The organism is Proteus hauseri (assembly GCF_004116975.1).
Lineage (GTDB): Bacteria > Pseudomonadota > Gammaproteobacteria > Enterobacterales > Enterobacteriaceae > Proteus > Proteus hauseri.
This window is the reverse complement of record NZ_CP026364.1, coordinates 1-57,671: the sequence shown is the minus strand read 5'-3', so window position 1 is coordinate 57,671 and position 57,671 is coordinate 1. Positions and strand designations below refer to the sequence as shown.

The following is a 57,671-nucleotide window of genomic DNA, read 5'->3' as shown; positions in this document are numbered from 1 at the left end:
ACAAGTCAGTACGGTAAATCTTTGTAGCATTATTATAAAATGCAAAAAATTATTAAATATAAAAATTAATTATGGTGTTCAATAATCATAACCGCAGTTGTATCGCTTTCCAGAGCGCGCAAAACGTGAGTAATATCACCGGGATAACAAATATAATCACCAGGATGTAATTCCTGTTGATTTTCTAATGTACCAACAATTGCGCTGCCACTAATTATTATAATGTGTTCAGTGACGTTTTTACTATGAGGCTCCGATACTCTATCTTTACCTGGCTGTGCAATTACTGTGTAAATATCGCGTTTGGCGCCATTAGGACAAGACGAAAGTAAAAAAGCATGATAGTAAGCTTTTTCTGCACTGATTTTAAATCCATCTCCTTTACGAATAACTTTAACTTCGGATTCTGGTGATGAAATAAGCTGAGAAAAAGGAATATTGAGAGCAACGCAAATTGCCCAAAGTGTTTCAATACTCGGATTTCCTTGTCCTGCTTCTAATTGTGATAGCGTAGATTTTGCAACACCTGCTCGCCTTGCTATTTCAGCAAGAGAAAGACCCGCTTTTTTTCTTTCTCTTGCAAAAGCTTGGGAGATAATTTCAATAGGTGTACAAGGTGATGACATCATAATTTCCTTTAAAAAATCAGCTTGCAAAAAAAACGGTCGTTCAACATAATGAACGAATCGTTCAATAAAATACACATTCTTTATGCAAATTAACAATCGCCTTGATAATAACGTACTTAGAGACATTCTGCTTGTTTCATTAGCTGATGGCATTGTTGGCATCTCTTATGGTGCATTGGCTCATACGCAAGGTTTTGATTTTTGGGTGCCATTAGCATTATCTATTTTTGTATTAGCAGGAGCATCTGAGTTTTTATTTATTGGTGTTGTTGCTATGGGAGGTAGTGCAATATACGCAGCTGTGGCTGGGCTAATGGTTAATGCTCGGCATATTCCATTTAGTATGGCGGTTAAAGATCTTCCTGGTAAAGGATTTAAATCATTACTCGGTTTTCATATTTTAAATGATGAAAGTGTTGTTTTTGGGTTATCACAACCAACAGCAGAGCAAAATAAACGGGCTTTTTGGGCTTGTGGATTAGGAATTTTAATTGCCTGGCCTTTAGGCACAATGCTCGGTGTGTATTTAGGCTCATTTATTCTTGATATAAAAATGCTGGGGCTCGATGCCATGTTTCCAGCAGTTATTCTAGCTCTTAGTTTACCTGCATTAAAAAATAAATTAACACGTAAAGCAGCGATTATTGGTAGCTTGATTGCACTAATAACAACGTTATTTTTACCTGTTGGCATACCTGTTTTACTTTCATTATTTGGTGTTTTATTTGTTGTGAGGAAAATGTGATGTCTACCACTTCTATTATTACGGGAATTGTTATTTTAGCAGTGGGAACTTATGCGATGCGAATGTCAGGAGTATTACTAAATAATAAAGCAGATATTTCTGAACGTGTAAAAGAAATTTTCTCTCTCTCTGCTATTGTTATTCTGTTTTCTGTTGCTATAACTTCCACTTTTTTTGATGGTGAGCAACTTGCCGATTTATCAAAGGTAATTGGTGTTGGAGTGGCGGGTATTTTAACATGGAAAAAGAAACCTTTTATTTTGATTGTATTAAGTGCTGCAATTGTAACGGCGGCTCTTCGGTGGTTACTCAGTTTGTTTGGAATAAATTAGAGAAATAGTAAAAACAGACTAGTACCTTGGTCTATTAATACTACCTATTGAAAGGGTTTATTAAAGTTAAAGGAGAGTTATATCCCCCTTAACTTTAATCATTATCAGTTAATATTGTTTTTAATGGTAGAGAAATAATAAAACCAATACCTTTATTATCTAGTCCTTGGGTAACCATAATTGAAGCATGAATTTTATTTGCTAAATTTTGAGCAATAGATAAGCCTAATCCACTTCCTGTCTCTTCTGTTCCAGGAACTCGATAAAAACGAGAGAAGAGCGCTGCTATATGCTCTTTCGCAACACCTGGGCCATTGTCACGTAAAATAATATTTATACCATTTTTCCATCTATTTTCGATGGTCACTTCAACTTGACTACCTTTAGGGCAATATTTAATCGCGTTATCAATTAGATTATTAAAAATAGACAACAATGCTTGTTTATCTGTTTCTATTTCAAGAGAACAACCTTCATTTAATGATAATTCAATATTTTTTGTTAGTGCATAAGGCACTCTTTGAGCAATAGCATTACCGATAACATTGTAAATATCGATTTTTTCTACTTTAAGAGGAAAATCGTCACATTCTAATCGTGCTAAATCAATTAATTGATGTGATAGTGCCGCCGCTCTATCTAGCGATTGTTTCATATCTTCAATAATTTCTTCGCGCTCTTGTATATTATCTACCAAGGAAAGTAGATGTAGTTGTGCTATAACTGCGGCTATCGGTGTTCTTAATTCATGAGCGGCATCCGCCATAAATTGCTTTTCTCTAATATTTGCAGCATCAATCCTCTCCATAAGTTGGTTCAGCTCTTTAAATATAGGGCGGATCTCTTTAAATTGTTGCCCTACATTAATTGGGGTGAGGTTACGAGGTTTGCGATTAGAGATAAGTTCTGCAGCTTGTCTGAGAGGACGCAAACTAAAATAAGCCGTTATTAAAATAGCGAAGATGACTGTGGCAAGAATAAATAAGAATGGAACAAATGTCCCTTCAATAGGATTACCAATAACATGGCCTCTGTCTTCGACAGACTCACCAATAAACACTTTTATTTTGTGTTTTTCACCCCAACTATAAGAAAGGATCCATTTTTCACCTGCAACAGATATTCGTTCAGAAGCTAGTGAAAGCACTCTTGGAATAGGTAATTCGGGTCTATTGGTATAAATAATATTGTTGTTTTGATCGAGGGCTATAATCCAAGGAAGATAGGGCATGTCATCATCTTCTCCATTGAGCATGGCATCGATATACATACCTTGTAAATTATGTGCTATTTCTTTTACCACTTCAGGTTGATCAGCGACAATTTCTAAAGTATTAGCAAAACCTTGAGCTATGATTTCTTGCTGCTTATTATATATTTTTTCGAAATCCGCAAGATAATCAAACTGTATCCACGCTAACCAAACTCCCCATAACATAATAATAGAGATAATCTGGAGAACGATAGTATAGATAAAAAAGGAGCGGATTTTCATTTAATTAACTTCTTTTTTTAATAAATAACCTACACCACGAACAGTAATTATTCGTTCTTTTCCTATTTTTCTACGTAAATTATGCATATGAACTTCAAGAGAGTTACTTTCAATTCTATCATCTAAACCAAATAAGCGTTGTTCTAACTCAGACTTACGAACCACATTATCGGTATTACGCATAAGTTCATACAGTAATTGATATTCTTTACCTGATAATAAAAGTAATTCATTATTTAATGTGACTTGATGATTAGACGGATTCAGTTGTAAGTCACCAATTGACCATATTTGTGATGAAAATCCAGCCATTCTTCGGCTTACTGCTTTTACTCTGGAAATAAGTTCAGGCATTGCAAATGGTTTTGGTAAAAAATCATCAGCGCCTGAATCTAATGTTTGTACTAAATTATCGATTTGTGTACGCGCTGTAAGAATAATGATAGGGATTTTTTCTCCACTTTTTCTTAGTGCGATAAGTTCATCTTGGCCATCACCATCCGGTAACCCTAAATCTAATAACATTAAATCAAATGCCCGTTGACTTAACTGAGTTCGCGCATCGGCGAGTAATCTTACCCAGCATGGATGAAAGCCCGCAATTTCAAGTCCTCGGCATAGTGCTTTGCCAAGTTGTAAATCGTCTTCCACTAATAAAATATTCATAATAATACCTATTTAAATCTGATTTAAGAAAGTATATGTGGCAAATAAAAATTGAGCAATATAATAAAATGTAATGTTAAATACGATTAATCAAATCTTAATGTAAGATGGATTTTTATTTAATATATGCTCTAAGTATAAATAACATTAAATGAGTAAAACAGCTTGGCAAGATTTATTATATAATTTGAAAAGATATTTTCATTAGTGAGGTGTGATGTAATTTATATTTTAATTAAAGTTATAAGCTGAAAAATAATTATGTTGAAGTATTCATAATTCTATTTATCAGAAAGAATAACTATATTAATTTGTTTTTTTATAAAATAAAATGATGTAAGTTAACTTTAGTGCTAGATTAATAATTTTATTTTAAAATAAAATTAAATAGAAAAAATATTTTATCCTTAGATTTATCAATAAATTATTATGTTTATCTTGTCATTGTTTTTGATAGAATGAAGTATGATTATTTTGTTGTGCAACGGGCTTTTTATTTAGTTACTCTATTTTATCTATACTATACTCGGCAATAAAAACCATTGGTTTAAAATGGAATAAACAATAGCACTAAAAGGAATTAATATGGGATTAAAAGGTATTTTTTAGTATTAACTAATTTATTCTGTGTCAGAAATGCTCCCAACCCTCTGGGAGCATTTCAATAGTAAAATTAATTATTACAAGGTACTTTATCCCATAGGATAAGATCAAAAGGTAGATTTAATGGTGCGGCTAATTCATTAGCTATTTTTTGCATTTGTGTTTTTGCTTCGTTAGTTCTTTCTTTATCAATATCAGGGATTATTTTATCTTTTCCTGGCAAATCATCTAATATGCGTTCTTCTATTATTTTTCCTTGTGACCAGCGCTGAAAAATCCAGTTCCCATTTTCTATCAGTTGATATTTAGTGCCTTCAATTAACGATATTCTATCTTTATCATAGTGAACGGGAATAAGTTGATTTGCTAAATTATCCCAAATCCATCCACGATATGTACCATCATTTAAACGAGTTGCCCACCAATGCATGTCATCAGGCTGATACAAATAAAGTTCAATAAATGAAATATAAGGATAAACATTATTTTTTAGTGATGCTTGAATGAGATCATCATTAAAATAATCAATAGAAAGAATTTTATTTTCTACCTTTAATTCCATAGAGCAATTATTCCATTTAGTTAACTTTAAACCGTCAATAGTTGGAACTTCTGGAATGGAAATAATTTCATTCGTTGCACTATCTTGCTCTGGTGGGTAGTAATATCCTGTAATATATTCACCATTTTTACCATAGAATTGCCATGATGCGAGTGGTCGGGTATTTAAATAGTACTTAACTATGATAAAAAAGAGAAAAGTTACGCCAACTAATAAAGTAGTAATAAATATTTTTTTTGTCATTTTTTGCTAACTTATAAATGATAGGTTATATAATAAAAATAGTGTATTTTAGTGTAATGGATACTAGTAATTTAATTATGAATCGTTAATATACGTTATATTAAGAATAATAAACAAGTATTCTTAATAAAAATGATAAATTTTAATTCAGGATTTTTTATGATAATTAAAAACAAGGTGTTAGCGCAATATCACTTCTTAAGTGAGATGGACAATGATAAATATTATCCCATTTATTTAGTGAAAAAAGGTCAAGAGATCCTTAAAGAGCTTTGCATTAATATTGAAGGATCTCAACCCAAAACACTAAATGAACTTTATGCTTTAAGTCATAAGGCGACAGATAAATTTAATCAGTTAGCTGAAGAATTTGAAAAAGAAAATAGTGAGATAGAAACAGTAGCAAGAGAGTGTATTGCTGAGAATATTTATATTATTGCCAAAGAATATGGATTTGAAAAAGCTGATACTGAAGAATTAATTGCAACTAGAGATTGGTAAGATCTATAGTAAGAAAACCTTATATTTATAAGGTTTTCTTATTGAAAAGTAATTCAATATTAGTTATTTAACTATAAAGATTAATAGAGAAACTTGGTTGTTTAGTTTATTTAAACGTAAATATTTTCTAATGTATTTATATTAAAACACCATTTTTTATATTGTTTTAATAGAAAAATAATTAGTTGACAAAAAAAGATTTATTTATAAACTGTATTATCCAGTTGGTCTAAGAAGACTCGTAAGCGTTTACGTTAATCAACGCATATAACTAATTTATTGGCCTGTTGTATTGGCAGTTATGTGCTGTTGTACATCGTATTATTGGAGTCTTTATCTATGTCTTCTCAAGACAAAAACATTATTTTAGGCATCCCCAAATTTCCTGTTAGAGCCATGATTTTTTTGGTTCCTTTCTTCTTATCTTTTGTAATGTGTGGCATCGTATCCTTTATTAGTACAGTCAAGACTATAGGAGTTGGGCTATTTATTATATCTCCTTGGTTAAGTTCTTGGGGGGTATCTTGGTTAATTGCTTTTCCAACTGTTTTATTTGTATTACCGGTTGCAAGAAAATTATCATTATTATTAGTCAAGCCGCATTAATTATAAAATTAGAAAAGACTTACTTAATTAAGTGGGTCTTTTTAAGTTTAAGAATTAAATTTTCATTTAATTCCTTTTGTTTTTCGCTGTTTTTACCATTTTTAATCTTAATTTTATGAGACGGAATTATTTAAAACTGTATAAAGCAATTGCTCCTTACTTTAAGAAAATAGTGGTAACTTAGATGTATGTTTTCAGATATTTTAACTAATGAATAGTTTAAATAAGATAATGTATTAACATTGTTTTTTACTGTTTGATAAATAAGGAATTGCATGAAAATAATAAAACTATTATTACTTGGCTTCTCATTTTTCCTTGTTGCATGTACCACAACCCATGATCTCGATAAAAAAGAGAATGAAAAAATAACAGCATTATTGCTGAGTAATGACAAACTTTATGCCGTTGGTGAAGTAAATGATTATGAGTTTTCTGGTGAGATAGTCAAAGAATTATATCTCTTTAGCTTGAGCCCTTATGCAGATAAATTAATTTATTCTACAGCAAATCTAACCGTTACAGATAAGAAATCTGTTAATGGCACTTATCGAGTTTATATTGCAGTTGCAGGGCTTTCAGATATTGAAAAAAAAGAGCTGATAGATAAATATCACTTTAATGTTACGCAATATCTACCTAAAGCGGCGACAACCCTGCCTAGTAATGCAGAAAAACCAGAGTTTTTAATGCACAGTTTTAGATCTAATGGAAATATTGTTGCATTGGAAAATAAACACGCATTAACGGAGAAGTATGCGCTAAGAAAGCCTTTAATTGCAGACGTAAATTATTTTATTTCAAGTAAAGATATTGCTGGGGATATGGGCGCTGTTTTAATGGCACCCGTTGCTATTATTATGGTTATACCTGTTATGCTAGTATGGGGTGTTGCTTGTGCTGGCAGTAGTGATGGATGTTAAAAATAGGGAACTGAAAAGTTTTTTAAAAGCAAATAACATAAAGAACTAATAAACAGCATACTATTATTTTTCAGCACAGGTTGTGGGTTGCTAGTGTGAAGGAAAATATTGCCTTTTTCTTATTACAATGTGAAGCAGGGCATCGCGTAAATAGAGGCGATCCGTTAGCCTAGTTACATTGCATTAAAATTGTCGCAAATTTAAAATTAAATAGTAGGCAAAAAGTTATTTTCTGAATATGGATACAGTAAAAATAATTTCTTTGCCTCGATGCTTATTAATAGCAGGAGGCTTTATATGAGTTTGTTATTTTCCCCTAAAAAATTAGGCCCCCATCAATTAGAAAATCGCATAATTGTTGCCCCTATGTGTCAATATTCCGCTGAAAATGGACTTCCAACTTCTTGGCATACTATCCACTATGGGCAATTAGCATTATCAGGTGCTGCATTAGTTATTATGGAAGCGACAGCTGTAGAGCCAAGTGGACGAATAAGCTATAAAGATTTAGGTTTATGGTCAGATGAACACGCAAGCTCATTAAAAATGCTTGTTGATAATATTAAAACCTACTCAACAGCTAAAATTGGTATTCAACTTGCACATGCGGGAAGAAAAGCATCGACTGATTTACCCTGGAATGGTGGTAAATCTTTAGCATCAACAGAAATGAATGGATGGCAAAAAGTTGCACCATCTCCTATTGCATTTGGGCAATATCATACTCCCCACGCATTAACTATTGATGAAATTGAAGAGATAAAAACAGCCTTTATTCAGGCAGCAAAACGAGCAGAATCTGCGGGTATTGATGTTATTGAAATACATGGTGCACATGGCTATTTATTGCATGAATTCTTATCTCCTTTATCAAATCATCGTACTGACCAATATGGTGGTGATTTTAATAATCGCTGTCGGTTATTGGTGGATGTATTTACTGCGGTGAAAGATGTTGTATCAGATAATATTTGTGTTGGTATAAGAATATCAGCAACAGATTGGGTTGAAGGTGGTTGGGATCTTGAAAGTTCAATTGCATTAACTCAACATTTAGAAGAATTAGGTTGTCATTATATTCATGTATCTTCTGGCGGATTATCTGATAAGCAAGCCATTAAGTTGGGGCCTAATTACCAAGTTCCTTTTGCTCAGGCCATTTATAATGAAACACAATTACCTGTTATTGCAGTGGGTTTAATTACTCAGCCGGAACAAGCAGAGGCTATTTTACTGACAGAACAGGCTGATTTTATTGCACTTGGTCGAGGTATTCTTTACGATCCTCGTTGGCCTTGGCATGCAGCAGAAAAATTGAAGCAGACTATTAAAGTTGCACCTCAATATTTACGCTGTGCGCCTCATGGCAGTAAAGATTTCTTTAAATAAAATAGAATGTTTTGCCACTTGTTATCCACTTAGTGGTTAATAAGTGGCTTTTATCTTTATTCTGCTGATATAAATTATCTGTAAAAATAAGCAGCATTATTCTCTATCTCAAAAGATAAAAAGTGATACGAATGATAAAAAATCCATTATTACTACAGCCCAGAATAGCTTAAGGCGGTGTGTTTTTGAATGCGAACACATCATCAGAGAATTAAGCATTCTTTGATGGCTCATCAATTTGTAGAGAGTCATTTTATGAAAAATAAACATTGGTCGCATGTAGAGTATCTACATGAAACAGTAAAGAATAAGAATATTATTATCAAAGGCCAGCATAGCTATTATAGTGATTGTTGGGATAATGGTTTTGAGGCTTCAGTTGTACGTTATCTTTATGGTGATGAGATTAGTTTACAGTGGGAACCATTATGGGAAATTGATAAATTATATATTGGCGATTATGTCTGTATTGGTGCTGAAGCCGTTATTTTAATGGGAGGAAATCATACCCATCGAATGGATTGGTTTTCTCTCTACCCTTTTATGGACAAAATAGAAGAGGCTTATATTGGCAAAGGCGATACCCATATTCATGATGGTGCTTGGATAGGAATGCGTGCAATGATAATGCCTGGTGTTACTGTTGGTGAAGGTGCCATTATTGCGGCGAACAGTGTGGTATCAAAAGATGTTGAGCCATATAGTATTGTCGGTGGAACACCAGCAAAGCATTTAAAATATCGTTTTGAGCCAAAAATAATAGAGCAACTTTTATCGTTGTGTATTTATGAGTGGCCTGACAAAAAATTTACAGCATTAAGGCCTTATTTATGTCAATCATCGATAGATACACTGTTAAAAGCTGAACGCCAATTTATTGAATAGAGTGATGCCCTTGCTAGTGAATGCTATCAAGGGTTTTTTCGCAGTAATATCAATGAAAAATATCTTTTTTATATTGGTTGTTATTTTTCACCATTATAAATATCTGGAGAGAATAAAAGTATTGATTCTTTTATTATTAATAATAATGAAACTAGCAATATATTGTCTTTTTCTACCGATTTAGCCATGTTATTGTTATCTAACAAATATAGTGGTTCAGTTATTCCTGTATCAAATCATACAGAAATGCGTGAAACAGAGGAAGTTCTTAGTATTACTTTAACTAAACTGTGTGATAATATGTTTGTCACTTACACGGAAAGTAATATAGGACATGAAATGCCATTAAGTATAAATAACAAACCGGTAGTTTCTGCAAATGTGGTAAGTGAAATTTCATCATCATTCCATACTATCTGTTGATAGAAATAAGTTCTCACAAGATATTAATGTTCTATTGAAAAATTCTTACGAAAATAATGTTAATTTCTTGTTTTTATAATTATTAAAATAAACAGTTTTAATTGAAGTTTTTATTTGATCTTTGTCGCAAATATAAAAAAATATTTTAACAATAAAAATACATATAATTTTATTATTTTATTTTTTATTATTTTTATTTTTAAATTCAATAATTAATTAATCTTGTTACTTGTTGATTTTGTTTGATATATGAAAATTATATTTTTATTTTTTATAACTTAAATATAATAGTCACTATCTGTCATTATTGTTATTTAATTAAGTTTACTTTATTCATTAAATTATTTTATAAAATATATAATGTGTAAAAATAAAAACATGCATTACTCTCTATGTGGGTAAAATATTTATGGAGAATAGTGTGGATATGAATAAGATTATTTTTTTCAAAGCAAATATATTATTAATTTTATTATTTTCAACTTCACTTTCATATGCGCTAAATACCACGAAATTAGGGCCAGAAAGTAAAGCTGATGGTAATGAATCTACGGCACTGGGATATAACACTTGGGCACATTCTGACCAATCTACAGCTATTGGAGCTACCGCTGGGGCGGAAGGAAAGAGTGCAACAGCCATTGGGCATAGTAGCACTGCAATTGGTGATAATTCATTATCTATAGGTAGTGGTGCAATGGCTATTGGAGAAGGATCTATCTCTATTGGTGATAAGGCATATAGTGAAAATAATAATTCTATTAGTATAGGTAAAGGTGCAACAAATAATTCTGAAAATGGTGTTATTTTAGGTGGTGGTAGCTATTTGGCAGACAGTGCAAATAATACAGTTATTGTCGGTAGCCAATCATCAGGTACTGCAAGTAACTCAATTATCTTAGGAGATAAGAGTAAGAATAATCGTAATAATACGTTATCTGTAGGAAGTGATAGTAATACAAGACAGATAATTTATGTTGCAGCTGGTACTGCGGATACCGATGCTGTGAATGTTTCACAATTAAAAGAAACCAAAGATAATATATTCAAAGAAACAGACAAACGTATTACTGACAATAATCACGCTATTTATAATAAGGTTAATGAGGAAAAAAACTTCATATTAAAAGAAACCAATAATAAAATAGCCGAAAATAACAAGAAAATTGAATCTGATATAGCTAATTCAAATAAGGTTGTATTATTGACAAGTGAAACAAAAGCTACTGAATTAGCAACTGAAGCAGAAAAAAATGCTAATCGCTATACTGATAGTAAAGTAAAGACACATCAAAAGGATACAATTAACTATATTACTGAAGCAAAAAATGAGCTTTATATTTATAATGATAATAAGCTTGCTGAAATGAAAAATAGCGTTGAGGATTATACTAATAAAAAGACTGATGAAATAAAAAAAGGAGCAGAGGATTATACAGATAAAAAAATAGATGGTATGAAAAGAGGAATAGAAGAATACACTGAGAATAGGATTATTGAATCAGAGATAATTATTAAAGAACATACTAATAATAGAGTGACGGAGATCGAGAGTAATAGTAAAGAATACACCGATTTTAAAGTAAGTGAGCATAATGATAAAGTTATCGAGCATGTTAATAATGCAAAACGAGAAACTGAAATACTTACAGATAGCCGAGTAAGAAAGACGAAAAAAGATGCCAATGAGTATACTGATATTGAAGTTGGTAAAATTACAACGGGTATCCAAGATATTTTAGGGAAAAATAATGAAAAAATAATAAGGGATAATCAGAAATATATTACTCAAAAGGGCAATGAATTTATCAAAGAGACAAATGTTATTCTTAAAGAAAGAGATGTGTCGTTAAAAGAATATATTGACGGATCTAAGAATGAGTCTATATTTATTGCAAATGAGTATACCAATAATAAGATTAAGGCCGCTTTTATTGATAACGATGCATCTTTAAAAGCGATGGATAATAAAATAGATAAAGCAGATAAGCGAGCAAGTGCAGGTATTTCTTCTGTTGCTGCTATGGCAAATATTCCTTACGTCACTAATCATACATTTAGTCTAGGTATTGGTGTTGGTAATTACCGTGACGCTAATGCGTTTGCGACGGGTGTACAATACCAAATAAATGAAAGTACTTTATTTCGTGTTTCAGCATCATGGAATACTGAAGATAGAGCGGTTGTTGGCGGTGGTATTTCTTATGGTTGGTAGCCAAATTTAATAAATACTCGCTAAGTGTAAGGTTGTAGCTTTTTATCTAAAGATTGGCTTTGGTTTATAATACGAGGATAATAAGTAATACAACCTTTGTTTAGTTTGGAAAAAATAATGATTTATCTTTATTCTGGTGGTGGTGATTTAATAAAGCAAGTGAGAGTAAATAAAGCCGCAGCAGATAAGGTATTAGAAATAGCTCAAAATAACCCTATTTTTACTATTGATTCAGAATACTACGATATTCCAGAGCTTGATAGGATAAGTGCGATATTATTAATCGAGCCTTCTATTGAATTAGCACTGGATATATGCCGAAACTATTCCCATCATACGGATATTGTTATTGCAGAAAGTGCTTTGGTAGGTATGAAGTTAACTGTTTGCCAGATTGAATTTGAAGTAATAAAAATCTGTGTATTGTGATTATTTTCTGGCGCTAGTTATCCACATTAACTGTGGATAACTCTTGTCTTATATGTTAGTAATTATCTTGTTTGTTGATTTTGTTAGATATTTTTTATTGAGTGAAAAGTGCACATGATGTCTTGCAGCTCTGATTTAGTATTATTACGTAAATATCTATATGGTTAATATAAAGCAACTCTTTTTTAAGATAATTTAATTTAAAAGAAAATTTATCGCCTTTATTGAAGGTTATTTATCGATTAATGGTGTTGGTTTACCATTATTGTCAACAGCAACAAAATTAAACTGTCCGTGAATGACTTCTTCGCGTCCTTCAGCGTACATATCTTCAAGAAAGATAGAAACATTAACCGTTAAACTTGTTCTACCAACGCGTATAACCTCACCAACAAGTTCAATAATAGTGCCTGATGGAATAGGGTGGTTAAAGTTTATTTTTTCGGTGGATACTGTAACTAAACGCTTGCGGCTAAAACGTGTTGCTGTAATAAAAGAAACCTCATCCATCCATGCTAATGCAGTGCCACCAAAAAGTGTAGAGTGATGATTAGTCGTTGTCGGGAAAATAACTTTAGAAACACGTGTTACTGAATTTTTGATTTTATTTTGTAACTCAGGTGATAAATCAGCAATGGACATAACGATAAAACCTTATTTTGATACCGTAGGGAATAATATCCCCACAGTATAAAATAGAGAAAAATGAAAGCAAAGTAGATGAAGGGATGATAATGGTGTTTGTAATTAAAAAGTAATACTGCCTTGTAAAAAGAGTACTGCTTCTCCAGTAAGCAAGATACGTTTATTCTTTAGTTCACAAAATATATTTCCACCTCTTTTTGAAACTTGTCGAGCATTTAGTTGTGTTTTATTCAGTTTTTCTCCCCAAATAGGTGCTAATACACAATGAGATGTACCAGTAACGGGATCCTCATTAACACCCTTTTTAGGGGCAAAAAAGCGTGAAATAAAATCAAAGGGTGCATAGCCTTTCGCCGTTAATATGACTCCAGGTAAAGGTAATTGAATTATTTTGTCAAAATTAGGCTGATAGTTAATAACTGTTTCTGGATCAGAAACAAAACAAGTGTATCTATCATGAGAGATCCACACTTCATCTATTTTAATTGCTAAATCTGATTCAAGCTGTGCTTTTATATGTTCATTTTTAGTTGCTGATACTTGTGGAAAATCAAGCGTGAAGCTTGATGAGTGACAAGAAACAGAGAGCTCACCAGAAAGAGAATTAAATTTAAATAAAGATGCTGGTGATTGTTTTATTGTCTTTAACACAAAAGCGGTAGCGATAGTCGCATGTCCACATAATGGCACTTCGATTTTAGGTGTAAACCAACGAATATGGTCACCAACTAAAAAAGCGGTTTCTGGTAAATTAATTTCATTGGCTAAGGCTAATAATGTGGAGTCAGGAAGCCATGTATCTAAAAGAATAACGGCTGCGGGGTTTCCTGAAAAAGAGGTAGAAGAAAAGGCATTGACATAATAGATAGGAAGAACAGCCATAAAATTACCTTAGTCATAAACAATAAATAATAAGGTAATGAGATTAAGTGTTTTATAGAGAAGCCGCAATCAAAACAAAAAGCCATGCCTAATAATAAGGCATGGCTTAAGAGGTTAATTAAGCGTCTGCTTTTTCTTTATTATCTGCACTTTGTAATAATTTGCGTACAGGAATAATTAGCGCAGACAGAGCAACTGCACAAATTACCAGCGCAATAGAAACGTGAGAGAAGAAGTCTGGCATAACATCAAGTTTATCTGGGCGAATATTACCCCCCATCAGACCCGCTGCTAAGTTACCTAGTGCACTTGCGCAGAACCATAAGCCCATTACCTGACCACGCATTTTAGCCGGCGCTAAAATAGTCATAGTAGCAAGACCAATAGGGCTTAAGCATAGTTCACCTAAAGTCAGCAAAAATATACTAGAGATTAACCACAGTGGTGATACACCTTCACCTGTGGCAATAACACTTTCAGATGCATACATCATGACGGTAAATCCGCCAGCAGCAAATAAAATACCAATGACAAACTTAGTCATGCTGCTTAAATTCAGATTTCTACGCGCCATCATCGGCCATAACCAACTGAATATTGGTGCTAGAATAATAATAAACAGCGCGTTCACAGACTGGAACCAAACAGCAGGGATCTCAAATCCCATAAAGTTTAAATTGGTGTAGTCATTAGCGAACAAGTTAAATGATGTTGGCTTTTGCTCAAATGCAGACCAGAAAAGTGCTGCTGAAACCAATAATAGGAAACAGACAAATAAGCGTGAACGGTCACTGCTACTTAATCCAGCAAATAGGAATAAATAGATAAAATAAGCAATCACACTGCCTGAAATGACATAAACCATAAAGTTTGCGACTAATACCGGATTAAACGGAATAACGCCAGATATGATTAATGCCACAATGCCAATAAGTACCACAGATAATGCCATTACCCATTGAGCAACATTACGGCGGACAACAGTAGGGCGATCCCAGCTTGAATCTAAGCCTACTTCACTATCGAAACGGCGCATTGTCGGTACTGCATAGAAGCGGAAAATCAGTAATGCGACAAGCATACCAATACCACCAATACCAAAGCCCCAATGCCAGCCATAATCGCGAACTAACCAGCCCGTGATAAGAGGTGCAATAAAGGAGCCCATATTAATACCCATGTAAAATAAAGAGAAACCACCATCTCGGCGTGTATCATCTTTTTTATACAGGGTTCCGACCATTACGGTGACACAAGTTTTAAATAACCCGGTTCCTAATACGATAAATAATAAACCGATAAAGAACAGGTCTTGTGACCAAAACGCAGACAGCGCGATAGAAAGATGCCCTAAGGCAATAAAAATTGAGCCGTACCAAACAGCTAAACGCTGTCCTAACCAGTTATCAGCCAACCAACCACCAGGTAGTGATGTTAAGTAAACACCACCAGCGAAAATCCCGACAATAGCAGAAGCCTGCTCTCTGGGGATATTCATGCCTCCATCATAAACAGTTGCCGCCATAAATAAGATTAATAATGGGCGAATACCGTAGAATGAAAAACGTTCCCACATTTCGGTAAAGAAGAGGGAGCTAAGCGGATAAGGATGGCCAAAGAAAGTTCGGCTTGATTTTGAGTGAGTAGATTGCATCTTAAAATCCCAAATAAAACCTCTACAGGTTGTTTGCAAGTAAAAAGAACAAAATAACAGCAGGTGGCAAAACAAAACGATTTCATTCTGTTATCAATTGCTACTGCATTTAATTAATATATTTTTAACATACTTTTAGTGCGAGTAAGTGACTAAAAGCATATTTAATACTTTATAAACCATTTTTTGGTGCAAAAGTCGATAAAAATCTCATTTTACAATAGTTAAACTTGCAATTTTTTGAAAAAAAAGGGCAAGAAAAATTTATAAGAGGGAATAAATTGTGCTTAGGAATTTTCTTAATAAACAATAATTTATAAAATACATAAGAAAAAAAATAACAATTAGGGCTTTAAGCGCAAAAGTGTAATTTTTTGTAGTAAAAAAACTATTAACTTGTCTTATTTGTGGTTTTTTTGACTACTTGTTTGAAGGCTTGCTAAAGCTAATCCAGGAATAAATAAGATTAAAAAATACAACAGCAGCGGTGAAATAAAAAACAGCTCTAAAACCATAGCTGGCCGCGACAAATGCACCCATTAACGGTCCAGTAACATTTCCTACATCTCTTAACGCCTGATTGTAGCTGAAAATTCGACCAGCAATCGCTGGTGTAATGTTATAAAGAATAAGTGTTTGTACCGCAGGTAACATTGCTGCATTAACCGCGCCTAATAAGAATCTTAATGCACCTAATTCCCAGTAATTTTGTACTAAAGCCATGGGAATGAGCATAAAAATAGAGAGCCCTAAAGTAAAAATAAGCACTTTATCTGGGCCAATTCTATCGCCTAATTTACCAAATCGGGGGGCGCTAATTAATGCGGCGATACCAGGAACAGAGGCAACAACGCCACTAATAAAAGCAAGATTAGCGACAGAACCACTCAAATCACGAATATAGAGCGTTAATATGGGGGTTACTGAGCCAGTAGCGACTTGAATAATCATTGTAGTGAAAAATAAACAGATAACGAGTCGTTTATTTTTAAGTGATGAAAAAACTTGTTGTGTTGATAAGGCGTCTTTTTTAGATACAGGCGTGAAATTTTCGCTAACAAAAAAGAGAGTGACTAAAAAGCAAATAAATAAAACAGCAGAAGTAATAAAGAAGACGGGACGTAAGCCATAAAGGTCGGCAAGCATTCCGCCAATTAATGGCCCAATTAATGCACCGCTAACCGCACCTGTTGAAAGAGTTCCTAATGCCCAACCACTTTTCTTAACAGGAACTTGCGTTGCAATTAATGCATTAGCATTAGGAACAAAGCCACCTAATACACCGAGTAAGGCTCGTAAAATAAGTAAATGCCAAATATTTTGTGCAAAACCAATTAGTACCATTACTATCGCCATACCAAGAGCCGAGCGTAGTAGCATTAATTTTCTGCCTTTTCTATCGGATAATTTTCCCCAAAAAGGCGCGGCAATAGCAGAAAATAAAAATGTAATACTAAAAGCAACACCGGTCCAAAGGTTTAACTCTTCATGATCAGTAATACCTAGTTCTTCTACATAAAGAGGTAAAAAAGGCATGATTAAACTAAAACCGGCACCAGTTAGAAAACAACCGAACCAGACAACATAAAGATTGCGTTTCCAAGAGTTATTTCGAGGTTTTAGATTCATGTCACTCCTTTAGCCAAGAAAATGAAGGATAAATTGAGAACATAGGCCAAAATAGCAGCAATCACATTGTTGTGGCTGTTATTTATCTGTTTTCTTATGCATAAGAATATAGCCATGATACAGAATAAGGGCGATAGGTCTTGCTCTTATAATGTGTTTTGCAGGAGTTTATGTTTGTGCTGTTAGTACTTTTATTATTGTTGTATTTAAATAATGGTTATATTTTTAAGTGGCTGCTTTTTTTATTAAAAACAGCCACTTTGCGTATTAGTGTACTTTTTTTATCTCATTATATAAAGAGGGTTCACCTTCTGGGCGTGTTTTAAAGCGACGATGTAACCACATGTATTGATCGGGTGCTCGTAAAATTTCTTGCTCAATCACCTTATTCATTGCTATAGCACTGCTTTCTTCACTATCAAGAGGGAAATCAGCAATAGCGGGCGAAATGATAAGTTCATAGCCTTTAGCTTCAGGTAAGCGCTTGGGTGTGAAGGGAACAATTGCTGGATTACTAACTCGTGCCAAAATATATGTTCCTGTGATTGTTGCTGCTTTTTCCACTGCAAATAAAGGGACAAAAACACTTTTACGAGGGCCGTAATCGTGGTCTGGTGCATACCAGATAATTTCTCCCGCTTTTAAACCACGCAGCATACCTTTGATATCTTTTCTATCAATCATATATTTATTGGAACGAATACGACCCCATGTTTGTAGCCAATCCATTACTGGGTTGTCGTTAGGGCGATAAACGCCAACACCAGGGTTATATATACCAAAAATACGAGCGCCAAGTTCAAGAGTAAGGAAGTGGATCCCAATAAGTAAGATCCCTTGTCCTGTTTCTTTAACGTTGTAAATATTCTCTACACCACTAACTTTAAACCAGCGTTTAACGCGCCAGTCGGGCCAGAACCAAGCCATTCCAGTTTCAAATAGACCCATACCAACAGATTCAAAGTTTTTATTTAATAACGCTTCGCGCTCATTTTTGGGCATTTGTGGAAAACAAAGCTCAATATTGCGTTCTGCGATTTGTACACGTTTTTTTAAAAAAACTTTAGATAAACGGCCTAGTCGGGTGCCTAACCAATAAATTACAGGATAGGGTAACAAAACCAGAAGGTAGAGTACGCCAATCCCAAACCAAGTCAGCCAATATTTTGGCTGTAGAAATGATGCTTTAAATGGGGGTGACTTTATCATGAGCCTATCTATTTACTATTTTCCAATGAATATTCTATATTGTGACACTTTTTACTGCGGATCAGAAATTTTGTTATAAATTAGGTGCGAAAATATCGATACCTTGCAGTGCAGTCACTAATTCAGCAATATTTTTTGCCGCCATTTTTTCCATGACTTTTGCTCTATGAACTTCAACAGTACGAATAGAAACACAAGCGACTTGAGCAATTTCTCTATTCATTAATCCTTGAATAACGTAATGAGCAATATCTTTTTCTCTAGGGGTTAAAGAGGCATAACGACGACGAATTTCATGTGCGCTAAAGCGTAATTTTGTATCATTAAATGCAGCATCAAGCGCTGAAAGCAGAGCATTACTATCAACAGGTTTTTGTAAAAAATCGATAGCACCTTTTTTTATTTCTTCAACAGCCATTGGAATATCCCCATGGCCTGTCAGGAATATCACTGAAAGTGTGCTGTGTTTATCAATAAGATATTGATGTACTTGTCTGCCATCAGGCTTAGGCATTCTCATATCTAATAGCACGATACCGGGTTGGTATAGATTGATATTGTTAATAAAGAATTCGCTATCATTCCAAACATGCGCAGCATGACCTAAGCTTTCTAATAAAAACTGGCAAGCATCAGTAACAGCTAGATCATCATCAACAAGATGAATTGTTGGCATTTTTCCTCCGTTATTAATTTTTTTTCGGGAAAATTAAGGTAATTTTTAATCCAATTTTATTATTTTCATTTGTCTGATTATCAATATGAATATCAGCTCCTTGCGAGAGTAATAAACGCTGGCAAATCACTAAACCTAATCCAAGTCCTTCTGCTTTTGTGGTTTGAAAAGGTGAAAATGGTTGTTCAAGTTGGCTGTGGCTCATTCCACCCGCATCATCTTCAATCACAATTAATAATCTGTCAGGCGCTTTATGTGTACTTACTTTCAGTGTGTTGGTGCCAGCTTGCAGACTATTAGTAATTAAATTAGATAATATTTGTTCTAATAATGTCTCAGGTAGATATAGGGTATCATGCTCATCAACATGGATGATCAGTGATACCTGAGGATATTTTTCTTCTACTCGTAATAATGTCCAAATATGTTGAATACACGTGGCTATATTTTGTTCTACTAAGGGAATGTTTTCCATATTAGACGATTGTTTTCCAACCCATAAACGGAGGTTTCTAATAATATCTGCACCGCGTTGAGCTTGTTTGTCTATTTGTTGTAATGCGGGGAGTAAAGGGTGAGATCCGTTCTCTTTTTGTAAGCGGATCACACTACCTTGAGCATAACTTTTAATCGCTGAGAGCGGTTGATTGAGTTCATGAGCAAATCCTGATGCCATTTCACCTAAAATATTCAAACGTTGGGCTTGTTCTAGCTCTTCTTTGTGTTGTCTTAAGCGATTATGTGCTTGTTCTAATTGACGACTTCTACGTCTGACCAAATAGCTTACCCATACTTGGTTTAGCACCAAAAAAATTACCCCACAAAATGAGAGTGCCAGAATAAAACGGTGCTGAATTGCCCATATTTTTACATCTTGCCAAAGTTGTCTTTGTTGTGGATGTTGGTTTACGTCCCTTAATAAGTTTTCCACTTGGGTATGAGAAGCTGGCGCTCCCCATTTCATTTTAGGTTTACTCTCATCCATAAGTAGAGTGCGCGTTACTTTATCGACCAATTCATCAGGCACTGTATCTAATGCTGCAAATGACCAGTTTGGGTAAAGGGGGGTACTTGTTAGACAGGGTGTTTTGGTTTCATAAGAGATAAGAGGCCGAAAATCTTTTTTACGAATTAATCCTTCGTTATCCATATTTTCTAATAAACAGACAGGAATAATCGCAGCATTAATATCGTTATCACGTAGTTGATAAAGTAGGGCGTCAGCAGGAAAACCAGAAAAACGCAACGTAAAATCTTTATCAGGATCAATCCCTTCTTCTCTTAGCGCTTTATACCCTAAAAGATAACCACCAAAAGCATCTGGTGCAATGGCTCCTACGCGCTTTCCTATTAATTCATTAATTGATGTTATTGCGCTGTCATTACGCACTAAAATAAGGCTTCCGATAACATTTCTAGTGGTGTTATCTGGCTCATAGTTCGAACGTAAAGAGAGTAACCAGCGTAGCGGGAAAGCATTATCAAGTTGGACAAATTGGGCTGGATTTGTGAGCAGAAAATCGACATTTTTTTGCGCCACAGCTTGTTTCATTTCTTGTAAATTTAATGGCAACAAGGTGAAGTTTTCTGTTGGGAATTGCTCGTTAAGTGTTTCAATTAGCGGTTGCCAATGTCGTTGAGTTGAGGCATCTCCTCGTAACGCTAATACACCAACTGTCCATTCTTTTGCATGTAATGGAAATGAAAAAAATAGCAGTGTTAGCCACATTGCTATGATGTACTTAACCCCAATTGTCTGTTTTGTCTTCATAAATATCTAATGTTAAATATTGTTTTGGATCAAATTCATACCCAGTATGTGGTAAACCACAATAGGTGAATTCCTCGGTAATTTTTACAATGCCCTTAACATTTACTTTCTATTTCCTTCGCTCATTACGACATGTATTTACTGAGTGATACTGGAGACAAATATGGATCTTGGAAAACGAAAATTCTTACAGCAATTAGGGGTCCTTACCGCAGGTGCTTCGCTTGTTCCTTTGGCGCAAGCAGGCATTAAGTTATCACCAGAGCGTCGTGAAGGTTCGGATGATAAACGTTATGGCATGCTGATTGATTTACGTCGTTGTGTGGGATGTCAGTCTTGCACAGTGAGTTGTAATATTGAAAATCAGACACCACAAGGGCAATTCAGAACGACAGTAAACCAATATCAGGTTGCTATCAAGGGGCAGGAAGGAATTACCAACGTCCTATTACCAAGATTATGTAACCATTGTGACGAGCCTCCTTGTGTTCCTGTTTGTCCCGTTCAAGCCACATTTCAACGCAAAGATGGCATTGTTGTTGTTGATAATGAACGTTGTGTCGGTTGTGCTTATTGTGTTCAAGCCTGCCCTTATGATGCTCGCTTTATTAACCACTCTACGCAAACTGCTGATAAATGTACCTTTTGTGCTCATCGTTTAGAAGTTGGTTTATTGCCTGCCTGTGTTGAATCTTGTGTCGGTGGTGCTCGTATTATTGGCGATATGAAAGATCCAACAAGTACGATAAGCAAAATGCTTCTCACTCATGAAAAAGAATTAAAAGTATTAAAACCAGAAAGTGGTACGGCACCACAAGTGTTCTATCTCGGCTTAGATGATGCATTCGTACAACCATTACTTGGTCAGGGGCAACCCGCATTATGGCAGGAGGTTCACTCATGATCCCGCAAGTCTCTCAAATTCAAGAAGTCATGGCTATTCCTCAAGAATACTTTTGGTTGCCTTGGGCTGTGCAATATTTCTTTTTTATTGGTATTGCTTGTTGTGCAACACTTTATGCTTGTTGGCAATGTTGGAAAGGCAGTGCGAGCAATCAGCGTTTAGAAGCTGTCGCGGTTTTTATTGCTGTTACCGCTGGTATTACAGCCCCGCTTGCACTCACCGCTGATTTACATCAAACGGCGCGAGTCTGGCATTTTTATGCTTATCCAACACCTTGGTCGTGGATGGCGTGGGGCTCTTTATTATTACCGTTGTTTTCTGCATTTAGTATGCTTTATTTCGCAGCCATGGTAGTGCGTTTAGTTTGGAAACGTGAATACAAATTGACGCGTTGGGTAGCTCTTGCTTGTGCGTTAACTGCCATTGGTTTGTTGCTATATACAGGCCGAGAAGCGTCTATTTTAAAAGCGCGTCCAGTGCTGTATACCTATTGGTTACCGATTCTACTGTTCTTTAGTGCGATGCAAGTGGTGCCAACACTCCTTGCTTTAGGCACACGCCGCGAACCTGTTCATCAACGTGAATTAGCAATCTGGTTTATCAGCTCATTAATGCTATTAGCTGTATGTATGGGTTTTTGGATTGCAGGAGATACCATTTCAGGTGCTGCAATGAGAGAACAATTGGCATTGGGTAGTTTGGGCTGGTGGAGCGCTATGGGGACTATCGCTTTATGGATTATCTCTGTCGCAATGGGTGCTTTGATGGCAAAACAAGCACGCTCAGTCGCTTTTATTACTGTGATGGCATTTGTATCAATGGGATTAGCGTGGGTACTGCGTTGGTTAATGTTGATGGGTAGCCAATATATTCCTAAATATAACATTATTACAAACCCTTATGAGTTTCCGTTAGGTAATGATGGGTTATTAGCCATCATTGGTACCTTTGGGCTTTGGATAGCGTTAACTATTATATTCAGAGAAAGTATTCGTTGGGTTGTCAGGAGAGTACAGCATGGCTAAGTTTACAAGACGTCAATGGCTTAAAGGTGGATTAGTTATCGGTGGTATCGCCGCGTTTGCTACCAGTTACCGCGATGTTGCTAAACGTGCCGTAGATGGTCTCGTTGATGGCACATCAGGAAAAGTGACTCTCGATAGGATAAATGGGAACTCGCTATTACCAGAAGGTAAAGTGACTAAAGGAACTGTTTGGCAACCCAATACAGATCAGGCAGTTTGTATGACGCAATGTTTTGGTTGTTGGACCCAATGTGGTGTCCGCGCTCGAGTTGATAGAGAAAACAACAAAGTACTGCGTATTGCCGGTAACCCTTATCACCCACTTTCTCACGATCACCATTTTGGCTATAACATGCCAATAAAAGAAGCCTTTGAAAAAATGGGGGGGAGAGTGGCTTAGAAAATCGTTCAACGGCTTGTGCGCGTGGTGCGACAATGATGGAAAGCCTTGATAGCCCAACACGTATTTTAGAACCAATGAAACGAGTGGGTAAACGCGGCGAGGGTAAGTGGAAACGCATTAGTTTCGAGCAACTTATTCAAGAAGTTATCGAAGGTGGTGATTTATTTGGTGAAGGACATGTCGATGGTTTACGTGCTATTCGTGATTTAGAGACACCAATAGATCCCAAACAGCCATCTTTAGGATCTTTAGCTAATCAGCTTTTAGTGACAAATGCAGGTGATGATGGACGAGATACTTTTATTCGTCGTTTTGCACAAAATTCGTTTGGTAGTAAAAACTTTGGCGCTCATGGTTCATATTGTGGCTTAGCTTATCGCGCTGGCTCTGGTGCATTAATGAATGACCTAGATAAAAATGCCCACGTAAAACCAGATTGGGATTATGTTGAGTTCGCACTATTTTTAGGGACATCGCCTGCACAATCAGGCAACCCATTTAAGCGCCAAGGTCGCCAGCTTGCAAATGCACGTATTCGTGATTCTTTTAACTATGTTGTTGTAGCTCCAGCATTACCATTAACCACAACGTTGGCAAATGATCATGGACACTGGGTGCCAGTACAACCAGGTACTGATGCGGCATTAGTGATGGGCATGATCCGCTGGATCATTGAGAACAAGCGCTATAACGCCGAGTATTTATCGGTACCTAGTGAGATCTCAATGCAAAATGTGGGTGAGAGAAGCTGGACTAACGCAACACATCTAGTTATTAGCGATGAAAAACATCCACTTTCAGGTCAGATGTTAACAACGGCTCATTTTGGCGAGGTTGCTGAAGGTGAAGAAGAAAATTTAGTTATTTCACTCAATGGTGAATTAACGCCAGCAACAAAAATTGATCGTGCTGAGCTGTTCGCAACCTGTAAAGTGACCTTAAAAACAGGTGTTGAAGTAACAGTAAAATCGAGTTTTCAGTTACTCGATGAAGCCGCTAAACGTATGACATTGGCGCAATATAGCGAGCGTTGTCATGTACCAGAAAAAACCATAGAAGCGCTGGGCCGTGAGTTCACTAATTATGGACGTAAAGCGGCAGTTATCTCTCATGGCGGTATGATGGGTGGTAATGGTTTTTATACAGCCTGGAGTGTCATTATGCTTAACGCACTGATTGGAAACTTAAACCTTAAAGGTGGCGTTTCTGTTGGTGGTGGTAAATTTAATGGTGCAACAGATGGCCCTTGCTACAAAATGGATAGCTTTAAAGGTAAAGTTAAACCGAAAGGCATGGTGTTATCGCGTAGTAAATCAGCATATGAAAAATCAGATGAGTACCGTGAGCGTGTTGAAAAGGGTGAATCACCTTATCCTGCAAAAGCACCTTGGTATCCGTTTGCCGCAGGGCAGTTAACAGAACAATTAGGTTCGGCATTAGCCGGTTATCCTTATTCATTAAAAGCATGGATAACTAACATGACTAATCCTGTTTATGGTATCGCGGGCATTCGCCAAGTAATGGAAGAACGTCTTAAAGATCCAAAACACTTACCCTTGATTATTGGTGTTGATGCGTTTATGAATGAAACGACAGCACTAGCAGATTATATCGTTCCAGATACGCATAACTTTGAAAGTTGGGGTTTTAGTGCTCCGTGGTCTGGTGTTCAAGTTAAGGCAAGTACAGCACGTTGGCCGATAATTGAGCCTCGTGTTGCTAAAACTGCGGATGGCCAGCCTATTTCAATGGAAACGTTCTGTATCGCTATCGCCAAAGCACTGAATTTACCCGGGTTTGGTGATAAAGCGATAGAAGACATGGATGGTAATTTTTACCCAATTAATAATGCTGAAGATTATTATCTACGAGTCGCTGCGAATATGGCATTTATGGGGGAAAAACCAGTTACTCCTGCGACGAATGAAGACATTCTCTTAAGTGGTGTAGATCGTATTTTACCCGCAATAACTTCAACATTGAAAAATGAAGAAGCACTTCGAGTTGCTTATATTTATACCCGAGGTGGGCGTTTTGCACCTTACGATAAAGCGTGGAATGGTGATGCAACGGGGCCTCAATGGAAGAAACCGTTACAAATTTGGAATGAAGACGTGGCTAAAAATCACCATGCAATAACGGGTGAACGCTATAGTGGGTGCCCAACTTATTATCCACCACGTTTATCTGATGGTAGTGATATTCATCAGCATTACCCTGAGGATCAGTGGCCACTTAAATTGATGTCATTTAAATCTCATGTGGTGAGTAGTTCTACAGGAATGATCCAGCGCTTAAGAATGGTTAAACCAACAAACTTGGTAGCGATTAATCCTCAAGATGGTAAGAAGCTAGGAGTTAACCACGGTGATAAAGTACGAATTGTAACACCTGGAGGCCAAGTTGAAGCGGAAATTAGTTTACTTGATGGTGTTATGCCTGGGGTTTTAGCAATAGAACATGGTTATGGACATCAAGAACTTGGTTCGCGACAACATTATTTGGATGAACAGCCATTACCAATGGATAAAGGAATTGGTAGTGGTATCAATTTGAATGATTTAGGATTTGCAGACCCAACCCGCGAGGTGAGTAACACTTGGTTGGATTGGGTTTCAGGAGCATCTGTTCGTCAAGGATTACCTGCAAAGATTGAGCGCATTGCTTAGTTTTATACAACGTAATAAAGGTATTAGGGCATAATATAAAGCCCTAATACTTACTAGTTATTTTTTATTGAAATTATTTATTTTCTATTCTGTTCTAATAATTGTTACTAATAAGTTATACCCTAGATGTTTATAATTATTCTGATGGTTCACACGCTAAATTACCATCAATATTACAGTGAGTAACGATAGGAAATGGATTCCTTTTTTCTTATTCTTTTTGATTGATCTTTTATATATAATATTTATTTATCATATATATATTTTAGTATGTTATATATAAAAAATAATTCAATTCTATTTTTTACATTTATTTTCTCTGTTATATGTCTTTTATGAGAATAAACAGTGCTATTGCTTATTTTTAATTTTTTAGCTATTTGGTGATTAGGTAATTCATTCATCCAGTAATTAATTATTTTTTGTTCTTGCATGCTGAATATAGAGCATAAAGAATGTTTGTAGGTTGGAAAGACGACTTGATTACGAGAAGTGAGTAATAATGTTTTATCTAATACCCAAGAAAGGATTCTTTTTGGTAGGATAAAACAGTTGTTTGTCAGTGCGATAGGGCGTTCTTTGTCTGGATAATTTGCATCTATATAAAGGTAGAGCCGGCATTGTTTCGTTGAGAGAAAAAAATATTGTAGATGTTCACAATGAGCTGTTTCTCGGCAATATTTTGTGAGGTTTATAAATATGATATCGGGCATTGAATCACTTATATAACTATTAGCGATTTCAATTGATGCAGTGTCAATAATATCATGTTTTGAACTCTTTTGAGATAAGAAGTGGCGTATGCCATTGCGAGTAAAATAACATCTATCAATAATTAATACTTTCACAAATAACTTCCTTGTTAGCCTCGTTCCTTATTTATTAAAATAGAGATAACTGAGTTTAGTGTCAATTCGGCTTATATATTATTTTCTGAAAGATATATCGAATAAAATAAATATAATTACCGTGCTATTTAATAGGTGAGTATTTTTTATTTAATTTAATAACTAAATTGTATATTAATCATAATGAAATTACAGGGTTATCTATAGGCGGCACAAATGAGAACAGGAGTACAATGTACTCCTGTTTTGCGTTCTATATCTTTTCGAAATTTTCTTATTAATGCTTGGTGTTGTCTGAAACAGAATCTTCAGATGACTCAATTTTATCAATACCAGCTTGAAGAATATGAATCAGCTGTTTTGCTATATCTGTTGTGAGCCAAAGTGTTTTATCTACAACTGCATTTTCTGGATGATGTTCGTTTTCAGGAAGATAGTGTAAACGCAACATCATGGCATCGTAGATATCTACAGTACTAATATCCCAGCCTACAACAGGGTGAGTCTGAATAACTTCATTTTTTCTACTCATAGTACCTCCTAATCATACAACCGGTTTTGACTAAGAGAGAAGCTCCCACGAATGTGGTTACTTTTCAGTATACGAGATTCGTTCTGATTAAAAAGAAAAATTTTTTTTGTAACAAAAAAGTGTGTGCTGGCTCTGATAAAAAGAGAAATGCACCATTTATCGGCTACTAATGATATATGGTGCATTAAGAAGAAAAGATCAAGGGGAATGATTAATTAGTGCTAATTTCCCAATGAATATCTTCATTTGCTAAGAATGGTATCAATGGTTCGTTATCACAAATAATTTGAGTCGGTGCTTGTACCGATTTTTCTGTTAATGTAATAGTACCTTCATTAATGGGTAAACCATAAAAACGTGGCCCATTAAGAGAACAGAAAGCTTCAAAGTGTTCTAACGCATTAAGTTCTTTAAATACGCTAGCATAAGCGGCAAGTGCTGTAGGTGCATTAAATACACCCGCACAACCACATGAAGATTCTTTGCGATGTTGTAAATGTGGAGCCGAATCTGTACCTAAGAAAAAGCGAGAGTTACCTGATGCGACGGCTTGTCTTAACGCCTCTTGATGAACATTACGTTTAAGAATAGGTAAACAGTATAAGTGAGGCTTAACACCACCAACTAACATATGATTACGATTAAACATTAAGTGTTGTGGTGTAATGGTTGCTCCAAGGTATTGATTTCCATCTAATACATATTGAGCGGCTTCTTTTGTGGTGATATGTTCAAAAACAATCTTTAGCTCAGGAAATTGCTGACGTACTGGTGACATAACACTATCAATAAAACGAGCTTCTCTATCAAAAATATCAATCTCTGCTGCGGTCACTTCGCCATGAATAAGTAGTGGCATACCGATCTTTTCCATCACACTTAATATAGGATAAATTTTTGTGATATCAGAAACACCGTGACTAGAGTTAGTTGTAGCATTAGCAGGATAAAGTTTACAAGCGGTGAAAACGCCTTGTAAAAAGCCTTGTTCAACTTCTGAAGGTTGCGTGCTATCGGTAAGATAACAGGTCATTAATGGTTCAAATTGATCGCCAGTAGGAATGGCTGCTTTAATGCGGTCACGATAAGCGCGAGCGGCTTCAATGGTTGTAACAGGTGGAACGAGATTTGGCATTACGATGGCTCTGCCAAAATAACGACTAGTATAAGGAACGACGGTTTTTAGCATGTTGTCATCACGAAAATGGACATGCCAATCATCAGGACGGCGAATGGTGATAGAGATAGGTTGTGCAGTGGTCATATACCGGCTCCGTGTGTCTTAGGAAAATCGAAAGATTCGGGATTGGATTGGACTATATAGATAGTCAAGCCGGGATAAAATAATAGAACGAAAACGATTAAATAGCTACCATTTAATGGTATTTTTTTATTGTGTGTAAGGTAAAACAGAGAATAAAATCAAAAGGTTACGAGGGTGACACAAATAGAAATGGCTCCTCCAACTGGACTCGAACCAGTGACATACGGATTAACAGTCCGCCGTTCTACCAACTGAACTATGGAGGAATTGCATTAAGTGGCGTGTATCATATAGCGGTAAAAAGAGGATGTCAAAGGGCAATCATCATATATTGGTTTAAATGAATAGATAACCAACATATTGAATACTTTCAAATCAGATGCTCTAAAAAGGGGTTAGCAAACAATCAATTTGAGAAAAAAGTACTTAAGGCATTAAATATAGATACAGATAAAATAAGCAGCAGAAGGGAAGTAAAAAATAAAAAAGCAAAGAATATAAAAACAAAAACCCGCACTAGGCGGGTTCTTAAATTTGGCTCCTCCAACTGGACTCGAACCAGTGACATACGGATTAACAGTCCGCCGTTCTACCAACTGAACTATGGAGGAATTGTGCTCTTGCGAGAACGAGACGAATGATAGCGAGGCTGGTGGAACTTGTAAAGTAAAAAAAACAGAATAATAGTTTAAGTGGTTAAAAAATAACTAATTTATCATTTTTTGTATGAAAAAATCGTTTTAAGACGGTATTACTATTGTTTTTGCAGATAAATATTTAAAGCGTGATAAAAAGAGAGTGAAAAAAGAAAGTAAATATAAATAAGAGAATAAAGGAAGAGAAGGGTAAGAAAAGCAAAAACCCGCACTAGGCGGGTTTTAAAATTTGGCTCCTCCAACTGGACTCGAACCAGTGACATACGGATTAACAGTCCGCCGTTCTACCAACTGAACTATGGAGGAATCGCGTTCTCGAGAGAACGAGGCGAATAATAGCTATCCTCTATCACCTTGTAAAGTAAAAAAACGAAAAAAATGACTGTTCGCTCAAGAGTGCATCATTTTGTTTCTTTTTTAGCAAAAAAGTATAAAAAATAGATAGTTATCTATATCTCTTTTTTGATGGTTTTGATTTTTTGCTAAAAAGCAGAGCGTATATAAAAAGAAACGAGAATGATGATGTTAAAAAGAGAATTTTTTACTCAAATTAAGTTATACAATTACGGCGGTGTTTAAACATATTGAATATTTTGGTGCTTTTATGGATATAAAACAATTATCGACACCTATTTTAGCTGAGTTTGAACAGTTTAAAAAAACGCTGATTAAACATACTCAGGGAAGTGAGGGGGGGTGGGATACCGCTGTTTCGAATTTAGCGTTATGTCGCTATACCAAGATAACAGAACCTGAAGGATGGATGTATGAACCAAGTTTGGCCATAGCAGCACAAGGGAGAAAACGGGTAACTATCGGACAAGCTACACATTGTTATCATCCTATGAATATGCTGCTGACCTCGTCAGATATCCCAACTTTTGCCAGTGTGTGTGAAGCATCAGAAGAAGAACCATTTTTAGCCGTGCTTATTAGGTTAGATCTCTCTTTGTTACCAGAATTACTTGCGGAAAATAAATTTCAATTGATGGAAGAAAATCACCAACAGCAAGCTCAGCAAGTTGTTCATGTTACCACGCCTATTTTACAAGCCGTGACAAGGTTGATTAAATTAATGGATGCACCTGAAGATGCACCTTTTATTGCCCCACTTATTCAAAAAGAGATCCTCTATTATTTATTGAGATCAACACAAGGCGCTCGCCAGCAATTACTCGCTTCGCAAAGTACATCTTGTCGCCAAATAAGTGATGCACTTGATTGGATAAAACAATATTACCGTCAAACTATTCGAATTGAAGATTTAACCACATTGGTGGGAATGAGTACTTCTTCTTTTCATTATCATTTTAAAAATCGTATAGGGATGACGCCATTACAATACCAAAAGTGGTTACGACTTAATGAAGCTCGAAGAGTGATGCTAATAGAAACAGCAGATGCTGCCGAGGCGGCTTTTATTGTGGGATATGAAAGTCCTTCTCAATTTAGTCGAGAATATCATCGTTTATTTGGTTTATCGCCTTTAAAGGATGTGCAACGATTAAAAGAAAATCAGTCACGAACTGTATCTTTGGATAATTAGGCAAGAATAATGGAGAAATGAGTTAAGGCTATTGTGAACAATTGCGTTAGAGTCATTCTCATTAATTCTTGTGTGAACAAAGGAGTCTATAGTGACTAATGTTTTTATTGTTAATGCTTCAAAAGAGTTTGGTGGTTCAGAAGGAAAGCTAAACGACCATTTAACTGAGGTGGCAACATCACTGTTATCTTCATATAAGATCAATGTAAAATCGACGCGTATCGATGATGGTTATGATAATGATGCTGAAGTGGAAAAATATTTATGGGCTGATGTTGTTATTTATCAAATGCCTGCATGGTGGATGGAAGGGCCTTGGATCTTAAAAAAATATATCGATGATGTATTTAGTGCCGGCCACGAAAAAATGTTTATTGATGATGGTAGAACACGGAAAGATCCATCTAAAAAATATGGTTCTGGTGGATTATTACAAGGTAAAAAATATTTACTTTCAGTTACGTGGAATGCTCCTTTAGAGTCTTTTGAAGAGGAAAATCAGTTCTTTGAAGGTAAGGGAATTGATATGGTTTATTTTCCATTCCATAAAGCAAATCAATTTTTGGGGATGAAAGCATTGAATACATTCGGTTGTTTTGATGTGGTTAAGCAACCTCAAATTGAACAAGATATCGAAGCTTATAAAAAACATCTTGAACATGAGATTGTGAATAACCAATAAAAGTTGGTGAGGCGATAAACTCAGTGTTATTGCATTCTTTTTTTGTTTATCTATATAGAAGAAAAGAAAGTGCAGAAAGTGATAAAGCACAATGACAACAATTTTTATAAATGATAGATAGCAAAAAGCCCGCATTAAGCGGGCTTTTCTAAATCTGGCTCCTCCAACTGGACTCGAACCAGTGACATACGGATTAACAGTCCGCCGTTCTACCAACTGAACTATGGAGGAATTGCGTTCTCGTGAGAACGAGGCGAATCATAGCGATGATATATCAGAGTGTCAACGCCAAAAGTGGATAAAAAATCTGTTTGGTTGCTTTATCAACAAAGCGGTTAAAAAATAGAAGTTATTCTCCGTATTTTGTTGGTAAACACGGAGAGTCGATTATGATTGAGGCGAGAGTTGTGACATTGATATTGTTTTTTTTGCGGGATCAAATGCCATTAGATAAACATCATAAAAGTGAATTTCTTGCTTTTTATGAATAATGTCATCAATTTCGTTTTTTATTTCCTGAGCAATAGCAGGATGTTGGCGAATCTCATCTACTGCTTCATCTGAAATTTTTTCAAATGTATACCATTCACCGTTGTAACATACTCTTAAATCAAGTACGCCAATATCTTCGAACTTATAGATAGGCTTTATATCAAACAGTAAGACACCCGCCATAACGACAAACATCACTGTGAAAATAATGAGTGAAATTAGGCCAAAATAAGGAGAATAGATTAATAATGCGGCGAGTAAAATATAAGAGAGCACCATACTAATACATAGCCAAAGGTGATTTTTTAAAAATTGACTATTAAAGTGTGGTTTGCCATCTCTTTTTTCAGCTTTATTAATTCGGTCTAGATCACGCTCTAAGATTTCTTTTAATACATTCATTGTAAATACCTTAATATATGAATGTTGCAAACTTGTTTCTTGTTAATAGATTATCATGGAGGCAAGATAAGCGGGTAGAACAGTTTTTTTAAATTTAGCACTTAACTGTTATTGAAACTCTATTGGGATTATTCTTAGTCGTTGTTAATAATAGATATAAAATATCAAATAAAGTTTATGTTGGGTGACAAAAAGTGAGGAGGATTTGTATTTTTAATGTGCAATTTGCATTTTTTTAATCTTCAAGAGCATAAAACTATTGCTATTAACCTTGTCTCATGCGTTAATAAGTAAGGCCTTAATACAGACCTGATTTATGATTGACATTCTAAGTAAATGAGTTTTAAACAGCATCGCTTTTTGACCGTTTTCTTCATGTGTGCCCATAAGTTATAGGTGTTTCAGGCCAGTAGATGCCGAGAAGGCAACGTTTTATTGATATATAGGAAAGTCACATGTCTGACAAAATGAAAGGTCAAGTTAAGTGGTTCAACGAGTCTAAAGGCTTTGGTTTTATTACTCCAGCAGACGGAAGCAAAGACGTATTCGTTCACTTTTCTGCCATTCAAGGTAACGGTTTCAAAACTCTGGCTGAAGGTCAGAACGTTGAATTCACAATTGAAAACGGTGCAAAAGGTCCAGCTGCTGCTAACGTAACAGCTCTGTAATTTAAAGCCTTTTAAAAATTTTCTTCAAGCCTGTCACCTAACGGTGGCAGGCTTTTTCGTTATGGGTAAAATAAAGAAAAAGAGAATGATAATTTTTATCAGGAGATGAAATGCAAATTAATGATCAAGTGATAGTAAAAACAGATGGTATTGAAGATCGTCAAGGAACAATTATCTTAATTGAAAAATTTAATGAAGGTACGATGTATCTCGTATCATTACCAGAATATCCAAAAGGTATCTGGTTTTTTAATGAAAAAGAGGGCGATGAAGGTACTTTTGTTCGCCCTATACAGCAAAAGTAATTTGTTTAGGTAACGTTCATTTACATATTGAAATGAACGTCTTATACTCTCGGCAAATTTTAGTTAGGAGAAAACAAATTGGACAATCAAAGTTGTAGGTTAATTCAAGAAAATCGGTAAGTTGTTTTCTCTGCTAAAAACTGCTTACCAATATTGGTGGGCAGTGTGTACTTTATAATATCTTCTATACACTCACCCAAGTTTCATCTCCTCATTACTCGTAAAGTAAGTGGTGAATGTATGTGTTACGTTTTTTTCTCATTATTTCCTCCTCCTAGATCTAGCGCGGCATTTCAATAGCTTATCTATCAGCACAGATCTGTGTTATGCACAAAATATTAGCCATAATTTATGGAGGAAATCCCCATGGTTATTACCCCTTATGTTTTAAATTTAGTCGTTGCAATGTGTCTTGGATCATTAATTGGCGCAGAACGTCAATGGCGACAAAGAATGGCGGGATTAAGAACTAATGCGTTAGTTGCGACAGGTGCTGCTGTTTTTATTTTAAGTTCAATAGAAACTTCTCCTGATAGTCCGGGTAGGATCGCTGCACAAATTGTTTCGGGCATCGGTTTTCTAGGTGCGGGTGTGATAATGCGAGAAGGAATGAATATTCGTGGATTAAATACTGCTGCCACACTTTGGTGTTCGGCGGGAATTGGTGTGCTTTCGGGATTAGGTTTATATCCGCTGGCAACGATGGCGACACTTTTGATCCTTTGCGCCAATATTCTATTACGTGAAGCTGCGCAACGGATCAATGCACAACCCCCTCATCAGGCTATAGATATAGAGCAACGATATTCAATACGTATTATTTGCGATGCAGAAGACGAAGTTTTAGTCAGAACGCTTATTTTACAAGCAATAAATGGGCTGCATGTTAGGTTACAATCACTGAGTAGTGCTGACACATTAATGCCCAGTCAGCTAGAAGTTTGTGCAGAAGTATTGGCTACACCTGTTGAGCAAAAAGAGATTGAAGCGATAGTTTGTCGAATAAGTTTAGAAAAAAGTGTTAGCGCTATAAATTGGAAAATAGCAGCAGAACATCCAGCGTAGCAAATATTAGGTATTATTCTATAATTTCAAATAGCTTTTTTATCAGATAAAGCTGCTTATATTCACTTATAAGCGGCTTTTTTTAATTACTATTCTATAGAAACTTTCCCTATAAGTGATTAATTTATTCCTCATTTTTCCAGAAAAGGAAAGACAGATGAAATAAAAGAATAAGGATATTAGAAAAAAATATAAGAGAAACGATCTTAAAAAGATGTAATTAGTTTTAAAAATAAGTTTATAAGATGACATTGATTAAGTATATATACTCGTTATTATACTTGAAAATATTTTATTAACGTAATTATTATTCTTGTAACTATTATTTGTTGAAAATAATTCTACTAAAAATGAGAGCAACATACCTATTTATGAGGAGATAAAATATTTCATATTTTTATCTGTATTCAATAATGCATTTGTTTAAGACAAGAAAAGTACAATATTTGTATTGTGGTTTATCCGTATATAAAAATAAAGTGAGAGTGATAAATAGAAATTAGACGCATTTGATATAAGCAATCATATTAAATCTACTATTGGCATAGTTTTATACTAATAATGATAAGACTCTTTTTTTGATTGAAAGCGAAATAAAGCTAGATTTGATTTGAAGACAATTATGTTAATTTAGCATAAATTTTCTTGTTTAAATGGCTTAGTAGAATAGTAATAACAGGTGTGGGCACTCATTTAGCAGGGGCTCTATCACTATGGTAGAAGGAAAAGTCGTTATTAAGGTACTTAATGCAGTATAGAATTTTGTCTTATTTTCAGCGCGTTGCGTTGATAACACTAAGTTTTAACTCAGTGACAAAAGAATACTCTCAAATTATTTCAATGTATTTGGTGAAAAATCTAGCAGTGATTTTAATTTTGATTAATTAATATCTGTTTTTTTAAGTAAAATTTCTAATTTAATAAAATCGAACTCTCATCTGGTAGGATGAGCTCTGGCTCAAATAGCTGATTTTGCCTGCTACAGTAAAGTTGATGAATACTCAATTAACGTTGTTTGTCATTACTTATCGATAGTGCACTAAAATCTTTTGAAAAAGTATCAAAAGATTTGTAAACGTTCTGTAGACTAAATGATACCAATAAGTAATCTTATAATGACGTTGAAAAAATTATACCAATCCAATCTAGCTATAAAATGATAATTCCATGTATTAGTTAGTTATATCCTTGTCAAGGATATAACTCTCTCTTTTAACAGAAGGAGAATTATCTGAGTTTGAAATAAACGCATCGCTATCATTCATCTCGGGAATAAATATAGCTATTATCTTATATTGTCTTTTTTAGATTTTCACAAATAGATAAACTTAAAAACGTGAAAAAAATCTAAAAAAATAGAATTCGATGATAAAAATAAATCGTCGTGATTGCGTGATTGAAAACTGAAAAACAAGGAGTAATAAGGATAAAAGTTAAAGCGATACTTTACATCCGACGTATTCACTTGATGAATGATGTAATTTATTACAATAGATAAATACTGTAACAATATTTTGTAAATTAGCTACTTTACAAAAATCAAGGTGTCAAATTGTGACTAAATTCATGGTATGAATTATTGATGACTATAGTAATGAAATAAAGGATGTATAAATGTTAAAAATCACCGCTATCAAGGGCTTTATTGTAATTAACATTAATTATAACCACTATATTACTCATTTAAGGAGTGATTGACTTATATGATAATGGTGTAAAAGAAAAAAATATGAAGATATATATTTGAGGCTTTAAGGCTGATTCACTTCCTAATATAGTAATACCTTATTTATCAAAATTTGGGCACATTCTTCGTCAATTAGAAGACTTGCTAGCATAGGCACAAAAAGTACTGTGAAACACATTAAGATGTGGTAATCAAGGCTGATAGTTAAAGGTTGCTTGTGGCGCATTTAGAAGGCTTATAGACAAGAGGTCAAAAATTGCTGTTTTTTTGACCTTATCCTTTATAATGATAACTCAAATTTTTTATAATTCATCCTAGTTGCTATTAGAATGGTCAATAAGGTGTTATTTTGATCAAATTGTTTTCTTTTTGGTTTACTTTGACAAAGTTTAATTATACAGATGTAAACTCCTGCTTGGTGTAACTTATTTTAGCAAAAATTATTTTTTGATACTCATTAAGCTGGTGATATCTTAATAAAAAAGCACATATTCCATTTTAATATGGTGTAAATTAATCGCGTTAGAATAGATATCTTTAAATTTTTTTCTGTTTAATTGGAATGATTATTTCATATTTCTTTTTTACTTCTATAGATAAAGTGATTAGTTAATAAAAATAATAAAGATTATTTTTATAGATTTTTATTATTTTTACATTCTACTTAATAATTTTTATTCTTATGTTATAAAGCTATGTTTTTTTATTAATAAAGTTATTATATTTTATTAATTATGATTTTATTTATTATTGTAATGGTGTTTTGACTGAAATTTATAAATTATTTATTTTTTGTTTATATTTAACTTAAGCCAAATATTATATATTTAAGATGTTTTTTGTTAATTAAAATAATAAAGAACTAGTTTTATACTTTTATTTAAATTAGATATTTTTATTGAGAATAATAATGATGTTATCAAAATTAAAAACATGATGTGATTATAAAATAGACAGTGATTCATTAATAAATCTTATTTATATGATGATATTTTTTTCCAATGCTTAATTTATGTTCGATAAAACTCGAATTAAGAGTCCTGTAATTTTCGTGTTAAATTGTCACTTAAATAAATTAGATAAATTACTTTATTTCATAATGAAACCTTAATGAGATGATAATAAATATTCAATGATTAGCGGTGTAAGATGCATAACTAAGAATTTAATTTTATGTGACTTATACTACTAACTGAATTTAATATGAATCTATCATATTGAAAAATAATGTTATTTTACAGGTATAAAAGTGTCTAGAAAATGAGATAACCAGAAATAATTAGATGTGGGTGTTTTTTGCTCAAATTGTAAATAAAAAGTGATCATTTCTAAGGGTTTAAGTAAACAGTGAAAAAATAATATCTATAGAAATATTTATTAAATAACGATTGTCTGTTTAGACAAAGATGAGGAGGAGGTATTGCAATATATGTTACTGTGATCAAAAAAATCTATAATTGTAGTTTTGTCAAATTTTTGTGCTGTATTTTTAAGTTTATAAGTTTAATAGATCGTATAAAATAAAAAATTATCATTAATATTTTAATTTGGGTAGATTAGCTTATTAATTTACACAAAGTTTTATTAGCATTATCACTTGAATAGTTAATGAACTAATTCCATAATAATGATTATCTTTTTGTGATGTAACTCACATAGTATTTAAATTAGACTACTTTATCCGTTGAATAACTTAATCGTTAAGGAGTAAAGTTGTCGCGTTAGGATTATTCTTAACGCGCTATATTGGCGAGCATTTAAAGTTTCTTTTTAATTTAAATGTTTTTTTCGCTACTTTTGAAAATGACCGTAACTAAGTAATACAAGGTAGTGTTACTACGAGTCATGTTCATAAAATGGGGCCTGGAGATTCAATATACTTTTATATTAATTTCCTCGGGATCTTGCTTTAAGGAAGATCCTCTTTGTTCAATATAATCGGACGGGATGTAAAGAGATGAGTACGGTTGAATTGCTTAAGCATATTTATGACATAAATTTATCGTATTTGCTTTTGGCGCAAAGGTTAATTAACCAAGAAAAGGCTTCAGCAATGTTTCGGCTTGGTATTAGTGATTCTATGGCTGATGCGTTAAAAGAGTTGACATTGCCTCAATTGGTTAAGTTGGCTGAAACAAACCAACTAATCTGTAATTTCCGGTTTGAAGACAGCGAAACAATAGAACAACTCACTAAAGAGTCTAGAGTGGATGATTTGCAGCAAATCCATACTGGTATTCTTCTTTCCTCTAATTTGTTTCGTCAATTAGCGGAACAAGATACATCTGCAACAAAGAAACGGGCATAGCAATGAGTGAGAAAAGTATAGTCCGAGAGGCGAAAGATATTCGCTTAGCAATGGAATTAATCACCTTAGGTGCTCGCTTACAAATGCTTGAAAGCGAAACTCAGCTCAGTCGGGGGCGTTTAATTAAATTATACAAAGAATTAAGAGGGAGCCCCCCTCCAAAAGGAATGTTACCTTTTTCAACGGATTGGTTTATGACATGGGAACAAAATATCCATTCTTCAATGTTCTACAATGCCTACCGTTTTCTATTGAAAAACGGGGGATGTGTTGGTGTTGAAGCTGTCGTTAAAGCATATCGTCTATATCTAGAACAATGTCCACCAGACAAAAACGAAGAACCAATTTTAGCCTTAACAAGAGCATGGACATTAGTACGCTTTGTTGAAAGTGGTATGTTGCAACTTTCAGTTTGTACCAGATGTAATGGTTCATTTATTACACACGCACATCAGCCAGCCAGCAATTATGTTTGTAGTCTGTGCCAGCCACCTTCTCGCGCAATAAAAAAACGTAAACTTTCCGCCAATCCTGCCGATATTAACTTACAACTGTTGGATGGTCTTGAACAGTTTGCAATGTGATTCGAGATTGAAAGTTAAATACCAGGTTATAGAGTCAACTTTTCTATAACCTGAACCGCTTCTTCATCCCCTCCTATCTCTTGCTGCTATGTTCGCCATTCTCTCTATAACGAAATTAGCTAAAGGGATATCGCGTGTTAGTACTCTTAGGATATATCGTGGTTACTTGTGCTGTCCTCGGAGGGTATACCCTCGTCGGAGGAAGTTTAGGCGCATTATATCAACCCGCAGAGTTTTTAATCATTTTTGGTGCCGGCATCGGTGCTTTTATTGTAGGTAACAATGGTCGCGCTATCGTATCGACGGTAAAAATCTTACCTAAGTTACTGCGTAGCACAAACTACAATAAAGCGATGTATATGGATTTAATGGCACTCATGTTTCGTTTATTGTCCAAAGCACGCCAAAACGGCATGTTAGCGCTAGAGAGAGATATCGAAAATCCGCAACAAAGTGATATTTTTTCGCAGTATCCTCGCATCATGAAAGATGCCTATATTCTCAATTTTATTACCGACTATATGCGCTTAATGGTTACTGGGAATATGAACCCTTATGAAATCGAATCGTTGATGGATGAAGAAATTTCCACTTTCGAAGAAGAGAGTGAAGTTCCTGCTTCTGGCTTATCAACCATGGGCGATTCATTACCCGCATTTGGTATTGTTGCTGCGGTAATGGGGGTTGTAAATGCTTTAGGTGCAGCAGATAGACCCGCTGGTGAAATGGGTGCGCTAATTGGTCACGCGATGGTGGGTACTTTTCTAGGTATTTTATTAGCTTACGGATTTATTTCTCCGTTAGCATCACGGATCAGACAACGCTCTAGTCAACAAATGAAAATGATGGAGTGTATCAAAACAACCTTGTTATCTAGCATGAATGGATATGCACCACAGATAGCAGTTGAGTTTGGGCGTAAAACCCTCTTTCTGGCAGACAGACCTTCATTTATTGAATTGGAAGAACATGTACGTCAGGTACGGACACCGATGCAGGCAAATCCTGATGCAATGAAAGAAGAGTAACTATGAAGAGTAATTCACAGATAATCAGGGTTAAAAAGCGAGGGAGAAAACAGCATAACACTCATGGCGGCTCATGGAAGATAGCTTATGCTGACTTTATGACTGCAATGATGGCTTTCTTTCTGGTGATGTGGCTGCTTTCTATCGCCAGCCCACAAGAATTAACGCGTGTAGCAGAATATTTTCGTACACCACTAAAAGTCGCTATTGAAAAAGGGCGCTTTAGTGGAGATGCAACAAATCCTATTCCTGGTGGTGGTCGTGATCCTGTCTACAATGAAGGTGATATTTTGCCAAAAGGGCAGGAAGATAAACAGCTCAATGAAAAACAACAGTTTCGTCGTTTAAAAGATAATTTAGAGCAAGTCATTTTAAATGATCCTCGCTTAAAAGATCTTAAACCACATTTGCTGATCGATATGATGGATGAAGGATTACGTATTCAGATTATTGATAAAGAAAGCCGCCCAATGTTTAGGGTGGGCAGTGCCATAGTTGCGCCTTATATGAAGGATATTCTAACTGCTATTGCACCCATTCTTAATGATACGCCTTATAAAATAAGTCTATCAGGTCATACCGATGATATTCCTTATGCCAGTGGTGCAATGAAATACAGCAACTGGGAATTATCGACAGATCGTGCAAATGCCTCTCGCCGAGAACTTATTGGTGCAGGTCTAAACGAATGGAAAATTTTACGAGTTGTTGGAATGGCATCAACAGTTCATTTAGTCAAAGAGGATGGTTTTGCTCCTGCAAACCGACGGATAACAATCATTGTGTTAACTAAGCAGGCAGAACAAAAAATTATACATGAGAATGAGCGGGTTGCACCGACAGTAAAAGAGGCATCAGAAGTTGAGCCTCTACTTTCAGGGCAAGAAACCCCACAAGAAAAAGCAGGAAACACACAGACACAACCGTCTGTGTCTTCCGCATCTGAGCTTCCCGAATCAAAAAAGGAAAATGTTGAAACAGGAGTTTCTGGGGAAAGTTTGCCATCACAATCGACAAATATTACGACAAGACAGGGTGCAAGCTCTTAATTGTTAGTAATCGCGTAAAGGTGAATGAGTAACGATGGATATTACTGAGTTTTATCAAACATTTTTTGATGAAGCAGATGAGTTGTTAGCTGATATGGAGCAGCATCTTCTATTACTTGATCCGCAAAACCCGGATCAAGAACAGATGAATGCTATTTTCCGCAGTGCGCACTCCATAAAAGGAGGGGCCGCAACATTTGGCTTCGTTAAACTTCAGCAGACCACTCATGTGCTTGAAAACTTGCTCGACAGTGCAAGACGCCATGAGATGGCGCTCACCGACGACATTATTAACCTGTTTCTGGAAGCGAAAGATATTATGCAACAGCAATTGGATGCACATAAAAACTCACAAGAACCGGATGAGGAAACATTTAACTATATTTGTGAGAAGTTGCGTCAGTTGGCTCTCGATGTAAAAGATGAACAATCAGCACCGACAGTAGAAGTGGTCGCTGAGGCAACATCTTCAGCCGTAGATGCCCCACCTCTTAACAGTTCTGCTCAATCATCAGAAGTTGATAATGTACAAACTGAAGAAGTTGAGACTAAATCTCAACGCGCAGCGGATGGTCACTTTTACCATCACATTATTTTATCTGACCTTAAAGAGACAGATATTGATTTAATGCTAGATGAATTAAAACATCTTGGTGAAGTCAGCCAAGCTGAAAAACAGCATCATGGCCTTGAAGCAATATTAAAAACAACAGCGACAGAAGAAGATATTAGTGCTGTTCTTTGTTTCGTCATTGAGCCAGAACAGATCTCATTTGGTAAATCAGCATCGCAAGAGAACACGAGCAATAATCATCAAGAAGCCTCTGAAGTAAAAAAAGAAGCTAATGAAATTGCTGCTGCGGATAGTGTAAAAGAAAAAAGTGCTGATTTAGCAGAGGTTGCACAATCTCCAACACCTGAAATAAAAGAGCCTACTAGCCCAGCACCTGCCGCTACACCATCTGCTCCCGCAAGAAGACCGACAGCTGCTGCGACACCGAAAACAGAATCTACCAGTATTCGAGTTGCGGTAGAAAAAGTGGATCAGTTAATCAACTTAGTTGGTGAGCTGGTTATTACACAATCTATGTTGGCGCAACATAGTGATACGCTTGAGCCATCTATTTACAGCGATCTACTAAGTTGTATTGCTCAATTACAGCGTAATTCTAGAGATTTACAAGAATCGGTTATGTCGATTCGTATGATGCCGATGGAATATGTTTTTAGTCGTTTCCCCCGAGTTGTACGCGATGTAGCGGGTAAAATGAATAAAAAAGTTGAGCTAAATATGATTGGTAGCTCAACTGAACTCGATAAAAGTTTGATTGAAAAAATTATTGATCCACTGACTCATTTAGTACGCAATAGCTTAGATCATGGTATTGAAATGCCAGCAGATCGTGTTGCAGCTGGTAAACCTGAAGCGGGGCAGTTAACTCTGTCAGCAGAACATCAAGGTGGCAATATTTGTATTGAAGTGACTGATGATGGTGCTGGGTTAAATCGCGAACGTATTTTGAAAAAAGCGATGTCTTCAGGGCTTTCTGTTTCAGAAAACATGAGTAATGAAGACGTTGCAATGCTGATTTTTGCACCTGGTTTTTCTACCGCCGAAGTCGTTACTGATGTGTCTGGCCGTGGTGTGGGTATGGACGTTGTAAAACGAAATATCCAAGAAATGGGCGGTCAAATTCAAATTAGTTTTGAAGTTGGCAAAGGGACACGTATTCGTATTTTACTTCCGCTGACGTTAGCCATTTTAGATGGTATGTCTGTAAAAGTTCAGGATGAAGTCTTTATTTTACCACTGGGCACGGTTGTCAGCTCGTTACAACCTGAAGAGGATGATATTTATCCACTTGCGGGTGATGAAAAATTATTGCAAGTAAGGGGTGAATACTTACCGCTTATTGAACTACATCGTACTTTTAATATTGAAGGTGCTCAAACTGATATTACGCAAGCTATTGCCGTAATAGTACAAAGCGCAGGACGTCGCTATGCATTATTAGTTGATAAATTAGTTGGCCAGCATCAGGTTGTGGTTAAAAATATAGAAAGTAATTACCGAAAAGTTCCGGGTATTTCTGCGGCAACAATTATGGGTGATGGCAGTGTTGCTTTAATTCTTGATGTGCCAGAATTACAACGTTTAAGTCATACACAAATGACAAAAAAGAAAAAGAATACAACTGCAAGTGCAGTTATTTAATAGTGAGGATAAAATAAGATTATGGCTTCGGAACATTTCGAGAAATTATCCGGTGAAACTGTTGGACAAGGATTTCTAATTTTTACGCTGGGCGATGAAGAATACGGAATTGATATTTTAAAAGTACAAGAAATTCGTGGATATGATCAAGTTACTCGTATTGCTAATGCACCAAGCTTTATTAAAGGGGTAACTAACTTACGGGGTGTAATTGTTCCGATAGTTGATCTACGTATTAAATTTTCACAAGAAAATGTGACTTATAATGACAATACTGTTGTTATTGTGGTTAACTTATTAAACCGTGTTGTGGGTATTGTTGTGGATGGCGTTTCTGATGTTCTTACGCTAAAACCAGAGCAAATCTGCCCTGCGCCAGAGTTTGCAGTTACAATGTCAACCGAATACTTAACAGGACTTGGCACTTTAGATGAAAGAATGTTGATTCTGGTTGATATTGAAAAATTACTCAATAGCGAAGAAATGGAATTAGTTGATAGCGCAACAATCCAAGCTAAATAAATTTTATTTTTTAAAAATATATTTATTCTAACACTGTTCCGGTAGCTTTACCGGAATAGCTATTTTTATATTTTATATTTTTTTATTAAATATAAATGAAAATTTCACTTAATTTAAACTTAAGCGAAATTAGGGATTAAAAAATAAATTTATAATTTCATTTAAGTTTTGTTTCTTTAGTTTATTAAATTAAGATCACCAATCAATTACCTGTAGTATTATTATTTTTACAAATATAACTATAAAGTTTTTTATGCTAATCATTTTAATATTGAACAATATTAACACCGTTTACTAATAGAGTAAAAACGGCATTAAGGCGAATGAAAACCTATAAAGTTTCTCTTAAGTCTGCCGATAACTTGCTCATACCATTTATTATAAAAAGGGAAACTATGTTTAGCCGAATGAAAATAGTGACTGGATTATTATCCATTCTTCTGTTGTTTGGTGTTTTGCAATTTATATCCGGGGGTGTTTTCTACTCAAATATAGTAGAGACAAGAAGTGACCTTGATAAAACACTAACGATACAAGAGCAACGTGAGCGCCTAGATGAAATCTGGGCTAACTTACTACAAGCGCGTAATAATATTAATCGTGCCGCGATTAGCTATCTATTACAAGATAGAGAGATGAAAGTTGACGAATCATTATCAACCGATTATCTCACAGGTCTTGCACGTAAAAACATGGCGCGTGCTGATGAGAAATTCAAAGAATTTGAAAAGAACGTTACGGCTTTTGCCGTTCATTCAGAAGATGATGTTCGTGCCTTAAAGGGACGTTTTATTGAATATTTCTCAGCATTAAATCAGCTGGAAATTCTCCTTCAAGATAAAAACTTGAAGGATTTTTTTGAACAACCCACTACGACTTATCAAGATGGATTCTATAAAGAATACCTCTCTTATGTAATGCGTAATGAGAAATTTAATGAAGAATTAAATCTGGCATTAGAAGCCTCTCATCAACGTACAGTCGCGACCATGATTGCATTAGCCGTTATCGTCATTACTGCATTAATTCTATGCTGGTTTGCGCTGCGTAATGCATTGATTAGACCGCTAAATGCACTTTTATTAAGTATTAAAACCTTCTCAGAAGGTGATTTACGTCCAAATATTGAAGTGAAAGGACGTAACGAGATGAGCATGTTAGCCAGCGGATTGAAACACATGCAACAAGAGCTCATCCATACCGTTCGCGGTGTTTATCAGAGTACAGAAAATATTTATAACAGCACTAGCGAAATTGCTGCGGGAAATAATGATTTATCTGCACGTACTGAAGAGCAGGTGGCATCACTGGAAGAAACTGCGGCAAGCATGGAACAGTTAACTGCGACAGTTAAACAGAACGCAGATAACGCTCGTCAAGCAAGTAATCTTGCGAATGATGCTTCAGATATCGCCCGCCAAGGCGGAAAAGTTGTTGCTAATGTGGTGCAAACAATGCACGACATAGCCGGAAGTTCTCAAAAAATCACCGATATCACAGCAGTGATTGATGGCATCGCATTCCAGACCAATATTTTGGCGTTGAATGCGGCTGTTGAAGCTGCAAGAGCTGGTGAGCATGGTCGCGGATTTGCCGTAGTTGCCGGCGAAGTTCGTAATCTTGCACAGAGAAGTGCAGAAGCTGCTAAAGAAATAAAAACACTGATTGAAGACTCTGTTAGTCGTACAGAAACTGGCTCTGTGCTAGTAGAAAGTGCGGGAGAAACCATGACACGCATTGTGGATTCAGTGACTCGTGTAACCGATATTATGGGGGAAATTGCCTCGGCATCGGATGAGCAAAGTCGAGGAATATCACAAGTTGGTCTTGCTGTATCTGAAATGGATCGTGTCACTCAGCAAAACGCCTCTTTAGTAGAACAATCTGCAGCCGCTGCTGCTGGTCTTGAAGATCAAGCAGTTGCATTAACCCGCTTAGTTTCAATCTTCAAATTACCGGGTCAACAAAGTCAGGAAGAAGTCGTATTGCAAGAAAAAAAGGAATTGGATGCAACCCCTGTAGTTAAAGCCGCTGCTCCACTTATAAAACCAGGAACCTCAGAAAAGAAAAAGAGCAGCAGTGTTGAAGATCCCGCTAACTGGGAAACTTTCTAACAACAACAAGTGGCTGACAAGCGGTGGCAATTTACCACCGCTTTAAACGAGGTGAAGGCATGTTTAGGTTTCGCAAATTAAAGATATCCACCAGTCTATATATATTACTGATGATGTTTTGCGTTATGCAGGTGATTTCTAGTGGTATCTCACTGGGAATAGTGCATTTGAATAACAATCAGATCACCAGAATAGATTTAGATACTTCCAAGCGAGATGAATTAGGATTAAGTTGGGCATCTTTGATACAGACCCGCAATGCGATTAATCGTGTTGCTATCGCAATGAAAACTGAACAGTCAACGGATTATATTCAATCTATTGAATCAATAGCACTTTCACGCTTGGAAACGGCGAATACTCATTTTCAAACTTTCCTCGCTGATATTAATAAAGAGGCGATACCTGAAGCAGAAAAAGAGATAGTTGATTCTGTAAAAAGTGATTATCAAGCGTTATATAGCGCATTAAAAGATTTACACCGAATGCTCAAAAGTGGTGACTTCCAAGGATATTTAGATCAACCGACAGAACGTTATCAAACAGCAATGGAAAATTCATTTAATACCTATATGAATTATGTACAAAACGAAATTACTGACTCTATTGAACAAGGACATCAATCTTATTCTATTGCTATTTTGATGTTTATCGGTGCAATAGCGATGGTTATTGTCGTGTCAATTGCTGCTCATCGCTGGCTAAGTTTTAATATCATTAAGCCTTTTGCAAGTTTAAGCCATTACTTCAATGATGTTGCTACAGGCAAATTAAATCGTGAAATCCTCGTTTTTACTGATGATGAAATTGGTGATGTGTTTCGCAAGCTTCGGGATATGCGAGGCAAACTTGCAGGCTCTATTCGTATTGTACGCGACAACAGTCATGCGATGCATTCTGGTATTCAGGAAATTTCTAGAGGAAATACGGATCTCTCTTCTCGCACCGAGCAACAAGCTGCTTCTTTAGAAGAAACGGCGGCTAGCATGGAGCAGTTAACAGCAACAGTTAAACAGAATGCGGATAACGCGTTGCAAGCGAGTAAGCTTGCGGAATCTGCATCTGAAACAGCAATACGTGGTGGTGAAATCACTCACAGTGTTGTTGAAACGATGGATGCGATTACACAAAGTTCTCAAAAGATAGGTGCTATTATCAGTGTGATTGATGGTATTGCGTTCCAAACCAATATATTGGCACTTAACGCGGCAGTGGAAGCTGCTCGTGCGGGTGAACAAGGGCGTGGATTCTCTGTTGTTGCAGGAGAGGTTCGTAACCTTGCCCAGCGTAGTGCTGATGCTGCTAAAGAAATTAAGTTATTGATTGATGAATCTGTTTTACGTGTCTCTCAAGGTTCTCAATTAGTCAATAATGCAGGGCAAACAATGGAGGAACTCGTCACATCAGTAAATAAAGTCACTGAGTTAATGGCAGAAATCGCCTCCGCTTCTGACGAACAAAGCAGAGGTATTCACCAAGTCGCTGATGCAGTCAGTCAGATGGATCAGGTGACACAGCAAAACGCTGCACTGGTGGAGCAATCAGCATCTGCTGCCGCAGCATTAGAAGATCAGGCTAATAACCTTGTTAATGCTGTATCGGCATTCGAGTTGCCTGAAACGGATGAGAACGAGTCTTCTCAATCCCTAGAAGGTAATGGGTTGAAAAAAGCAGATAAAAAATCATTTTTTAAAAAGACCCATTAAAAAATAATGAAACGTAATGTTACTGAAGTCTTATCAGATATCGCTGCTCAACCGTTAGACATATTTGCCCAACGGTTCATGTTGTCCGATGATCAGTTTCAATCCATATGCCAATTGATTTATCAAAAGGCAGGTATTGTACTGACTAACAACAAAAGGGAGATGGTCTATAACCGTCTCACTAGGAGGTTACGTGAATTACGGATGAATAACTTTGGTGACTATCTTGCGTTTCTTAAAAGTGATGTACGCAACCCTGAATGGCAAGAGTTTATTAATGCATTAACGACTAATCTCACTGCATTTTTCAGGGAAGCGCATCATTTTCCTATTTTGGCAAAACATGCCAGAAAAAGGGCAGGAGGAGTCTACCGAGTATGGTGTGCAGCTGCATCTACTGGAGAAGAGCCTTATTCAATAGCGATGACTTTACGCGATGTTTTTGGAAACAATCCCTATAAAACAAAAATTATTGCCAGCGATATCGATACGAATGTGTTGGATAAAGCCCGTAAAGGTGTTTACCGACAGGAAGAGCTTAAAACATTAAATGAGGAATATTTAAAAAAATATTTTCTCAAAGGTGTCGGCGATTTTGAAGGATACGTGAAAATTAGACAGCAAATCAGCGAGATGGTCTCTTTTCAGTATTTGAATCTACTCGAAAGGCAATGGAATTTAGAAGGTGGTTTTGATGCGATATTTTGTCGTAATGTGATGATTTATTTTGATAAAGCAACACAACAAAGTCTACTTAGCCGTTTTATTCCATTACTTAAGCCAGATGGAATGCTATTTGTTGGGCATTCTGAAAATGTAAGCCAGCTTAGCAAGGAATTCTACTTGCATGGGCATACCGTTTACGGGCTGACACCAGTAAGGAGAGGTTATGAATAAAATAACGGTACTCTGTGTTGATGATTCGGCATTAATGCGTCAAATCATGCGAGAAATAATCAATAGTCACAGTGATATGGAGGTCGTTGACTGTGCTCCAGATCCGATTGTTGCACGTGACTTGATAAAAAAGTACAACCCTCAGGTATTAACGTTAGACGTTGAAATGCCACGAATGGATGGTATTGATTTCTTGGAAAAACTGATGCGGTTAAGGCCAATGCCTGTAGTGATGGTTTCATCATTAACTGCAAAAGGTTCAGAGGTGACGCTAAAAGCATTAGAGCTGGGTGCAGTTGATTTTGTGACTAAACCACAATTGGGTCTGCGTGAAGGTATGCTGGCTTATAGTGAATTAATCGCAGAAAAAATTCGTGCAGCCGCTCAGGCTAGACTTAGTCGCCGTGAAGTAAAAGCTCCGCCTTCTAAGGCGATATCATTTACTCCAATGATATCAAGTGAAAAGTTGATTGCAGTGGGTGCTTCAACCGGTGGAACAGAGGCAATTCGTAACTTTTTAGACCATTACCTATTACGAGCCCTGCGGTATTAATTACCCAACATATGCCAGCAGGGTTTACACACTCATTTGCAGAACGACTTAATCGTTTATGCCAGATAAGTGTAAAAGAAGCAGAAGATGGCGAGCGCGTATTACCTGGTCACGCCTATATTGCACCAGGTGATTTCCATATGGAACTTCGTCGTAATGGTGCTAATTACCAGATCCATATTAATAAAGAACCCGCGGTGAATCGCCACCGTCCTTCAGTTGATGTGCTGTTTAGATCGGTTGCGAAATATGCAGGGCGTAATGCGATAGGCGTTATTTTAACAGGGATGGGAAGTGATGGCGCTGCAGGCTTATTAGAAATGCGTCGTGCAGGTAGCTACACCTTTGCACAAGATGAAGCGAGTTGCGTCGTCTTTGGCATGCCTCGTGCTGCGGTTGAACTGGGCGCAGTTGATGAGGTGAAAAGTATCAATGCAATGAGCAAAGCGGTATTGATGAAAATCAGTAGTACGCAATCATTGCGCATCTGATTTAGTTCAGTTTAAAAAGTAATACAGTCATTTGCCGATATATTTTGAAGGAGTTTTCAATGGCAAGTAAGGATCTGAAATTTTTAGTGGTTGATGATTTTTCAACAATGCGCCGCATAGTTCGTAATTTACTAAAGGAATTAGGTTTTACGAATGTAGATGAAGCAGAAGATGGTGCTGACGCGTTAGCTAAATTACGCAATTCGACTATCGACTTTGTTATCACAGACTGGAACATGCCAAATATGGATGGTCTAGAGCTGTTGAAAAATATTCGTAGTGATGCTGATTAGCGACAACACCTGTACTTATGGTGACCGCCGAAGCCAAAAAAGAAAACATTATTGCAGCAGCGCAAGCGGGTGCAAGTGATATGTTGTTAAACCTTTTACAGCAGCTATTCTCGAAGAAAAACTAAATAAAATTTTTGAAAAACTGGGCATCTAAGGAGTCACAATGAGTGGGAATCCAATTATGCCGAAAGATATATCGATAACACATCAGATATTATCAGCCGGATCGGACAATTGACGCGGATGTTACGCGACAGTTTGCGAGAATTAGGATTGGATAAGGCAATAGCCGAAGCAGCAGAGCCATCCCTGATGCCAGGGAAAGACTGGATTATGTTGCTCAAATGACCGCTCAGGCAGCTGAGCGTACATTGAATTGTGTTGAAGCTGCGCAACCGAAACAGGAAGCGCTAAAGTGCCGATGCAAGTAAGCTAACTGAACGCTGGAACCAATGGTTTGAGCAACCAGAAGAGCTAAAAGATGTACGCTCACTTGTTACAGATACCCGCAATTATTTGCGGGATATCCCTGAGTCGACGGCTTTTACAAACAGTCAATTGTTGGAAATCATGATGGCACAGGATTTCAGGATCTGACGGGTCAGGTAATTAACGCATGATGAGTGTGGTTCAAGAAATTGAAAAACAACTTGTGATGGTATTAATGGAGAACTTACCACCAGAGCAACTTGAGAAAAATGTGAAGAAAGAAACAGACTCTTTATTAAATGGTCCACAAGTGAATAAAAACAATGCTGGTGTGATCAAAAATCAAGATCAGGTTGATGATTTACTGGAAAGTATGGGTTTCTAATTTATTGATGAGTTGTAGGGCGATATGGATGTTATTAATATGCAGGATGCATTCGCTCTATACTCTGCAACTCTGCAACTCTGCACGTTTAGGATTGTTTACTTATGGATAAAAAACAACTCAATAAAACTTTAATAGAGCATTCTATTGAGGAAAATGTAAGCCGCTTTTTTAAGCGGCTTCTGAATTATCCCTTTAAGTTTTGCTTTACTTTTCTAGTGAATTGATAATTTATTTTTATTTGTACGATTTTTTGTGTGATCCGCATTATATTTTCCTTTCTTATGCCATAGCCTAAAAAGCCCCGTAAATTTGTGATTGTTCCACCCATCAATTTCCGCTTAATTTGTCATGCTTAGAGTCATTTCATTGATACTTTTAAACTCATTATCTAAATCGGACTGACTGTGGCTGAAGATAGCGATCTCGAAAAAAACAGAGGAACCCACACCCCATAAAAAGGAAAAAGCGAAAAAGGATGGACAGATTGTTCGTTCTAAAGAGCTTTCATCAGTCTTGATGATCTTAGGTGGTGTCAGTTTATTGTGGATGAGCGGTGGGTTTATTACTCATGGGCTACATGCCATGTTAACGGAAGGATTTACTTTTAATCATCACCTTATTGGTAATGAAAATTTACTCATTCCTCGTTTGGCAGCTTGATTAAACAAGCGGTCTTTGCGCTATCGCCTGTTTTCTTAGGGTTAGTTTTGGTTGCCATTGGTGGCTCAGCCCTATGGGTGGTATTAACTTTAGTAGTAAATCAATTAAATTTGATCCAAAAAAATGGAACCCTATTCTGGATTAAAACGTATTTTTCTATGAATGCGTTGGCAGAATTATTTAAAGCGATATTGAAATCACTGTTTGTTGGATTAGCCGCGTATATTTTCTTGTGGCACAACTGGAACGATATTCTTCATTTGATCACGCTTCCTCCATTAAGTGCATTAGCCAATGCTATGCAACTACTGATTTTTGCCGTGTATATTGCTGTATTGATGTTAATACCTATGGTTGCATTCGATATTATTTTCCAAATACGTAGTCATTTGAAAAAGTTACGCATGACTCGACAAGAATTAAAGATGAATTTAAGCAACAAGAAGGTGACCCTCAACTTAAAGCACGTATTCGTCAGCAACAACATGCGATGTCTCGCCGTAGAATGATGGCCGATGTACCTAAAGCTGATGTTATCGTCACCAACCCAACACACTACGCCGTTGCTTTGCAATATAACGATAAAATGACAGCACCAAAAGTATAGCTAAAGGTGCGGGAGTTATTGCGTTAAAAATCAAAGAAATTGGTGCAGAACATTAGAATTCCGCTGCTGGAAGCCCTCCGCTTGCCAGGGCATTATATCGTCACAGTGAGATTGGCCATGTTATACCCGCAACGCTTTATGCACGGTTGCTGAAGTATTGGCGTGGGTTTATCACTGAAACGATGGAAAACCGAAGGTGGTTTAAAACCTAAACAACCTATGAACTTGCCAGTGCCTCCCGCACTGGACTTTGCTGGAGAAGATAATCGTCATGGCTAATTGGCCTCATTACTCCGCTTGCCGGGAAATTGGAAAAGTTCTCAGTGGCAGATACTGGCAGGGCCAGTGCTTATCTTGATGATACTGTCAATGATGGTATTGCCATTGCCACCTTTTCTATTGGATCTATTATTTACCTTTAATATTGCACTCTCTATTATGTGCTGTTGGTGGCGATGTTCACTCGACGCACATTAGATTTTGCTGCTTTCCAACCATCTTATTATTTACAACGTTATTACGTTATCCCTAAACGTTGCTTCTACCGTATCATCTTAATGGATGGTCATACGGGTTCGGCTGCCGCAGGACGCGTTGTTGAAGCCTTTGGTCACTTCCTTGTTGTGGTAATTTTGCCATCGGTATTGTGGTGTTTATTATCCTTGTATTGATTAACTTTATGGTTATCACCAAGGGTGCGGGGCGTATTGCTGAAGTTGGTGCGCGTTTCGTGTTAGACGGAATGCCGGGTAAACAAATGGCAATGATGCGATTTAAACGCCGGCATTATTAACGAAGAAGAAGCGAAAATACGTCGGAAAGAAGTTTCTTTAGAATCAGATTTCTACGGTTCAATGGATGGTGCGAGTAAGTTCGTTCGTGGTGATGCTATCGCTGGTTGATGATCCTCGTCATCAACGTTGTGGGGGCTTAATTGTTGTGTTGCTCAACACAACATGCCACTAAACGATGCTGCAAGTACTTATACTCTATTAACCATTGGTGATGGACTGGTTGCCCAAATTCTGCATTAATCATTTCAACAGCGGCGGGTGTTATTGTTACGCGTGTTGCGACTGACGAAGACGTTGGTCAGCAAATGGTGACGCAGTTATTTATAACCCACGTGTATTATTGCTAACAGCCGCTGTATTAGGCTAATAGGTTTAGTACCAGGAATGCAAACTTTGTTTTCTTAGTCTTTACTGCGGGCACTGGCTGGGCTTGGTTGGTATATCTTGCGTCGTAACGCTAATCCCGAAGTACAACAACAAAAAGAGATGGAGCAAGTTGAAAAGCAAAGTCGTGTTGTTGAAGCGTCATGGGAAGATGTGCAATTAGAAGATCCACTGGCAATGGAAGTCGGTTATCGCTTAATTCCGATGGTAGATAGCAAGCAAAATGGCGAGTTGTTAGGCCGTATCAGTGGTATCCGTAAAAAGTTTGCCCAAGAAACTGGCTATTTACCGCCAGTCGTGCATATCCGCGACAACATGGAATTAAGGCCATCTGCCTATCGTATTTTAATGAAAGGGGTAAATTGGTCATGGTGAAGCGCATCCGGGGCGCTGGCTAGCGATTAATCCAGGAAATGCGGTAGGTTCACTAGAAGGTGATATTACTCAAGAGCCTGCTTTTGGCTTACTGCGGTATGGATTGATGACAGTTTAAGAGAGCAAGCACAAGTACAGGGTTATACTGTTGTTGCTGCAAGTACCGTGATTGCAACACACTTTAACCATGCACTGACCAAATATGCTTCTGAGCTGTTTGGCCGTCAAGAAGCACAAATGTTGTTTGATAGGGTAAGTAAAGAACTCCCTAAAATGACAGAAAACATGATCCCAGATATGCTTTCTCTTACGGTATTGCACAAGGTATTGCAGAATTTACTTTCTGAACAGGTACCAATTCGTGATATGAGAACCATATTAGAAGCATTAGCTGAGCACGCACCAGAACAAAAAGATCCGAGTGAATTAACGGCGGTTGTTCGTGTGGCATTACGTCGCGCTATTACTCAGCATTGGTTTGGTGATCAAGACGAAATTCAGGTTATTGGGTTAGATGCTGGCTTAGAGCGTTTATTATTACAAGCCATGCAAAGTGGTGGTGGATTAGAACCGGGGCTGGCTGAAAATATTGAACACCAAGCGGCTGATGCGGTGCGACATCAAGAGATGTCAGGCGGTGCACCAGTATTATTAGTTAATCATGCGCTGCGTTCATTATTATCACGTTTCTTACGTCGTAGCCTGCCACAATTAGCTGTGTTGTCGAATATGGAAGTTAGTGAAGGCCGCCGTATTCGTATGACGTCAATGATTGGTGGTAATCAGTAGTAAATCCTCCCAATAAATAGAATTAATTTTAAAGCCACTTAATTTAATTAAGTGGCTTTTTTCGCTGTAATATGCCATGTGATAGATACAAGTAGATGCGTTATTAATCAATATATTAATTCTATATTTAAATTATAAATATACAAATTTTTGAATATGTTTTATTTATAATATCTTGATTTAATTACTTCAATAATAATCCTCGCCCTTATCAATTTTAATTAAAAATAATTTAATATGACAAGAAATAGAATTATAACTTTTATTATTGCATCTACTCTTCAATCAACACCATTATTGTCAAGATCTTATTAAAAAAGATAAATATTTATCTAAAGGATTAGCTATTCATTATGATGGAAATAAGCCTATTATAGAAATAGAAAAAGCTAATATTCAAGGTGTTTCACATAATTATTATGAGAGTTTTAATATAGGGAAAGAGGGAGCATTACTTAAAGTTGGGGAACATAATTTTCCCACAACAGTGATTAGTGAAGTGACATCAAACAACGAAAGTGTATTAGCAGGTAAATTATCAGTAGAGGGTATGCCTGTTAATATGATAATTGCTAATCCTAACGGTATTACGTGTACAAATTGTGATTTTGATAATATAGCAAAGTTGACCTTAATAACAGGATTTACTAGTCGTGAAAAACCGATAGATTTTATGATAAATTTTATCTTGACGGATCAATCAAAAATCACTGTTAAAACTAAAAATAATATGATGTATAATGATGTTTCTATTATTTCTAATAATATTCTATTTAAAGGTAATGGAACTATTTATGCAAATAAAATGAAAATTATCAGTGATGAATTAATATATAGTTTTATATAATAAATAATAGAACTGTAGCTAAAGGTCGTTATCATGGTGCTACTTCCATTGAAAAAAATATTACTTTAAATATAAATAATTTTTCTGTTACATCAAATAAAGCGATTTTATTAATCGAGGTGTTATTAATACGGGATATTTTACGCTAACATCTAATGCAAAATTAAAAAACTTTAACGAAATAAATATAAAAGGAAGTCGTATATTACCTTTTTTAACCTTATTAGATATCAAAGAAAAATATGAAGTAAACATTAATTCTGGTTCAAGTATAAAGTCAACTATTTTCTCAAATAATAAAGGTTCAAGGTTTACTGTATATAAGACAAATTTAAATATTGACCTATCTAATGGTGATCTAATTAATAAAGGTTATCAAAGGTTTGAATATTCTAATGTTGATTTTAAATCCGGAAATTATATTCAGCATGAGGATGCTAATCTAGTTAATATTTTATCATCAGTAAGTTTGTCGGTTAATGATAATATTGATATTAATGGAAATATTTATGCTATTAATAATGATTATAATGATAGAATAAATATAAAAAAAGGAAATAAATCAATATTCACAATGTGAATAGAGATAAGGTTATTATTAAAAAATGATAATTTCATTAAGATAGAAGTGCTTATATAAGAGTGGTTAATAATAATGACGCTATGAAATATATCGTCATTATTTTTTATTTATTCTGGTTGTCTTTAAATAAATTTTAGTCCGATTTTTTAAAAACATTAATATTATTTGTGTTTTATTTTTAATATTATTATGGGGTCATTTTAATAAAACTAGCAACTTATTTTTAAATGTAGGATGCTAATTTATGATGTTAACAAAGAAAAAGTTTAATATATTCTCTATTGTTTTAATTGGACTAAGCACAAGTTCTTATGCGACTCAATCAAGTGTTTTACTCGCACCACAATCAGAACAAGGTGGTGATGCTTCTCCCACGCTGGAAGTTTATTATGATGTTTCTTCTCCGCTGAAAATATATCATGATGCTTCAGGTAATATAGTAAAAGAGCGGGTAGGAAAGCCCTCTATTATTATTAATCATACAAATAATGATGGAGTTTCTCACATTTATTATAATAAATTTAATGTGCCGGAGGTTGGACTAAAATTACATAACAAATCACAAGCAGATCTTATTATTAATGAGGTGGTTTCTAATGAGCCTTCTTTATTAAATGGAGAACTTTTTGTTGTCGGAAAAAAACGGATATTATTATTGCAAACCCAAATGGCATTTCTTGCTATGACTGCTCTTTTTCAGGGGCTAATAATATCAAACTGATTACAGGAAGTAGTCAGGAGGCGTTTTCAAAACAATTTGATTTATCTAATGCAGGTATTAATTTTAGTTTTGAAAAAAACTTGAAAAATATTAACGAATTTACGCTATTAAAACGTAATTTTAAAGATATTACTTCTAAAAGTATAAATATTATCTCTAATAAAATTGATATTAAAAAAGGTGATTTTAATGCTGAGCTAATTCGTTTTGATATAGGTTTAAATAAATATAAGGTAGGACCTGGAAACAATAATTATCTTAAAAAAAATCTTAAAAAAGATGATTACTCTCGCCTTAGTATCCATAAGGGAGCCGGTATTAATAGCCAATTTTTATTAATAAAATCGGCTGGAGGTGATGTAAATAATGAAGGTGAAATAAATACACGTACTTTGGTCTCTGAAACAGACATATTTATTAATGAAGGGATTTTAGATATTAATCATTATTCCAATATTTACGAACCTCGATATAACAGTAAAAACCTCTCTTTTATAAAACAAATGACTATTGGGGTTATGAAAACTCTGAATTAATATTATTATGCAGGCTTGTATATATAGATGCAAATTACAGTTTATATATTGATGGAAATACTGATCTAGTTAATAGCCAATTATTAATGAAAAGTAATGAAATTACAATGGCTAGTCTTAATTTATTGGATTCACTGGTTCGTATTAAATCTGACTATATAAGCATTGCTAAAGGAATTAATGGAACAGGGCAAGTAATTTTAGATGGAAAAGTTCATTTTTTAGACAAGGGTTACTTTTATTAAATGATATAAACTATAAAGCTCATATTGGTGAGGATGTGGTTTATTTTGATAGTGATGAGTAAGATTTAAAATAGTACTGAATTAAATCTTTATCTATATTTTAAATAAACGAAATCAATGCACTATTTTATAGTGCATTGATTTTATTGCTAAATATTAGCCAAATTCTAAACTTGGATTTTACGACCTGCCAATAGTGAACGCTGTGCTTGACCATCAGACCCATAAAGAGAAGGGCTGTGGTTCTTGTGCAAAAAACGGATAGCGTCACTATTGCGCGAGATATGTCGTTC

The 57,671-nt window shown here is 35.7% G+C and carries 48 protein-coding genes, 4 tRNA genes and 7 pseudogenes; 40 read left to right on the top strand and 19 right to left on the bottom strand.

Annotated features, from left to right (window positions below; translation table 11 throughout):
- Positions 1-65: 65 nt before the first annotated feature.
- A complete protein-coding gene (locus PH4a_RS00270; protein ID WP_129041744.1) occupies positions 66-626 on the bottom strand; it encodes a helix-turn-helix domain-containing protein in 561 nt (186 codons plus the stop codon).
- An 85-nt stretch (positions 627-711) separates the two neighbouring features.
- Between PH4a_RS00270 and PH4a_RS00265 the strand changes: the two genes are divergently transcribed.
- Complete coding sequence (locus PH4a_RS00265; protein ID WP_129036884.1) at positions 712-1,374, top strand: AzlC family ABC transporter permease; 663 nt, start codon at positions 712-714, stop codon at positions 1,372-1,374.
- The gene (locus tag PH4a_RS00260; protein ID WP_129036881.1) at positions 1,371-1,706 is read left to right on the top strand and encodes an AzlD domain-containing protein; all 336 of its coding nucleotides are present in this window, start codon (positions 1,371-1,373) and stop codon (positions 1,704-1,706) included. Before PH4a_RS00265 ends, PH4a_RS00260 begins: the two co-directional genes overlap by 4 nt.
- Before the next feature lie 94 nt (positions 1,707-1,800).
- Here the strand turns inward: PH4a_RS00260 and PH4a_RS00255 are convergent, their stop codons facing one another.
- From PH4a_RS00255 to PH4a_RS00245, 3 genes are all read right to left on the bottom strand, one after another.
- Positions 1,801-3,201 (bottom strand): ATP-binding protein, encoded by a 1,401-nt coding sequence (locus tag PH4a_RS00255; RefSeq protein WP_129036879.1) that lies wholly within the window; start codon positions 3,199-3,201, stop codon positions 1,801-1,803.
- Complete coding sequence (locus PH4a_RS00250) at positions 3,202-3,867, bottom strand: response regulator (RefSeq protein ID WP_129036877.1); 666 nt, start codon at positions 3,865-3,867, stop codon at positions 3,202-3,204. It lies immediately after the preceding gene.
- A gap of 673 nt (positions 3,868-4,540) precedes the next feature.
- On the bottom strand, positions 4,541-5,275 hold the full coding sequence (locus PH4a_RS00245; RefSeq protein WP_129036875.1) for a hypothetical protein: 735 nt from the start codon (positions 5,273-5,275) through the stop codon (positions 4,541-4,543).
- 159 nt (positions 5,276-5,434) lie between these two features.
- On the opposite strand from PH4a_RS00245, the gene PH4a_RS00240 reads away from it, so the two are divergent.
- The 7 genes from PH4a_RS00240 (at position 5,435) to PH4a_RS00210 (ending at position 12,646) form a co-directional block, all read left to right on the top strand.
- Positions 5,435-5,776, top strand: coding sequence for a DUF5713 family protein (locus PH4a_RS00240; protein WP_129036873.1), 342 nt, complete (start codon positions 5,435-5,437; stop codon positions 5,774-5,776).
- Between the two features lie 339 nt (positions 5,777-6,115).
- Complete coding sequence (locus PH4a_RS00235) at positions 6,116-6,382, top strand: DUF2798 domain-containing protein (protein WP_129036871.1); 267 nt, start codon at positions 6,116-6,118, stop codon at positions 6,380-6,382.
- A gap of 275 nt (positions 6,383-6,657) precedes the next feature.
- Positions 6,658-7,305, top strand: coding sequence for a hypothetical protein (locus tag PH4a_RS00230; RefSeq protein ID WP_129036869.1), 648 nt, complete (start codon positions 6,658-6,660; stop codon positions 7,303-7,305).
- 297 nt (positions 7,306-7,602) lie between these two features.
- Complete coding sequence (locus PH4a_RS00225; protein ID WP_129036867.1) at positions 7,603-8,694, top strand: NADH:flavin oxidoreductase/NADH oxidase; 1,092 nt, start codon at positions 7,603-7,605, stop codon at positions 8,692-8,694.
- Positions 8,695-8,949: 255 nt separating this feature from the next.
- On the top strand, positions 8,950-9,579 hold the full coding sequence (locus PH4a_RS00220; protein ID WP_129036865.1) for a CatB-related O-acetyltransferase: 630 nt from the start codon (positions 8,950-8,952) through the stop codon (positions 9,577-9,579).
- A gap of 850 nt (positions 9,580-10,429) precedes the next feature.
- A complete protein-coding gene (locus tag PH4a_RS00215; RefSeq protein WP_129041742.1) occupies positions 10,430-12,217 on the top strand; it encodes a YadA-like family protein in 1,788 nt (595 codons plus the stop codon).
- Positions 12,218-12,334: 117 nt separating this feature from the next.
- Positions 12,335-12,646: a hypothetical protein gene (locus PH4a_RS00210; protein ID WP_129036863.1), complete on the top strand. Its 312-nt coding sequence runs from the start codon at positions 12,335-12,337 to the stop codon at positions 12,644-12,646.
- A 231-nt stretch (positions 12,647-12,877) separates the two neighbouring features.
- Here the strand turns inward: PH4a_RS00210 and PH4a_RS00205 are convergent, their stop codons facing one another.
- From PH4a_RS00205 to ttrS, 7 genes are all read right to left on the bottom strand, one after another.
- Complete coding sequence (locus PH4a_RS00205) at positions 12,878-13,288, bottom strand: acyl-CoA thioesterase (RefSeq protein WP_064720412.1); 411 nt, start codon at positions 13,286-13,288, stop codon at positions 12,878-12,880.
- Between the two features lie 105 nt (positions 13,289-13,393).
- A complete protein-coding gene (locus tag PH4a_RS00200; RefSeq protein ID WP_129036861.1) occupies positions 13,394-14,173 on the bottom strand; it encodes a PhzF family phenazine biosynthesis protein in 780 nt (259 codons plus the stop codon).
- 118 nt (positions 14,174-14,291) lie between these two features.
- Positions 14,292-15,827 carry a peptide MFS transporter gene (locus PH4a_RS00195; RefSeq protein WP_064720410.1) on the bottom strand — a complete coding sequence of 512 codons (1,536 nt, stop codon included), beginning with the start codon at positions 15,825-15,827 and terminating at the stop codon, positions 14,292-14,294.
- A 420-nt stretch (positions 15,828-16,247) separates the two neighbouring features.
- Positions 16,248-17,456, bottom strand: a complete 1,209-nt coding sequence (gene mdtG, locus PH4a_RS00190; RefSeq protein WP_129036859.1) for a multidrug efflux MFS transporter MdtG — start codon at positions 17,454-17,456, stop codon at positions 16,248-16,250.
- A 267-nt stretch (positions 17,457-17,723) separates the two neighbouring features.
- Positions 17,724-18,665, bottom strand: coding sequence for a Kdo(2)-lipid IV(A) acyltransferase (locus tag PH4a_RS00185; protein WP_129036857.1), 942 nt, complete (start codon positions 18,663-18,665; stop codon positions 17,724-17,726).
- A gap of 73 nt (positions 18,666-18,738) precedes the next feature.
- Positions 18,739-19,341 (bottom strand): tetrathionate respiration response regulator TtrR, encoded by a 603-nt coding sequence (gene ttrR / locus PH4a_RS00180; protein ID WP_129036855.1) that lies wholly within the window; start codon positions 19,339-19,341, stop codon positions 18,739-18,741.
- A 13-nt stretch (positions 19,342-19,354) separates the two neighbouring features.
- On the bottom strand, positions 19,355-21,112 hold the full coding sequence (ttrS, locus tag PH4a_RS00175) for a tetrathionate respiration histidine kinase TtrS (protein WP_129036853.1): 1,758 nt from the start codon (positions 21,110-21,112) through the stop codon (positions 19,355-19,357).
- Positions 21,113-21,275: 163 nt separating this feature from the next.
- Between ttrS and ttrB the strand changes: the two genes are divergently transcribed.
- From ttrB to ttrA, 3 genes and pseudogenes are all read left to right on the top strand, one after another.
- Positions 21,276-22,016, top strand: a complete 741-nt coding sequence (gene ttrB / locus PH4a_RS00170; protein ID WP_064720405.1) for a tetrathionate reductase subunit TtrB — start codon at positions 21,276-21,278, stop codon at positions 22,014-22,016.
- Positions 22,013-23,041, top strand: a complete 1,029-nt coding sequence (ttrC, locus tag PH4a_RS00165; RefSeq protein ID WP_129036851.1) for a tetrathionate reductase subunit TtrC — start codon at positions 22,013-22,015, stop codon at positions 23,039-23,041. The genes ttrB and ttrC overlap by 4 nt, the downstream gene beginning before the upstream one ends.
- Positions 23,034-26,113, top strand: a pseudogene (gene ttrA / locus PH4a_RS00160) (tetrathionate reductase subunit TtrA). The gene ttrC and the pseudogene ttrA overlap by 8 nt, the downstream one beginning before the upstream one ends.
- Before the next feature lie 245 nt (positions 26,114-26,358).
- Here ttrA and PH4a_RS00155 read toward each other — a convergent pair.
- From PH4a_RS00155 to PH4a_RS00130, 6 genes are all read right to left on the bottom strand, one after another.
- Positions 26,359-26,961, bottom strand: coding sequence for a response regulator transcription factor (locus PH4a_RS00155; protein WP_129036849.1), 603 nt, complete (start codon positions 26,959-26,961; stop codon positions 26,359-26,361).
- A gap of 277 nt (positions 26,962-27,238) precedes the next feature.
- Complete coding sequence (bssS, locus tag PH4a_RS00150) at positions 27,239-27,493, bottom strand: biofilm formation regulator BssS (protein ID WP_064720401.1); 255 nt, start codon at positions 27,491-27,493, stop codon at positions 27,239-27,241.
- A 211-nt stretch (positions 27,494-27,704) separates the two neighbouring features.
- Entirely contained in the window at positions 27,705-28,757 is a 1,053-nt protein-coding gene (gene pyrC, locus PH4a_RS00145) for a dihydroorotase (RefSeq protein WP_129036847.1), read from the bottom strand.
- A gap of 190 nt (positions 28,758-28,947) precedes the next feature.
- Positions 28,948-29,023 (bottom strand) — tRNA-Asn (locus PH4a_RS00140).
- A gap of 269 nt (positions 29,024-29,292) precedes the next feature.
- A tRNA-Asn gene (locus PH4a_RS00135) sits at positions 29,293-29,368 on the bottom strand.
- Positions 29,369-29,643: 275 nt separating this feature from the next.
- A tRNA-Asn gene (locus PH4a_RS00130) sits at positions 29,644-29,719 on the bottom strand.
- Between the two features lie 298 nt (positions 29,720-30,017).
- Here PH4a_RS00130 and PH4a_RS00125 point away from each other — a divergent pair.
- Both PH4a_RS00125 and PH4a_RS00120 read left to right on the top strand, forming a co-directional pair.
- Positions 30,018-30,959 carry an AraC family transcriptional regulator gene (locus PH4a_RS00125; RefSeq protein ID WP_129036845.1) on the top strand — a complete coding sequence of 314 codons (942 nt, stop codon included), beginning with the start codon at positions 30,018-30,020 and terminating at the stop codon, positions 30,957-30,959.
- Between the two features lie 91 nt (positions 30,960-31,050).
- Positions 31,051-31,641 (top strand): NAD(P)H-dependent oxidoreductase, encoded by a 591-nt coding sequence (locus tag PH4a_RS00120; protein WP_129036843.1) that lies wholly within the window; start codon positions 31,051-31,053, stop codon positions 31,639-31,641.
- A gap of 155 nt (positions 31,642-31,796) precedes the next feature.
- On the opposite strand, the gene PH4a_RS00115 is transcribed toward PH4a_RS00120, so the two are convergent.
- Together PH4a_RS00115 and PH4a_RS00110 are read right to left on the bottom strand one after the other, a co-directional pair.
- Positions 31,797-31,872 (bottom strand) — tRNA-Asn (locus tag PH4a_RS00115).
- A gap of 156 nt (positions 31,873-32,028) precedes the next feature.
- Positions 32,029-32,535 (bottom strand): YlaC family protein, encoded by a 507-nt coding sequence (locus PH4a_RS00110; RefSeq protein WP_129036841.1) that lies wholly within the window; start codon positions 32,533-32,535, stop codon positions 32,029-32,031.
- A gap of 455 nt (positions 32,536-32,990) precedes the next feature.
- Here PH4a_RS00110 and cspE point away from each other — a divergent pair, with 455 nt between their 5' ends.
- The 26 genes and pseudogenes from cspE to PH4a_RS18090 all read left to right on the top strand — a co-directional run bounded on the left by cspE (position 32,991) and on the right by PH4a_RS18090 (position 57,378).
- Positions 32,991-33,203, top strand: coding sequence for a transcription antiterminator/RNA stability regulator CspE (cspE, locus tag PH4a_RS00105; RefSeq protein ID WP_004243573.1), 213 nt, complete (start codon positions 32,991-32,993; stop codon positions 33,201-33,203).
- A 110-nt stretch (positions 33,204-33,313) separates the two neighbouring features.
- A complete protein-coding gene (gene dsrB / locus PH4a_RS00100; protein WP_064720397.1) occupies positions 33,314-33,508 on the top strand; it encodes a protein DsrB in 195 nt (64 codons plus the stop codon).
- A gap of 366 nt (positions 33,509-33,874) precedes the next feature.
- Positions 33,875-34,573 carry an MgtC family protein gene (locus PH4a_RS00095; protein WP_129036839.1) on the top strand — a complete coding sequence of 233 codons (699 nt, stop codon included), beginning with the start codon at positions 33,875-33,877 and terminating at the stop codon, positions 34,571-34,573.
- A gap of 3,644 nt (positions 34,574-38,217) precedes the next feature.
- A complete protein-coding gene (gene flhD, locus PH4a_RS00090; protein WP_064720395.1) occupies positions 38,218-38,568 on the top strand; it encodes a flagellar transcriptional regulator FlhD in 351 nt (116 codons plus the stop codon).
- A 2-nt stretch (positions 38,569-38,570) separates the two neighbouring features.
- A complete protein-coding gene (flhC, locus tag PH4a_RS00085; RefSeq protein ID WP_064720394.1) occupies positions 38,571-39,152 on the top strand; it encodes a flagellar transcriptional regulator FlhC in 582 nt (193 codons plus the stop codon).
- 134 nt (positions 39,153-39,286) lie between these two features.
- On the top strand, positions 39,287-40,180 hold the full coding sequence (gene motA, locus PH4a_RS00080; protein WP_129036837.1) for a flagellar motor stator protein MotA: 894 nt from the start codon (positions 39,287-39,289) through the stop codon (positions 40,178-40,180).
- 2 nt (positions 40,181-40,182) lie between these two features.
- The gene (gene motB / locus PH4a_RS00075) at positions 40,183-41,229 is read left to right on the top strand and encodes a flagellar motor protein MotB (RefSeq protein ID WP_129036835.1); all 1,047 of its coding nucleotides are present in this window, start codon (positions 40,183-40,185) and stop codon (positions 41,227-41,229) included.
- A 34-nt stretch (positions 41,230-41,263) separates the two neighbouring features.
- Entirely contained in the window at positions 41,264-43,444 is a 2,181-nt protein-coding gene (gene cheA, locus PH4a_RS00070) for a chemotaxis protein CheA (RefSeq protein WP_129036833.1), read from the top strand.
- A gap of 21 nt (positions 43,445-43,465) precedes the next feature.
- A complete protein-coding gene (gene cheW / locus PH4a_RS00065) occupies positions 43,466-43,966 on the top strand; it encodes a chemotaxis protein CheW (RefSeq protein ID WP_064720389.1) in 501 nt (166 codons plus the stop codon).
- 395 nt (positions 43,967-44,361) lie between these two features.
- Positions 44,362-46,080, top strand: coding sequence for a methyl-accepting chemotaxis protein (locus PH4a_RS00060; protein WP_129036831.1), 1,719 nt, complete (start codon positions 44,362-44,364; stop codon positions 46,078-46,080).
- A 59-nt stretch (positions 46,081-46,139) separates the two neighbouring features.
- Positions 46,140-47,786: a methyl-accepting chemotaxis protein gene (locus tag PH4a_RS00055; RefSeq protein ID WP_129036829.1), complete on the top strand. Its 1,647-nt coding sequence runs from the start codon at positions 46,140-46,142 to the stop codon at positions 47,784-47,786.
- 6 nt (positions 47,787-47,792) lie between these two features.
- Positions 47,793-48,683, top strand: coding sequence for a protein-glutamate O-methyltransferase CheR (gene cheR, locus PH4a_RS00050; protein WP_129036828.1), 891 nt, complete (start codon positions 47,793-47,795; stop codon positions 48,681-48,683).
- Positions 48,676-49,727, top strand: a pseudogene (locus PH4a_RS00045) (protein-glutamate methylesterase/protein-glutamine glutaminase). The gene cheR and the pseudogene PH4a_RS00045 overlap by 8 nt, the downstream one beginning before the upstream one ends.
- 59 nt (positions 49,728-49,786) lie before the next feature.
- A pseudogene (cheY, locus tag PH4a_RS00040) lies at positions 49,787-50,174 on the top strand (chemotaxis response regulator CheY).
- A gap of 41 nt (positions 50,175-50,215) precedes the next feature.
- Positions 50,216-50,834 (top strand): annotated as a pseudogene (gene cheZ / locus PH4a_RS00035) (protein phosphatase CheZ).
- A 405-nt stretch (positions 50,835-51,239) separates the two neighbouring features.
- Positions 51,240-51,497, top strand: coding sequence for an EscU/YscU/HrcU family type III secretion system export apparatus switch protein (locus PH4a_RS18410; protein WP_341868161.1), 258 nt, complete (start codon positions 51,240-51,242; stop codon positions 51,495-51,497).
- Positions 51,494-52,104 (top strand): annotated as a pseudogene (locus PH4a_RS18200) (EscU/YscU/HrcU family type III secretion system export apparatus switch protein). The gene PH4a_RS18410 and the pseudogene PH4a_RS18200 overlap by 4 nt, the downstream one beginning before the upstream one ends.
- A 449-nt stretch (positions 52,105-52,553) precedes the next feature.
- Positions 52,554-52,775, top strand: a complete 222-nt coding sequence (locus PH4a_RS18190) for a hypothetical protein (RefSeq protein ID WP_244212915.1) — start codon at positions 52,554-52,556, stop codon at positions 52,773-52,775.
- 8 nt (positions 52,776-52,783) lie between these two features.
- The gene (locus tag PH4a_RS18405) at positions 52,784-52,897 is read left to right on the top strand and encodes an FHIPEP family type III secretion protein (RefSeq protein ID WP_279634836.1); all 114 of its coding nucleotides are present in this window, start codon (positions 52,784-52,786) and stop codon (positions 52,895-52,897) included.
- Positions 52,890-53,138: pseudogene (locus PH4a_RS18400) on the top strand (FHIPEP family type III secretion protein). The gene PH4a_RS18405 and the pseudogene PH4a_RS18400 overlap by 8 nt, the downstream one beginning before the upstream one ends.
- On the top strand, positions 53,138-53,245 hold the full coding sequence (locus PH4a_RS18395; protein WP_341868159.1) for a hypothetical protein: 108 nt from the start codon (positions 53,138-53,140) through the stop codon (positions 53,243-53,245). Before PH4a_RS18400 ends, PH4a_RS18395 begins: the two are co-directional and overlap by 1 nt.
- 97 nt (positions 53,246-53,342) lie before the next feature.
- Positions 53,343-54,446, top strand: a pseudogene (locus PH4a_RS00025) (FHIPEP family type III secretion protein).
- A gap of 268 nt (positions 54,447-54,714) precedes the next feature.
- Complete coding sequence (locus tag PH4a_RS00020) at positions 54,715-55,293, top strand: two-partner secretion domain-containing protein (RefSeq protein ID WP_129036825.1); 579 nt, start codon at positions 54,715-54,717, stop codon at positions 55,291-55,293.
- Between the two features lie 827 nt (positions 55,294-56,120).
- Positions 56,121-56,597: a hypothetical protein gene (locus PH4a_RS00015; protein WP_129036823.1), complete on the top strand. Its 477-nt coding sequence runs from the start codon at positions 56,121-56,123 to the stop codon at positions 56,595-56,597.
- Between the two features lie 80 nt (positions 56,598-56,677).
- Positions 56,678-57,133, top strand: a complete 456-nt coding sequence (locus tag PH4a_RS00010; protein WP_129036821.1) for a hypothetical protein — start codon at positions 56,678-56,680, stop codon at positions 57,131-57,133.
- A 107-nt stretch (positions 57,134-57,240) separates the two neighbouring features.
- Entirely contained in the window at positions 57,241-57,378 is a 138-nt protein-coding gene (locus PH4a_RS18090; protein ID WP_164971512.1) for a hypothetical protein, read from the top strand.
- The last annotated feature ends 293 nt before the right edge of the window (positions 57,379-57,671 follow it).

Excerpts from the sequence above, each read along its gene's own strand:
- PH4a_RS00270 (WP_129041744.1), bottom strand. The coding sequence starts at position 626 with ATGTCATCACCTTGTACACCTATTGAAATTATCTCCCAAGCTTTTGCA.
- PH4a_RS00265 (WP_129036884.1), top strand. The coding sequence starts at position 712 with ATGCAAATTAACAATCGCCTTGATAATAACGTACTTAGAGACATTCTG.
- PH4a_RS00255 (WP_129036879.1), bottom strand. The coding sequence starts at position 3,201 with ATGAAAATCCGCTCCTTTTTTATCTATACTATCGTTCTCCAGATTATC.
- PH4a_RS00250 (WP_129036877.1), bottom strand. The coding sequence starts at position 3,867 with ATGAATATTTTATTAGTGGAAGACGATTTACAACTTGGCAAAGCACTA.
- PH4a_RS00245 (WP_129036875.1), bottom strand. The coding sequence starts at position 5,275 with ATGACAAAAAAAATATTTATTACTACTTTATTAGTTGGCGTAACTTTT.
- PH4a_RS00240 (WP_129036873.1), top strand. The coding sequence starts at position 5,435 with ATGATAATTAAAAACAAGGTGTTAGCGCAATATCACTTCTTAAGTGAG.
- PH4a_RS00235 (WP_129036871.1), top strand. The coding sequence starts at position 6,116 with ATGTCTTCTCAAGACAAAAACATTATTTTAGGCATCCCCAAATTTCCT.
- PH4a_RS00230 (WP_129036869.1), top strand. The coding sequence starts at position 6,658 with ATGAAAATAATAAAACTATTATTACTTGGCTTCTCATTTTTCCTTGTT.
- PH4a_RS00225 (WP_129036867.1), top strand. The coding sequence starts at position 7,603 with ATGAGTTTGTTATTTTCCCCTAAAAAATTAGGCCCCCATCAATTAGAA.
- PH4a_RS00220 (WP_129036865.1), top strand. The coding sequence starts at position 8,950 with ATGAAAAATAAACATTGGTCGCATGTAGAGTATCTACATGAAACAGTA.
- PH4a_RS00215 (WP_129041742.1), top strand. The coding sequence starts at position 10,430 with ATGAATAAGATTATTTTTTTCAAAGCAAATATATTATTAATTTTATTA.
- PH4a_RS00210 (WP_129036863.1), top strand. The coding sequence starts at position 12,335 with ATGATTTATCTTTATTCTGGTGGTGGTGATTTAATAAAGCAAGTGAGA.
- PH4a_RS00205 (WP_064720412.1), bottom strand. The coding sequence starts at position 13,288 with ATGTCCATTGCTGATTTATCACCTGAGTTACAAAATAAAATCAAAAAT.
- PH4a_RS00200 (WP_129036861.1), bottom strand. The coding sequence starts at position 14,173 with ATGGCTGTTCTTCCTATCTATTATGTCAATGCCTTTTCTTCTACCTCT.
- PH4a_RS00195 (WP_064720410.1), bottom strand. The coding sequence starts at position 15,827 with ATGCAATCTACTCACTCAAAATCAAGCCGAACTTTCTTTGGCCATCCT.
- mdtG (WP_129036859.1), bottom strand. The coding sequence starts at position 17,456 with ATGAATCTAAAACCTCGAAATAACTCTTGGAAACGCAATCTTTATGTT.
- PH4a_RS00185 (WP_129036857.1), bottom strand. The coding sequence starts at position 18,665 with ATGATAAAGTCACCCCCATTTAAAGCATCATTTCTACAGCCAAAATAT.
- ttrR (WP_129036855.1), bottom strand. The coding sequence starts at position 19,341 with ATGCCAACAATTCATCTTGTTGATGATGATCTAGCTGTTACTGATGCT.
- ttrS (WP_129036853.1), bottom strand. The coding sequence starts at position 21,112 with ATGAAGACAAAACAGACAATTGGGGTTAAGTACATCATAGCAATGTGG.
- ttrB (WP_064720405.1), top strand. The coding sequence starts at position 21,276 with ATGGATCTTGGAAAACGAAAATTCTTACAGCAATTAGGGGTCCTTACC.
- ttrC (WP_129036851.1), top strand. The coding sequence starts at position 22,013 with ATGATCCCGCAAGTCTCTCAAATTCAAGAAGTCATGGCTATTCCTCAA.
- bssS (WP_064720401.1), bottom strand. The coding sequence starts at position 27,493 with ATGAGTAGAAAAAATGAAGTTATTCAGACTCACCCTGTTGTAGGCTGG.
- pyrC (WP_129036847.1), bottom strand. The coding sequence starts at position 28,757 with ATGACCACTGCACAACCTATCTCTATCACCATTCGCCGTCCTGATGAT.
- PH4a_RS00125 (WP_129036845.1), top strand. The coding sequence starts at position 30,018 with ATGGATATAAAACAATTATCGACACCTATTTTAGCTGAGTTTGAACAG.
- PH4a_RS00110 (WP_129036841.1), bottom strand. The coding sequence starts at position 32,535 with ATGAATGTATTAAAAGAAATCTTAGAGCGTGATCTAGACCGAATTAAT.
- cspE (WP_004243573.1), top strand. The coding sequence starts at position 32,991 with ATGTCTGACAAAATGAAAGGTCAAGTTAAGTGGTTCAACGAGTCTAAA.
- dsrB (WP_064720397.1), top strand. The coding sequence starts at position 33,314 with ATGCAAATTAATGATCAAGTGATAGTAAAAACAGATGGTATTGAAGAT.
- PH4a_RS00095 (WP_129036839.1), top strand. The coding sequence starts at position 33,875 with ATGGTTATTACCCCTTATGTTTTAAATTTAGTCGTTGCAATGTGTCTT.
- flhD (WP_064720395.1), top strand. The coding sequence starts at position 38,218 with ATGAGTACGGTTGAATTGCTTAAGCATATTTATGACATAAATTTATCG.
- flhC (WP_064720394.1), top strand. The coding sequence starts at position 38,571 with ATGAGTGAGAAAAGTATAGTCCGAGAGGCGAAAGATATTCGCTTAGCA.
- motB (WP_129036835.1), top strand. The coding sequence starts at position 40,183 with ATGAAGAGTAATTCACAGATAATCAGGGTTAAAAAGCGAGGGAGAAAA.
- cheA (WP_129036833.1), top strand. The coding sequence starts at position 41,264 with ATGGATATTACTGAGTTTTATCAAACATTTTTTGATGAAGCAGATGAG.
- cheW (WP_064720389.1), top strand. The coding sequence starts at position 43,466 with ATGGCTTCGGAACATTTCGAGAAATTATCCGGTGAAACTGTTGGACAA.
- PH4a_RS00060 (WP_129036831.1), top strand. The coding sequence starts at position 44,362 with ATGTTTAGCCGAATGAAAATAGTGACTGGATTATTATCCATTCTTCTG.
- PH4a_RS00055 (WP_129036829.1), top strand. The coding sequence starts at position 46,140 with ATGTTTAGGTTTCGCAAATTAAAGATATCCACCAGTCTATATATATTA.
- cheR (WP_129036828.1), top strand. The coding sequence starts at position 47,793 with ATGAAACGTAATGTTACTGAAGTCTTATCAGATATCGCTGCTCAACCG.
- PH4a_RS18405 (WP_279634836.1), top strand. The coding sequence starts at position 52,784 with ATGGTTATCACCAAGGGTGCGGGGCGTATTGCTGAAGTTGGTGCGCGT.
- PH4a_RS00015 (WP_129036823.1), top strand. The coding sequence starts at position 56,121 with ATGATGTTAACAAAGAAAAAGTTTAATATATTCTCTATTGTTTTAATT.
- PH4a_RS18090 (WP_164971512.1), top strand. The coding sequence starts at position 57,241 with ATGGCTAGTCTTAATTTATTGGATTCACTGGTTCGTATTAAATCTGAC.